Below are 56,348 nucleotides of genomic sequence, written 5' to 3'. Positions count from 1 at the left end.
TTACTACAGCGAGCTTGCCGACTGGTGCGAACAGCTTGCGCCGGGCGAGCAGCGCAAAGGGTTCGAAAGGGTCTTGCGCGAGCTTGCCGATTTCGATCTGGTTCCGGATGCGGGGCGCAAGGACGTCGCCAGCCAGTGGATTTCGCTGCTGGCAGACTCAGGGGCGTTTGAGAGCGCAGCAATAGCGGTCGTTCCCCGTGATGCGATTTTCACGGGCGGGCGAATGAAGGATGGCTCGTTCATTGCTCAGGTCATACCGCAGGGGAGAGCCGGGGCGCACTCGCGCAACGCAAGCAGCCTGTCGATGGCATTGCTCGCCGCCTTGCTGAGAGCGTTGGCTCGGCAGGATGATAATGAGCAGTCTGCCTGCGCCCACTGACGGCGCGCTTCTGGCCAGAAACCGGAACCGGGCCACGCGCCCGGTTCTTTCTTGCCGTCGTCAGGCTTTCTCGAGCGTACACTGCAGCGGGTGCTGGTTCTGCCGCGCAAAGTCCATCACCTGGTTCACCTTGGTTTCGGCAATTTCATAGGGAAAGATGCCGCAAACGCCGACGCCGCGCTGATGAACGTGCAGCATGACGCGCGTTGCCTGTTCCAGGTCCATGTGGAAGAAGCGCTTCAGGACCATCACGACGAATTCCATCGGCGTGTAGTCGTCGTTCAGCATCAGCACCTTGAACTGGCTTGGCTTTTTGGGCTTGGCGCGTGTCTTGGTGGCGATACCGACTTGGTCGTCGCCGCCTGGCCCGCGCGAATCATCGTCCCCGGCGCAACGCTGGGGAACGGACATGTCCGTTGAGGCAAGGCGATCGATGCTCATGATGGACCTGAATATCGCATTCCCAGCGCCTTACGACAAGAGGCAGCGCGGGCATGCTCGCTCGGAATCGGTCTGAAGCCCCGCAAAAGCGTCAGTCTGTTCGCTTCGAAAAGCAATCGGACCGGAAGGGCCAAGGCCCATCCGGTCCGATGATCTCATGCAGGCGGGCGCTGCGGCAAGGATACCCTTGCCTCAGTCGCCTCTGTGCAATCAGGCGGCCTGCTTGATCTTTTCGACCGCGAGGCTGACGCGGGTCGAGATCGGCTGGAACGCTTCGTTGACCAGCTTGAGCATGGCTTCGCTGTTCTTCGAGCTGGCGGCAACCGCAGCGTCGAAGTTCTTGCGCATCAGGGCCGACTGCTTTTCGAAGAATTCGGTGGGCGACTTGACCGTCGCGAGGTCCTTGACGTCAGCAGTCATGGTCTCGAACGAGGTCTTGGTCTCGGCGACATAACCCTTGGTCATGTCCTGCAGGCCAGTGGCGAGGATCTTCGACGATTCGACGATCGCTTCGACATTGCCCTTGGCGAACGAGCCGGCATCGCCGAACGCGGCCTTGGCCTTTTCCTGGGCGTCCTTGAACGCGGTCTGCAGCTTGTCGGTGAATTCGGTGGTGGTGGTAGCCATTGCAAAAAGTTCCTTCCTGGACGTCGGCGCTTTTGCGCTGCCGACGAAAGATTTCACGCTTTGGGTCTTGACCGGGGTCGTTGTGACCCGAGGTTTGGCGGTGAAAGGACGCTTGCTTGCGGGCTTCACCGCAGGCACTGGCGCGGCCGCCTTGACGGGCAGCTTGGGCGCGCGGGCCTTGGCTAGAGTGGGGGCAGCGGCCTTTTTCACCGGCTTGCGTACCTTCACCGGCTTTGCCGGCGCGGGAACCACCGCTTCGACCGGGGCCGATGCTTCCACCGGCGCGGCCTTGGCCTTTGCCTTGGGAGCGCGGACCGACTTGCTCGGTTCTTCGGCAATCGGCTGTTCCGGCTCCACCGCTTCAACTGCCGGAACTTCGGGCTGGGCAACGATCGCGTCCACCGCGGGGGTAGGCTCGTCCGTGCTGACCTTCACTTCATCGACCATCTCAACGACTCCTGCGTTCAAGCATGGCGAACATGAGGTGTTCACATTTCACGCTTGTTGCAGTGCACAAAATAATACTGCGCTGCAGGATGTCAAGAGTTTTTGTGCAGTGCACAATTTCCGAAATGGATCGAGCCGTATGGGATCGTTATCATCGCATCCGGACGTATCGACCCGGTGCGTTTTCGATCACCGGATCGCTCTTCCCGCCAGGCGCGCGTTTGCCCTTTGCAGCAACCTTGCGCGGCGCGCGCCCTTCGATCCATGCGATCCAATCGGGCCACCAGCTGCCTTTTGTCTCGCTAGCGCCCGCCACGAACTGCTCAAGGCTGCCGGTCTCGGCGGGATTGAGCCAATACTGGTACTTCCCGGATTCGGGCGGATTGACCACCCCGGCGATATGCCCTGATCCTGCAAGCACGAAGCGCCAGTCTCCGGCAAGATGACGCGTCAGTTTCCATACGCTCTGCGGCGGGGCAATATGATCTTCGCGCCCCGCCTGAATATAGCATGGTGTTGCAATGCGGCGCAGGTCGATTGGCGTATTATCGGCAACCATCGCGTCAGGGATCACCAGCCGGTTGTCCCGGTAGAGATCGCACAGATAGGCCTGATGCCACTTCGATGGCAGGTTCGTCGTGTCGCCATTCCAGTGCAGCAGGTCGAATGCGGGATAGTCCTGGCCGAGGAGGTAGTTGTTGACCACGTAGTTCCAGATGAGGTCCGAGCCCCGCAGCGCGTTGAACGTCGCTGCCATGTAGCGTCCATCAAGGAAGCCATCGGTCGACAGCGACTCCAGCATCTTCAGCTGGCCATCGTCGATGAAGTTCCTGAGCTCGCCGGCATCGTCGAAATCCACCTGCGCGGTGAAGAACGTGGCGCTGGCAACCTTGTCGCCTTCGCCGCGACGCGCCAGCACGGCCAGTGTCGCCGCCAGCGTCGTACCGGCAACGCAATAACCGATCGTATGGACAGCCGGGACTTTCAGGCGTGCCCGAACATGGTCGATCGCCTCAATCTGTGAGCGGATGTAATCGTCCCAGACGACCTCGGCCATCGAAGCGTCGGCCGATTTCCACGACACGACGAACACCGTCAGCCCTTGCGCCACCGCCCAGCGGATGAAGCTCTTCTGCGGATTGAGATCGAGGATGTAGAAGCGGTTGATCCACGGCGGGAAAATCACCAGCGGCACCTCGAACACCTCGTCCGTGGTCGGCGAATACTGGATCAGCTGGAACAGCGGCGTTTCGTGCACCACCTTGCCCGGGGTGACGGCGATGTTGCGGCCGAGTTCGAAAGCGTTCGGGTCGGTGTGGGTGAGCTGGCCCTTGCGCAGGTCGTTGAGCAGATGCTCCACGCCCTTGACCAGATTCTCCCCCTTCGTCTCCATCGTGCGCTCGATCACGACAGGGTTGGTGAAGGGGAAGTTCGCGGGCGACAGCGCATCGGTCACGACCTTGGTCGCGAACATGAGCTGTTCCTTGCGCTCGGGCGAGAGCCCTTGCGCATCGCGCGCCATGTCGTGAAGCTTTTCCGAAAGGAAAAGGTAGGTCTGGTGGATCAGCGCGAAGGCGGGCTGCTCGTGCCAGCGTTTGTCGGCAAAGCGGCGATCCTTTCGTGGCAGGGCGGGGGCATCAGAGGCAGGCTGCGTGCCCGGGACAAACTGACCCATCACTGTGCTCCACAGCGCCATGCTTTCGTTCCAGAGCTTTGCCTGCGTCTCGGCCTGCGCGAACGGAAGCTGGCCGGCCATTGACATGAATGTCTGCGTCCACTTGCCGATGTCGCCCATCTTGGCCAGCATCGGCTCGACATGTCCGGCCTGCTCTGCGCTGAAATCGAGCCACATCTTCTGAAGCTTGGCAGCAGACATTGCCCAGTGCTGCATATCGGCCGGATCGGTGGCGAGAGCCTGGCCACCCGGCATGAGCGGGGCAAAAAGACTGCGCATCGCCTCCCCCTGCTGACGGAACACGTCCTCGATCACGATCGAATCATTGCCCGCCTTGTCCGTCATGCGCGTCCCTTTGCCGTTACGTCTTCGCCGACTATACACGCCGCCGGTCGACTTGGCAGCCCTGTCTTGGCCTGCATGCGCAACCTCTCGTGCGAGGTTCCCACTCCAAAGGTTTTGGCGTAAGGGCCAGATTGCGGCACTCCTGCCGCGCCTTTTCGATGAGTATTCAACCGTGGACGAAGAATTCTACCGCATGAAGCGCCTGCCGCCCTACGTCATTGCCGAAGTCAACGGCATGCGGGCCGCCGCGCGCGCCGCCGGTAGGGACATCATCGACCTCGGCATGGGCAATCCCGATCTTCCGCCGCCCGCTCACGTGATCGACAAGCTGTGCGAAGTGGCGCGCAAGCCCGATGCACATGGCTACTCGGCCTCCTCGGGCATTCCCGGCCTGCGCAAGGCTCAGGCCAATTACTACGGCCGCCGCTTCAACGTCGATCTCGATCCCGAGACCGAAGTGGTGATGACGATGGGTTCCAAGGAAGGACTCGCCAGCCTGGCAACCGCGATCACCGCGCCTGGCGATGTCGTGCTGGCCCCCAATCCGAGCTACCCGATCCACACTTTCGGCTTCATCATCGCCGGAGCGACGATCCGTTCCGTGCCGACCACGCCGGACGATCGCTACTGGGATTCGCTTGACCGGGCGATGAAGTATTCGGTGCCGCGCCCGTCGATCCTGATCGTCAACTATCCGTCAAACCCGACGGCCGAGACGGTGGATCTCGCGTTCTACGAAAGGCTGGTCGCCTGGGCGAAGGAGAACAAGGTCTGGATCCTGTCGGATCTTGCCTATTCCGAGCTGTATTTCGACGGCAACCCGACCCGTTCGATCCTCGAGGTTCCGGGCGCCAAGGATGTCGCGGTGGAATTCACCTCGATGTCCAAGACTTTCTCGATGGCGGGCTGGCGCGTCGGCTTCGCGGTCGGCAACCCGCGCCTTATCGCTGCATTGAAGCGCGTGAAGTCCTATCTCGACTACGGCGCGTTCACGCCGATTCAGGCTGCGGCCTGTGCGGCTCTCAACGGCCCGCAGGACATCGTCGACAAGAACCGCGAACTTTACCAGAAGCGCCGCGACGTGATGGTCGAATCGTTCGGACGCGCTGGTTGGGACATCCCGAGCCCGAAGGCCTCGATGTTCGCCTGGGCACCGCTTCCGCCTGCGCTGACCCATCTTGGCAGTCTCGAATTCTCGAAGCAATTGCTGACCCATGCCGAAGTCGCGGTCGCACCGGGTGTCGGCTATGGCGAGGACGGCGAGGGCTTCGTGCGCATCGCCATGGTCGAGAACGAGCAGCGTCTCCGCCAGGCCGCGCGCAACATCAAGCGCTACCTGCAGAGCATGGGGGTCAATTCCTCGGCAGCGTGAGCGCGGCCCGATCGCGACGACCTCTCGCAAGTCATTCAACGGCCCCTCCTGCCACGCAGTAGGGGCCGCTTCGCTTTGTCGCATGTTCCCGTCAGGACGCTGGACCCCGCGTGCGTCCTTCGGCAACATCGTCCGGACAAATCGACAAGAGCGGATGCCAGCAATGAACTTCCACGACCGCGTCACCGTCACCATCGAGGATCACGTCGCTCACGTCCTGCTCGACCGGGCGGACAAGATGAACGCGCTTGATGATGCGATGTTCGAGGCGATCATCGCGGCCGGACACCACTTGCACAACGCGAAGGGCGTGCGCTGCGTCGTGCTCTCGGGTGCGGGGCGTTCGTTCTGCGCCGGGCTTGACCTTGCCAGCATGGGCAACACTGAGCGTTGGGGCGGCGGAGACGGCAGCGGCAACGGGCAGGGCGACGGGCTGACCGAACGCACCCACGGCAATGCGAACCGGGCACAGCAGGCGGCAATGGTCTGGCGCAAATTACCGATGCCGGTGATCGCGGCGGTCCACGGCGTCTGCTTTGGCGGCGGGCTGCAGGTGGCAAGCGGCGCGGACATCCGCTTCGTTGCCCCCGATGCGCGGCTCGCCGTGATGGAAGTGAAGTGGGGCCTTGTGCCCGACATGGCCGGCTACGTGCTTTGGCGCGGCAACGTCCGCGACGATGTGCTGCGCGAACTGACCTATACCCATCGCGAATTCACTGGCGAGGATGCAGTGCGGCTTGGCTTTGCGACGCATGCCAGTGCCAATCCGCTCCTCGATGCGATGCAACTGGCGCGCGAAATCGCCGGCAAGAGTCCGACCGCGGTGCGCAGCGCGAAAATGCTCTCCAACCGCACGCCCGACATGGACGTCGACGAGGTGCTCATGGCCGAATCCAAGGCGCAGCATGAACTGATGTTCTCGCGCAATCAGATGGAAGCCGTGCGCGCCGGGATGGAAAAACGCGCCGGAGAATTTGTCGATCCGTGATCGTGCGGCATAAGAGGGGCGCATGAAGGCCATTCACGATCCGCTCGGCGCGCTGACGCAAGGGCTCGCCGCGATCCGCGCGCAATATCAGGTGCCCGAAGGTTTCCCGCCGCAGGTGTTGGAAGCTGCCGATCGAGCAGCCCAGCGGGCGCCGACCGCGCATCTCGATCGTACGGCTATTCCCTTCGTCACGCTCGATCCGGCCAGCTCCACCGATCTGGATCAGGCTTTCTGGATCGAGCAATCTGGCCCCGACCTGATCCTGTCCTACGCGATTGCCGATGTCGCATGGTTCGTCGAAGATGGGGACGCCCTGGACGTCGAGGCGTGGAAGCGCGGTGAGACGCTCTACCTGCCCGACGGCAAGGCCGGGCTCTACCCGCCCGCGCTGGCAGAGAGGGCGGCCAGCCTCCTGCCGGATGGCCCGCGCCCCGCAGTGATCTTCACGGTGCGCCTGAATCCACAGGGCGAGGCGCAGCTCGATGGGGCCGAGCGCGCGATGATCCGAAGCCGCGCAAAGCTTGCCTATGCGGACGTGACAAGGGCGCAGCTTCCGCCGGCCTTTGCAGAGTTCGCTGCGCGCATGGACGCTGCCGAAGCCGCGCGCGGCGCCGCTCGTGTGGATCCGCCTGAGCAGGAGGTGGAGCCGCTTGGCGAAGGGCGTTACGGACTGGCGTTCCGCCCGCTGCTCGAATCCGAGCGGCACAACGCCGCGCTGTCACTATCGGCCAATCTTGCGATCGCGGCCGCGCTGCAGCAGGCGGGGACAGGTCTGTTCCGCGTCATGGCGGGGCCGACTGCCAAGGCGATGGCACGCCTCCGGTCGACCGCTGCGGGCCTCGGCCTCGATTGGCCGAAGGACCATGACCTCAAGGCATTCGAGCGCACTCTCGACCAGCGAAAGCCCCATCACGCTGCCTTCATGCTGGCGGTTCGGCGCGCGGGCAATGGCGCGGGTTACGCGCCATGGATTCCCGGCGTCACCCCGTGGCACGAGGCGATTTCAGCCACCTATGCCCACGCCACCGCGCCGTTGCGACGTCTGGCCGACCGCTACGTCATTCGCGCAACGCTCGCCGTCGCCAATGGTCAGCCGGTGCCCGATGTGGTCGAGGACGCTTTTCGCCGCCTGCCCGCCGTTATGGCCAAGGCCGAGGCGACATCGGGCCAGATCGAGCGCGCGGTGATCGATCTTGCCGAGACGGTCATGCTGCAAGGTCGCGAAGGCGAGCGCTTCAGCGCCTGCGTCACCGATACCGACGGCGAATCGGCGCGCATCCAGCTCATCGATCTTCCGGTCGTCTCGCGCGCGAAAATTCCCGGTGCCGTTCCCGGCCAGAGCCTCGATCTGCGGCTGGAAGCGGTCGACAGCGCGGCACGGAGGCTTTCGTTCGTGCCTGCAGGCTGATCGCGCGCAAGAACCCCTTGCGGCATGGCCGTCTTCGGGCTAACCGCCCCGAACCACGCAGCTCCTGCGATCGAGGCCCGATGGCGGAGTGGTTACGCACCGGATTGCAAATCCGTTTACGCCGGTTCGATTCCGGCTCGGGCCTCCATTTCCACCATCGCACCAGCCACGCCGCACCCGGTATCAGTCGATCACCAGATAGTACCCTGCGGGGTTGGCGCTCGAGTTGCCCAGCACGATCTCGAACCGGCCGCTGTAGATCGGGGTCCAGGTGCACTGACGACTGCGGGCTTTTGCCGGGGGGCAGACCGGCTTGGCTTCTCCGTCCAGCACGGTGAAGTCGAGGCTTCCCTGCCCCGGCGTCGCCACCGCTACCCTTGCGGCGCGGCCTCCGTCGAACAGTTGCGGCAGACGCACCGTCTTGCCGGGTTCAAGCATGCCGGCCTTGTAGGCAGGCCCCAGAACGCGCCCGCGATAGGGCGGTGTTTTGGGCATTTCGGCCTTGTAGCGCCAGACGGCAACAGGGTCCGGCCCGCCATCTGCCGGTCGCGCACCGAAGGTATCGAGCGCGGCAATGATGACACCGAGCTGCGCGGGCTGGCCTTGCGCTGCCTCGGCGGCGGCAAGCAGCTCTGCCACGGCGGATGCCGGTTCGCTGGCATCGCTTACGGCCACGCGCACCGGCACGGATCTGTCGGCCGAATGGCTGGCAGGGCTTGCGCATCCACCGAGCGCGGCGAGCGCAATGCAGGCCATCAGGGCAGGACGGTTCATGGGGCAGGCTCCAGGATGAATTGTGCGCCTCGCGGGGTGTCTCCCAGGCGCAGGACGAGGCCATGGCGCTCGGCAATGGCACGCGACAGGGCGAGCCCGAGGCCATGGCCGGGACGATCGCCCGGTGCGGTTGCGCGGACAAAGCGTTCGAAAATGCGGTCGCGCTGGTCACGCGGGATGCCGGGGCCATCGTCCTGCACGACGATGCGTGGTCCCTGTGCCAGTTCGAGCCGGATGCTGCCTCCCTCCGGCACGTACTTGATCGCATTGTCGAGCAGGTTGGAAAGCAGGCGCGTGATCTGCATCCGCTCGCCCAGCATCGTCACGCCAGGCGCAATCGCGGTCTGAAAGGTCAGACCGGCCTCGTCGGCGCTGTCTTCGTAGAGGTCGGCAAGGCTTGCGATCAGTGCGCTCAGGTCAAGTTCGGCAAGCCCCGCCAGATCACCGCGGCGGCTTTCGGCAGAGGCAATGTCGAGCAGCGAATCGAGCATCGTGGTGATGCCGCGAATGTCTTCGCGCGATTGGCCCAATGGTCCGCCGGGTGCCTCGCCGCGTAACTGCATGGCGGATCCGAGCCGATTATCCAGATGCATCAGCGGCGTGCGCACTTCATGCGCGACGTGTTCCGAAACCTGCTTGTAGGCCCTCAGCAGTTGGGCCTGCCGCGCCAGCAGGCGTGCGCCGTGCCCTGCCATCTCGTCGATTTCGTCACCCCCGCGCGAGCGGGCCGGAAAGCTCGCGGCACGTCCATCGGCTGCCGAACCCAATGCGGCGTTAACTGCGTCCATCCTGCGCGCCAGATGACGCGAGGTGAACCAGGCGACCATGGCCACAGCTCCGACAATGGCCGCGCCGACAGCCAGAAACACGCCGGACAGGACCAAAAGCGACATGCGGTCCCGGTCATATTCGCGCGCCACCAGCAACTGGAGATCGGGTGCGAGTTTTGCCCCTTGCGCAAAGGCCTCGGTGCCGCCTGCCAGCGTCACGAAGCCCTCCTCGGACAGCGCTGCATTGAGAGTCGGCCAATGGGCAACGTCGCCCGAAAGCCGCCTTCCGGCACCATCGGCGACCAGATAATGCGAGCGCCGCCCCTCGAGACTTACAACGTCCTGGCGGTCATTCACGCGGCGCAACAGCTCGTCGCGACCACCTGTTGCGTAGATGTCGATAAGTCCGGCAAGGTCGGTCGAGACCGTCGCCGAAAGCGATGCGCGTGTCTGGCGCTGGATCGTGATCATGGTAACCGCAAACAGCACGGTGACCGCCAGCACTGCGATCAGGATCGAGGCGGTGGTGAGCTGACCGAAGATCGAACGGCCACGCGTCAAGGCGGGCCTGGTGATCATTCGCCTCTCGTCAGGCGGTATCCGGCGCCCCAGATCGTCTCGAGCGCGGGGCTGGCGAAGCCTTCCTCCAGCTTGCGCCGAAGGCGGCCAATGTTGACGTCGACGACGTTGGTCTGGGGATCGAAGTTCATGTTCCACACGTCGCGCAGCAGCATCTCGCGCGTCACGGTCTCGCCCGCATTCTCCATGAAATAGCGGAATAGCGCGAACTCGCGCGGCGAAAGCGGGATATGTCGGCCACTGCGGAATGCGGTGCGGGCTTTCACGTGGCATTCGAATGTGCCGAAGATGATCACCGCGCCGTGGACCTTGCCTGCCGACCGACGATGGAGCGCGCGCAGCCGGGCGACCAGTTCCTGCGGCTCATAGGGTTTGGCCAGGTAGTCGTCGACACCGGCCTCAAGCCCTTCGATCCGGTTCTCGCTGCGGCCCAGCGCCGAAAGCATCAGGACCGGAGTGCCCACTCCGGCCGAGCGCAGGCGCGAGACGATTGTCAGGCCATCGAGATCGGGAAGCATGCGGTCGAGGATAATGACGTCGAAAGGCTCGGCACCTGCACGCTGAAGGCCGCCCGTGCCGGTCTGTTCCCAGGCGAGCCGGTCGCCGTCGTCAGCGAGCAGCGCTTGCACCGCCTGGGCTGCGCGCGGATCGTCCTCGACATAGAGGATATTGAGATTGCCCATCAGCTTTGCACCCCCGAACCCAGCCTCCTGAACCAGCGCATGTGCGGCGAAACCGTCCGGCGCGATCATTTCACGCCGGACGGTCCGCATGCAACCGTTCAGTTTTCAGCGCATGTCCTCGACCGAGACCCAGCCCTTGGTGCCGAAGCTGTCCTGTACCTCGATGAAAAGACCATTGCGCTGGCCGGTGGGGGTGAGAGCGGTTCCGGCGCGAACGGTGCGCAAGGCTGCCGACTTTGCATCGGGATTGCCGTACATCTTCGTATCGACAGCGGTCGTGGCCGAAGCGGCGGCCGCAGCGACGGCCGGAGCAGCCGGCGCCAGCGAAGCCAGCGATGGTCCCTGCGCCGATACGGCGTTGAACGCCTTGACGAAGGCTTCGATCAGCATCTGGCCATCCTTGCTGCCCGCATAGGCGGCCCCTGCCGCACCGTTGGCGACCGAACCGATCGTGCCGCCGCCGTTGCCGAACGAAAGCGTGGTCTTCTTCACCTCGCCCGATCCTTGCGCAACGGTCTGGCCATTGGCAGGGCTGATCAGGCGGATGCCCGCGGCGACGACCTTCTTCTTGCCGCCGAAGCCGCCGAACATGCCGAGCATCGAGCCGCCACCAGGAATGCCGCGCAGCATGCCGCTTGCCGCACCCGAACGCACGAGGCCTTCCATTGCCACGCCCTTGGCGGTTTCGATCGACTTGTCGACCTCTTCCTTGTCGCCCGCGATCACATTCATCAGGAACGATGCCGGCTTGCCGCTGGCAGGATTGTGCACCGTGAAGCAGCCGGATTCCGATGCCAGCGCTGCGATCAGTTCGCGCGGGGAGCCAAGGCCGTACTTGGTCCAGCCTTGCGTGTCGCCATCGACCAGTGCGACAGTTCCAAAGCTCTTGTCGCACTTGGCGAGCGAGACCGGCGGTTCCTTGTCAGCGGCCATGGCCGAGGTGGGAATGCCGCCGAGCAGGCCTGCGGCAAGCGCGAAGGCGGCAATGAAACGGGACTTGCGATACATGACTGGCATCCTTCGAAACCTTGCCGCCGGTTCGTGGCGGCATGGACGGATCATGCTTCGAAGGTCGTCCGGGCGACACACAACAGTCCAGTTAGCCTTGTGACAAATGCCGTCATCTTGGTTTACGTGCAGAGGTTCGGCGCGACAGCCGGAATGCCGAGGTCGGCTGCCGCGCCGGCCAGGGACGACGGTGCGTCCTGGCAATCATCAGGGCTGGGCTTTTCCGAAGACCGCCGCACCGTTCACCGTAAATGCTCCGGTCGGTGCAAAGTCGCTGATCTGGTAGCCCAGGCCCACGTGGCTGGCGCCGGTACCGTAGAGCGCGCCCACGACCGAGGCGTTGCACGAGGACAGGCAACTGCTGGCATTGAGTGGCGTGATCCCCACCGATGCGGAGCCGAAGCGCATGTCGTTGCCCACAACTAGTCCGCCGTTCGACGGGTCGGACGCTCCACCAGCCGTCGCGATCGTCCAACCGCGCGGCCCGGTGTTGACGTCGAGGCTGAAGCCGACCTTGGCCTGGCTGCCGAACTCGACCGCCAGCGAACCAGAGACCGTTCCCGACTGGCCGTCCGCCCCGTTGAAGTTTGTCGGCGCAGTCGATCCGACGATAGCGTAGTCGACCTTGCCCGAAGCGGGGAGTGATACGGCAGGAGTGCCGGTTATGAGATGGCTGTTGGGGTTGAGGTTCGCGTTCGTCGTGGTGTTGTCCCAGCGGCTCCACGCCACGGTATCGCCGACCCTGCCTCGTTCCTTGAGTACGGAAGGAGGGCCATAGGATGTGGTCGAACTGGAATTCAGCTTGATCCGGCTGATCGAGCCCGTCGTGCCGACGTCCACTTCCTGCGCGGTGAAGGCGCTCGTTCCGCCGTCGACCATCGTTAACGTGGTGGCGTTGGTCAGCATGGGAGAGACGGTGCCCGTCCCGCTGTCGGTTGGAAGTGTCCCTTCCTTGCCGAACAACGCGGCACCGGCGATCTGTTTGTCGCTTGTTCCGCCGACCGTCACGTAACCGAAGCCGAGACGGTTCTCGGGCGTCGCGCCGCCAAAGCCGCCATAGAAATTCACGAAGCAGCCGGAATTTGCACAGGCAGGGCCCGTGGCGGACAATGTTGGCCGTATGACCAGAAACTGGGGATTGTTGCCCACCTGTGCGGCTTGAAGCGCGCCGCTCGCGCCGCCAGGGGTGCTGAAGGTGTAGGTTGCATCGGGCATCGTGATGGTGCCGTCCATTGCATAAGTCAGCACAGCCCCGAAACCGATGCGCAGGTTCGCGCTGAACGTGCCGGGCGCGGTATGGCCATCGGTGTAGATCGGGCTGGTCGCGGCAAGCAGATCATAGGAGATCGATCCGCTGATCGGGAGCGAACCGCTGATCGGCGCCATCAGCGCATAGGCCAGACCATTGTTGAGGCCATAGGTAACCTGCGTATTACCGACCGAGAACGTGCCGTCATAAATCCGGCCGATCACGCCGCTCGCATCGCCTGCCAGGTCGGTAAAGCGGGAGGTGTCAGACACATTACGGATACTTCCCGTAAAGCTGCCGTCCGAGCCGACAACCGCGCTTTGCCCGCTGTTCCAGCCACTGGTCTCCTGCGCCGCCACGTAGAGATTGAGACCGCTGGTGGCGGTAAAGCCGCCGGTATAGGCAGAGCTGGTCCCGCCGCCGCCACTAGACGGCGCATTGCCGAGATGATCGAGCGTCGTGCCGCTCCTGCCGAACACGGCCAGCCCATTGACGAGATTGGGATCGGGCACCGACTTGTCGTTGATCGTGTAGACGAAGGCGGCGTAGGCAGCGTCCTGCCCGAACAGGTTGCCGTTGAGGCTGGTCGCGCAAGTTGCGCTACAGCCGCCGCCCGACGTCGAAGTCGTCGTCAGGTTGGCCGACGTTCCGGCAAAGCTGCGGTCCGTGCCGATCAGAAGGCCGCCGTTGGACGGATCTGCCGATCCGCCGGCGGTCTGCACGTGCCAGCTACGGCTGCCCGCAACAACGTCCATTGCAAGTCCGACTGCCGGCGCAGATCCGAATGCCACGGCGAGGCTGCCGGTGAAGGTGCCGATTTCGCCTTCGGGGGCATGGAAGTCGGTCGGCGCGGTGCCGCCCACGAGGCGGTAGTCAATCTTGCCGCTTGCCGGAATCGTCGCAGATGGCGTGCCGGTCAGCAGGTGGCTGTTGAAATTGATCGCATCGTTGGCGGTATTGTCGAGATAGCGTGTCCAGGCCACGTCATCGCCGAAATGCCCGAATTCCCTGGCTTCGTTGCTGGGATTGCTCGCATAGTTGAAGTCGAGCGCGGAACCATTGTGCGTGAAGCGCAGCCGCGTGATCTTGCCAGCCGCATCGACGTCGGCCGTCACCGGGTTGGCGATGAGCGTGGCTTCTGCATTGGCGACATAGGCCACAGGCTCCTGCGGTGTACCGCCACCACCGCCACCGCCGCCGCCGGGAAGCCCCGCGAACTGATCAGGATTTCCACCGGCTGCGAGGTAGAGATAGAAGTCCTCGATGAAGGCCAGCGTCTCTCCCGAAAACAGCGAAGCAAGCACGCCGGAATCGGTCAGCGCCTTTAGATAGGCCAGGATCTGGGCCTGCGTGAGTGCGGTATAAGCCGACGGCGTGCCACCTGCGGCAAGATAGGCGTAATAGGCTTCGAGCGCGCTCACGTAATTTGCGTAGACCGGGAGGCCGGCATAGCCATCGGCGCTGCCGCCGCCCGCAAGGTAGGCGTAGTAGGCACTGAGAAATTCAGCCTGACCTGCCAGCAGGCTGCCCAGCTTGCCGCTGTCGATCAGTGCCTTGAGATATTGCTGGAGCAGCGCGAGGTCTGCGCCCGAATAGGCGCTCGGCACCCCGCCCGCCTGCAGATAGGCAGCGTAGGCCGAAAGGGCATCGGCATAGCTTGCGTAAGTATTGGCCGGCAGCCCCTGCCAGCCATCGATCGTGCCGCCCTGCTTGAGGTAGGCAAGATAGGACGCGAAGAACTCAGCCCGATCGCCCAGCACTTGCGCAAACAGGCCGCTCGACTGCAGCGTCTCGAGGTACTGACGCAGCACTGCCGGATTGATCGCGGCATATTCGCTCGGCAGGTTACCGCTTGAAAGATAGGCGAAATATGCGTCGAGAGCCGTTCGATACTGCGCGATGAAGGCCGCGCCACCATTGGCGAGATAGGCCTGGAGCAGCGTGCGATCGGCTTCTGCCAGTTGCGCCAGCAGTCCCGACTGATTGAGAAATGCAATATAGGCGTTGAGCGTTTCCTGCGTCGCGCCCTCGAATGCCAGGGGATCACCGCCGCTGCGCAGGAATGCGAAATAGGCGGCTGTCAGGCTGGTGTACCGGCTGGCGAAGAGGTCGGCATTCCCCCCCTGCTGGATGAACGCGAGGTAGGCATCGACCAGCACCCGGTTCTGGCTCGACAGGCCGGAAAGCGCATCGGTCCGACTCTGGTAGGAGAGAAACGCATTGATGTCGGCAAGCGTGGTGCCCGAGAACGAGGAGGGTGCAGCGCCCGACCGCACGAGGTCGAGGAACTGGACCATGAAGCCCGCGTAGACGCTCAGGAACTGGGCCTGCGAGCCACCATTCGCAAGGTATCCAAGATAGGCACGGATGATGTCGGCCTGCGCCTGATCGAACGGCGTGCCGCCATAGAGGCGTTCAATCTGTGCGGCATAGCCGACCAGCGCGGCCAGATCGCCCGATGGGAACGTCTCAAGCGTCGGATTGGTGACCGCCGCTTCAATCCGCTGTCCGGCCGAGACGATGTCGCCCGCCGCACCCGCCGCGGCAAGCGCTTCTCCGAGCACTACCGGAACGCCATTTTGCGCCGCGGCCGCGGGCCCACCCGAAGTGATCGGAACGACTGCAGGTTCGACCGGTGAAGGGGTGACAGGCGCCTTGGCGAGAACCGGACGCGGGGCCGGTGCGACAGGCGCAGACATCGCCAGGCGCGGATGGCCGTTGGCGACTTCCCATGCCTGTCCCGCGAAGAAGCGCTTTTCCTCGCGCCCGTTGGCAATCGCGGCGAGCCCCGTCAGCACCCGGCCGGTCGCCATCGGCTTTCCGTTCCGGTCTGTCCCGACCGAGAAGCTGCCCGAAGAACCACTGCCGGTAATCTTGGCCGTGCCCTGATCGGCGAGGCGCACGAGCGTATCGCCCTTGGCGGCGCCGGCAACGGTCACGTTACCCTTGAAAAGGTCGACCGAACCGTCGGGGCGAAGCTGGAATTCCGCGCCTTCGACGAACGAAAGCATCGCGCCGCTAGGCAGACGCAATTGCATGACGCCACTTGTCTGCGAAACGCGTTCGCCACGCAGTGCTGCGGCAGCAAGGTCGGGATTGTCGGCGAAGACGAGTTCCTGCGCATGGGCAGGCATGGCAATGGCCAGCGACGATGCGCCGATCAAGAGGGCGGTCAGCGGCTTGAGTGTGGTCTTTGCGATCATCAGGGGTCCCCCGGCTCAGCAGGATCTAGAATTCGAAACGGGCGCCGGCCTGCACGGTCCAGCGTTCGTGATCGTAGAGGGCGATATTCGACCAGTTCCGCGACCAGGTGGCCTTGGGCTGGAGGAAGAACCGGGGCATGACGGCGAACTTGACCGCGGCAGTCAGGTCGATGCGCTCGTCATTGCGCTTGCGCATGAACAGCACGTCCTGGCGGTCATACCGGCGCATGTCGAATGCAGCGCCGGCCACCAGAGCGATCGTCGGCGAGACAGGAAACTCCGCCCCGGCGCTGGCACCGGCAAACGAGTTCGACTGGGCATCGCCTGCCTGGCGGCGCGTTTCCTCGTGCCCACCAATCACGTTGATCGCATAGGTGCGGGCGGCAAAGCCCATGCCCACGGCAAAACGATCGGAATCGCGCAGGCCATCGCGGTCGTATTCGAAGCGGTTGTACTGGACCGAAGCGGACAGCGCCTTTCCGCCCGGCAACATGTGGGTGTACTGACCGATCGCGCCGAACGCCGTGCGATAGCTGCGATGGCCCAGCCAGTACCTCTGCACCTGCCCCGATAGCGAAACGACATCGCGGCTGGCAAAGGTGTGCGCAAAGCCCGCCGTGCCCGTCAGGCTGGCCTGATCGAACGCGGCGCTGTCGAGATTGTCGCGGAAGTTGCCGAGCACCGAGCCGAAGGCGCGGTCCTGCCTTCCGATTGCCTTGACGCCGCTGATCCCGCCAGACAGGTCGTAGAATTCGTCCCGCTGCGCCCTAGCGCCAGCGCCCAGCGAACCCGGCCCGAGCGCTGCGAAGAGCGGGATCGTGATCGATGTCAGCTGCGTTGCCGAATTGATGTTGCTGTCGTGCCCGAATGCGGCCTCGCCGAAACCAGAGACGTCCGAACCGCCACCGTGGATCTGCTTGTCGAACTGCCGGACGAAACCGGTGAAACGCTGGCGCACCGGATCGGGAATTGTCGGATCGTCCACCACAGTCGAAAACTGTGCGCGTGCCGTGTCGATGTCGCCGGCCAGCGCATAGGCGCGTGCAAGCTCGGCGCGGGCAGGCGCGTTGTCGGGCTGACGCGCCAGCACCCGCTGCAACGCGATGATCGCTGCTCCGTAATGGCCGGCATCCGACGCCGCGATGCCAAGAGCATAATCAAAGGCAGGGTCGCCTGCCTTGGTGTGCTCCTCAGCGCTCAAGGCCTGATATCGCCCTTCTGCTTCCTGAGTCGGCTGTGCTGCCTGCTGCCCGAATGCAGGAAGTGGCAGCGCGGCTGCCGCTGCGACTGCGCAGGCTGCATGCAGTAGGTGATGCGTGGTTGCCATCGTGTCCTCGCTGGATTTCCGGCTTTCCAGCTATCGCCTGCGCGCCGCGAAGTCCGATGACAAACCCTGTCAGGCGAATGACAAGTCCCGATCCATGGCGTGAACCTTGATTTCGCGCAGATGCATAGACACGGGCTATGCCTGCGCGTTAATCCCTATGCATGACCGAAACGCCTTCCCGCCTCCGCATCGATCCGCGCGCTGTCGCCACATTCTGGAAGGTGTGCGAGACCGGCTCGATTTCCGGTGCGGCACGCGCGCTCAACCTGTCCCAGCCATCGGTTTCGAACACCGTCGCTCTGCTAGAGCAGCGACTGGGCGTCACGCTTTTCGCACGTTCGCGCAGCGGGATCGTCCTGACGCGCGAGGGCGAGGCGCTGCGTGATCGCGCCGAGGCGATGGTCCGCCTGCTGGAGAGCGCTGCGGTCGAGATCGATCACGCATCGCGCAATATCGCAGGCCCCTTGCGCATCGGCGGCACGCCCGGCGCGCTGGTCAGTCTCCTGCCCGATGCCGTGGCCAGACTTGAGCAGAGCGTTGGGCCCTTCGCGCTCAGCGTGATCGAACGCCCGGATTCGCAGCTTGCCGATCTCCTGCGCAAGGGCGCGATCGACCTCGCGTTTATCACCACCGAGATCGAGGAATGCCCAGAAGATCTGCGGGAGGTCACTATTGCCCGCGACGCTTTCTCGCTGATCGTAGGCCGGCGTCACGATGCGCTGGGCGAACGCGTTTCGCTGCGTGAAGTCTCGACGATGCCTTGGGTCCTGCCCGAGGCCCAGGGCGCATTCCGCCGCCAGGTCGATGCGCTGTTTCTCGCGGCAGGAGTGCAGGTGCCGCAGAACGTGATCCGTTGCGATTCCCTGCTTACCACCAAGGCGATCGTCCGGGACAGCGACAGGGTCACCGTCTTGCCGCGCACGGTGGCAAGTGCGGAACTTACCATCGGCGTGCTGCGCGCCATCACCATCGCCGAGGCGACCTTCGAGCGCAGCGTCGGGGTGCGTTATCTTGCCAATCGAGGCTTGCCGCCGCTTGGCAAGGCCATGGTGGAAGTCCTGTCGATGCCATAGGCAGCATTGATGGATGGGTGGTAACATCCTATTTTACCCGATGCCCGATTGGCCCTAGGTCTCCTTCCAAAGCCTCTGGGGAGAGATCATGTTCGACCGTCGCACCATCATTGCCGGAACCGCTGCCCTTGCCGCGTCGCCTGCACTTGCCAAAGTAGCCAGCCGCAAGGTGGTCAGCCCTGCCTTCCCGTCAGGGTTTCTCTGGGGCGCTTCGACCGCACCCCACCAGATCGAGGGAAACAATACCACGTCGGACCTCTGGTTTCTCGAGAACCAGCAGCCGACCATTTTTGCCGAGCCGTCAGGCGATGCCGCCAACAGCCTGCTGCTGTGGGAACGCGATCTCGACCTCGCGCGCGACATCGGCCTCAACTGCTATCGCTTCGGCGTGGAATGGGCGCGGATCGAGCCCGAGAAGGGCCGCTTCAGCCAGGCCATGCTCGATCATTATCGCCGTGTCGTCGAAGGATGCCGTGCGCGCGGCCTGACGCCGATCGTGACCTACAGCCACTTCACCGCGCCGCGCTGGTTCAGTGCACAGGGCGGCTGGACCAATCCCGAGAGTGCGGACCTCTTCGCACGCTATGCCGACAAGGTGACCCGCGCGATTGGCGATCTGATCCATTCGGCCATCACTTTCAACGAACCCAACATCCTTCTCATCCTCAAGCCGATGCTGCCCCCACAGGTCTGGGACATCCAGAAGCTGACGATCGAGACGGCCGCCAAGCGCCTTGGCGTCGAAAAGTTTGTATGTGCCAACGTGGCCGGTTTCGACGATCTGCCAGCCCTTCAGGCGGGACTTCTTGCCGCGCACAAGGCAGGACGCGCCGCGATCAAGGCGGCAAGGCCGGACCTCAAGGTCGGCCTTTCGCTGGCCATGCTCGACGATCAGGCCGTCGGCAGGAATTCGGTCCGCGACAAGATCCGCGCCGAACTTTACGGCCAGTGGCTGGACGTCGCCAAGGCTGACGATTTCATCGGCGTGCAGAACTACGAGCGCGCCCTGTGGGGCGACAAGGGCCGCCTGCCTGCGCCCGCCGGCTCTCCGGTAAACTGGTCCGGCACGGAAATCTGGCCGGGCTCGCTGGCCGGTGCAGTGCGCTATGCCCACGAGGCCACCGGCGTGCCGATACTCGTTTCCGAACACGGCGTGGGAACGGCAGACGATGCCGTGCGCGCAGCCTTCATACCGCCAGCCCTTGCCGAACTGAAGAAAGCGATCGACGACGGCGTGCCGGTGATCGGCTATTGTCACTGGTCGCTGATCGACAATTTTGAATGGATTTTCGGCTACAAGCCCAGGTTTGGCCTTGCCAGTTTCGATCCGGTCAATTTCGTGCGCACGCCCAAGCCGAGTGCGGGAGTCTATGGCCGGATCGCAAAGGCGAATGCCGTAGTGGCCTAGAGACCGCCGCTCCATACAGCGACGAGATCGGCGAGGAGGGTCTGTCGCTTTGCGACGCGTTGGGTTAAGGCCCCGTAATGCAACAGCAACCGATCCTCGTCCTGACCACCGGCGGCACCATCGACAAGGCCTATTTCGACGCACTCAGCGAATATCAGATCGTCGAGAGCGGCATCCCCGCGCTGATCGCGCAGGCCCGCGTGGCGCTGCCGTTCCGGGTGATGGAACTGATGCGCAAGGACAGCCTCGAACTGACCGACGCCGACCGCGCCCTGATCGCCGCCGCTGTGCGAGAAGCGCCCGAGACGCGCGTGGTGATCACACATGGTACCGACACGATGACCGAGACGGCCAAAGTCCTCGCAGACGTCGCGGGCAAGACCATCGTGCTGACCGGCGCGCTTTCCCCGGCGCGCTTTTCCGAAACCGACGCCCCGTTCAATCTGGGCATGGCTTTTGCCACGGCGCAGGTTGCCGCATCCGGTGTCTGGATCGCGATGAGCGGGCAGGTGTTCGATGGCTTGAAAGTGAAAAAGGACCGAGCGGCAGGGAAGTTCGTGGGGCTCGACTGATTTTCAGGCGAGGCGGCGGCCCAAGATGACGACGTCCTGTAACTCGTATCCAAGTGCATCGTAGAAGCCGCGCGCGGATTCATTGTCGCAGCGGACCATAAGCTGGATTTTCGGACAGTCCCGCGCCTTAAGCCAATCTTCGGCCGCGGCCATCAATTGCCTGCCCACGCCCTGATCTCTCCGGTCCAGCGCAGTGGCGAGGTAGTAGACCCAGCCACGGTGACCATCGAACCCGACCATCACGCTACCAGCCAAGACGCTACCGGCCATCGCCAGCAGTACATCGGAGGTCGAATTGGTCAGCGCCATGTCAAAATCGGCGCGCGGATCGTTCCAGGGTCGTGTCAATCCCGCAGCCTGCCACAACGCGACCGTGGCTTCCCGGTCGGTCGCGCTGGCTGGGCGAAGGCTTATTCCCACTCGATCGTGCCCGGCGGCTTCGACGTATAGTCGTAGACCACGCGGTTGATGCCCTTGACCTCGTTGACGATGCGCGTGGCAACGCGAGCAAGGAAGCCTGCGTCGAAGGGATAGATATCCGCGGTCATGCCGTCGGTGCTGGTGACGGCGCGCAGGGCGCAGACCGAATCATAGGTGCGGAAATCACCCATGACGCCCACGGTCTTGACCGGGAGCAGCACGGCAAACGCCTGCCAGATCGCGTCGTAGAGGCCAGCGTTGCGAATTTCTTCGAGGTAGATCGCATCGGCCTTGCGCAGGATGTCGCAACGCTCCTTGGTCACTTCGCCGGGGATGCGGATGGCAAGGCCGGGGCCGGGAAAGGGGTGGCGGCCGACGAACACGTCGGGCAGGCCCAGCTCGCGGCCCAATGCGCGGACTTCGTCCTTGAAAAGTTCGCGAAGCGGCTCGACCAGCTTCATGTTCATGCGCTCGGGCAGGCCGCCCACGTTGTGGTGGCTCTTGATCGTCACCGAAGGCCCGCCGGTGAAGCTGACCGATTCGATCACATCGGGGTAAAGCGTACCCTGGGCAAGGAAATCGGCGCCGCCGACCTGACGGGCCTCGGCCTCGAACACGTCGATGAAGGTCTTGCCGATAAACTTGCGCTTGGCCTCGGGATCGGTGACCCCGGCAAGACCGCCAAGGAACAGAGGCGAGACGTCCTTGTGGACCAGCGGGATGTTGTAGTGATTGCGGAACAGGCTGACGACCTGTTCGGCCTCGCCCATGCGCATCAGCCCGTGGTCCACGAAGACGCAGGTCAGCTGGTCGCCGATCGCCTCGTGGATCAGCACGGCCGCGACGGCCGAATCGACGCCGCCCGAAAGCCCGCAGATCACGCGGCTGGAGCCGACCTGTTCGCGGATTTCGGCAATCTTGGTCTTGCGGAACTCCGCCATCGTCCACTCGCCGGTGCAGCCGCAGACGTGGCGCACGAAATTGGCGATAAGCTTGCCCCCGTCAGGCGTGTGGACCACTTCGGGGTGGAACTGCGTGCCGTAGTACTTCTTTTCGTCGTTCGCGATTACCGCAAACGGCGCGCCGTCTGAAACGGCGACGATGCGGAAGCCTGGCGCGAACTGGGTCACCTTGTCGCCGTGGCTCATCCACACCTGATGGCGCTCGCCCTGTTTCCACAGTCCGTCGAACAGGACGCAAGGCTCGGTAACGGTCAGAAAGGCGCGGCCGAATTCGCCCGAATCGCCCGGTTCCACCTTTCCACCAAGCTGCTCGCTCATCACCTGCTGGCCATAACAGATGCCCAGGATCGGCAACCCGCTGTCGAACAGCACTTGCGGCGCGCGAGGGCTGCCGTCGGCAGGTACGCTGGCGGGCGATCCCGACAGGATGATGCCCTTGGGCTTCATCCGGTGGAACGCGGCCTCAGCCTGCGTAAAGGGCGCGATCTCCGAATAGACCCCCGCTTCGCGCACGCGGCGGGCAATAAGCTGGGTAACCTGGCTGCCGAAGTCGACGATCAGGATCGATTCTGAAGGCTGGATGCTCATGGCCCGCCGATAGGGACACAGGCCATTTCTGTCCAGATAGTGCCGTGAATGTGACAGTTGCGTTACTTGCAACTGCAAGTGCCGTGTTCGCACTTGCAGCATACGTCATTCGGCGTATTTGCCGCCCCGGTTCCGATGCGTCCAGCCCACCCTGCCGGCCAAATCGAACCGAGAGGATGTCTGCAAAGGTGAACCACAACAGGAGGTACACCATGCGCAGCATCACCGCGATCGCGCTTCCGTTCATCCTCGCCGCTGGCCTCAGCAGCATGATGTTCACCGCCACGCTCGTCTGAGCCGGCGTAAAGCACAAGCGACGAAGTCGACCAAAGCGGCTGCCCCGGCGGGGTGGCCGTTTTGTCTTTTCCAGGAGCCGCGCTACTCAGGCTTCTGATGACAGTCACCCGCTTTGCCCCCAGTCCCAACGGACCGCTTCATCTCGGTCACGCATATTCGGCGGTCATCGCACACGACCGTGCAAAGCGGGATGGCGGCACTTTCCTCCTGCGGATCGAAGACATCGACGGTGCGCGCTCGCGCGCCGATCTGGCCGATGAATTCCGCGCGGATCTTGATTGGCTGCGCCTCGACTATCGCGAAGTGACGCCGCAATCACAGCGGATCGAGAGTTACCGCACCGCCGCAGACGACCTGCGCGCCATGGGTCTGCTCTATCCTTGCACATGCACGAGGGCCGAAGTTGCAGCCGCTGCTGTTGCGCAAGGCCCCGACGGGCCGATCTATCCCGGCACCTGTCTGCGCCGGGGCCCGACTCCGGGACCAGACGTCCAATGGCGGCTCGACATGGAGCAGGCCACCCTTCTTGCAGGTCCGCTGGAATGGACCGACGAGCGTCGCGGTGTGCAACCGGCAAGGCCGGAACGGTTCGGCGACATCGTCCTGTGGCGCAAGGACGCGCCCGCAAGCTATCACCTTGCCGCGACGCTCGACGACGCGGCTGATGGTGTTACCTGCGTTACCCGCGGCATGGACCTGTTCCTGGCCACGCACATCCACCGTTTGATCCAGCATCTGCTCGGTTTGCCCGTGCCCGTCTGGCATCATCATCCGGTGCTGGTCGAAGCTGATGGCCGCAAGCTGGCCAAGCGTCGCGATGCGCCGGCGCTGGCTGACCGCCGGCGTGCGGGAGAAGATGGACGCGCCGTCGTGGCCGAAGTACGCTCTGCCCTCTTTGACACTGGTATTTCGCTCGCCGACACCATAGATCAGCAGGCATGAAATACGTCCTGATCCCGCTCATCATCATCTTCGCCATCATGACCGTGGTGTCGCTGGTGCGCGGTATCGTCGCCTTCCTGCAAAGCACGGAAGCCGATCTCAATCGTGATCCCGCGTCGGGCGCCAGCGCCAACCAGCTCCTGCAGAACAAGATGATGTTCAACCGCATCAAGTTCCAGGGCTTGGCCGTGCTGGCCGTGGCGATCCTGCTAGCCTTTTCGCGCTGAAGCCTTCGGGGCCGCGCTGCGATGGTAAAGCTCAACAAGATCTATACTCGCACCGGCGATGACGGCACGACCGGGCTGGTCGACGGTTCGCGCCGGGCCAAGCACGACAGCCGCATGCAGGCCATCGGTGAGGTTGACGAGGCCAACTCCGCGATCGGCCATGCCGCCATTGCAGGTTCGGAGGAAACCGGGCGCAATCTCCAGCGCATCCAGAACGACCTGTTCGATCTCGGAGCAGACCTTGCCACCCCGGGCGCTGATTTTACCCCTTCGGAAATGGTCCTTCGCGTTGTCGCTTCGCAGGTCGAATGGCTCGAAGGTGCGATCGATGCGTTGAACGAAGGATTGCCGCCGCTCACCAGCTTCATCCTGCCGGGCGGATCCGAAGCTGCAGCCCGCATTCACATCGCCCGTGCCGCCGTTCGACGGGCCGAGCGCAGCGCGGTCGCACTGGCGTCGTCCGAGCCGGTCAATCCGCAGGCGCTCGCCTACCTCAACCGGCTGTCGGATTATCTCTTTGTGCTCGCCCGCGCCACAAACGCGGGCAACGACCCTCTTTGGGTGCCCGGAGCCTCGCGGTAGCGTCAGGTGGACTTGACGCCGGTCGCTCGCTAGTCACCCGCCCAGATTACCACCAGGCGAGGGACTTTCACATGATCAGGACGGTTGCAGTCATCGGCGCAGGCCAGATGGGGTCGGGCATTGCGCAGGTTTCCGCCCAAGCCGGACTGAAGGTCCTGCTTGGCGACGTGTCGATCGACCTTGCCGACAAGGCGCGCGACAAGATCGCGAAGGGGCTTTCGAAACTGGTCGAAAAAGGCAAGATCGAGGCAGGTCTCGCTGCGTCGACCGTTGCCAACCTGCACAGCTTTTCCGATCACGCCGCGCTAGCCGAAGCCGATCTCGTCATCGAGGCCGCGACCGAGCGCGAGGACATCAAGCACAGGATTTTCGAATCCGCGGGCAAGCACCTTGCCGCTCATGCCATCATGGCATCCAACACTTCATCGATCCCGATCACGCGCATGGCGGTGTCCTCGCCCGATCCGGAACGCTTTATCGGCATTCACTTCTTCAATCCCGTCCCGCTGATGAAACTGGTCGAGGTCATTCCCGGCCTTGCCACCTCGGTTGCCACGATCGAATCGGTTCGCGATTACGTGGCCGCGATCGGCAAGGAAATCGTGCTCTCGCAGGACGAGCCGGGCTTCATCGTCAATCGCATCTTCGTGCCTTTCATCAACGAGGCGGCATTCGTGCTCGGCAGCGGGACGGGTTCGATCGTCGATATCGACAAGGGCGTGAAGCTCGGCCTCAACCATCCGATGGGTCCGCTTGAACTCGCCGATTTCATCGGCCTCGATACCCTGCTCGAGATCATGAAAATCTATCTCGCCTCGACGGGCGACCCCAAATACCGTCCTGCACCGCTGCTCCAGAAGTACGTCGAGGCCGGCTGGCTGGGCCGCAAGTCGGGCCGGGGCTTCTATGACTATTCGGGCGAAGTGCCGGTTCCCACGCGTTGATCCGGAACGGGCGGGCAGGCGGGGCGTAGTCTCCTCAACAAGGAGATGCCCCGTGATTGCCAATGAACCAACCACTCCCGAAACGACCGCTCCCGAAACGGTGAACTCCGAACAGGAGGATGGCGACACACAGGCCCAGACTGTGGCCGACGAGGCGATTGCGCGCGCAACCAGCGTGCTCGGCGAACAGGGCGAGACCGAGAAGGTCGGCAGTCAGGGTGAGGATGACGGCGGAATGCCAGACCTCGTAGACCACATGAACCAGATGGTCTCGAGCGGCGTCATCGACATGAGCGCCTATCGCGGCGAACGCAGCGACGATGACGAGGAAGGCATGCTCGGCGAGGGCGGTATCGACGACGATACTCCGCGCGGCGCCTACGATTAGTCTTGGATCAGTTCATCTGGCGAGGGGGCTGTTGCTCGGCCAGCGGATCGGTAGAGAACGGCTCCTGCGCCTCATCGTCGATGCTGTCGAGTGGCTCGCCAAATGCAGGCTCTTCATCCGGGGCCGCTTCGCGCACTTCCACCAGTTCACCGTCACGCTCGACGCGGCCCAGCAAACGTCCCTGGGCTTCGGCAGGCGGCGTCGTCACCGTGTCTGCGAGCATCGGCTGCATCTCAGTTGCGACAGACGTAGCCAGTGCCTCGGTTTTTCCTTCGCCCCGCAAGTTGGCTGCGACCAGCGCAGCGCACAGCAGAACGCTTCCGGCGAAAAGCAGCAGCGCAAGCTGGCTACGAGGCATCGGTGAACTCACGCAATCGGATCCTTTGGCGGCAAAGACCTGTCCGATAATGGCGTGTCCGGGTTAAGATTTGACCAAGCCACAGGGGCCGTCTTTTCTCGGCAAACCATCCAAGGCAACGACTTCCGATGACCACCATTGTCCTGCTCGTCCTCTCCAACCTGTTCATGACCATCGCGTGGTACTGGCATATTCGGGGAGGTCCCCAGGCCATCGAGGCGCGGCCCTTGACCGTGGTGATCGCGGTAAGCTGGGGGATCGCTCTGCTGGAATACTGCCTTGCGGTCCCGGCCAACCGGATCGGCGCATTGAGCGGTTGGAACGCCGGTCAGCTCAAGATCGCACAGGAGGCAATCGCGCTGGTCGTGTTCGGCCTGTTCATGGTGGTGGTCCTGAAGGAGCCTTTGCACTGGCGGCATCTGGCATCCTTCGCCTGCATCATGGCGGCAGTCGGCTTCATGTTTACCGGCCGCTAGCGGTCAGTTCCTGGTCTTGTCCAGGGCCCAGGGATCAGTCGCGTGTCCTGCGGCGGGTTTGTCCGCAGTCTCTTCCGGACTGGGAACGACCGAATAGGCGAAAACAAGGATCGAGGCGGCCCACCATACGGCGCGCCAGCGGCTGGCAAAGACGGAGGTAAGGCGCGGTCCGAACATTGTCCGACCTTGACAGGAAAATCTTAGCTGGTGGTTACCACGCAGGGATGCCCCTGAGCGCCAACGCTAGGGACGGCCACGGTCAGCGCTTGCCCTGAGGCGCGCCATAATGCCCGATCGCCCACAACGCGGAGCATGTCAAAATCATCCTTGCTGCTCGCGATCGCCCTCCTGATGCTCCCGGGAGCCACGGCCGCCCCTCCATCGCCAGACGTCGAACGTGCGCGCTTCGCGCCGTGCGACTCAGCGCCGAGAGTCACCTGCGTCGTCGATGGCGACACGTTCTGGTACGGCGGTGAAAAGATACGCATCGCTGATATCAACACCCCCGAGACGTCGCGACCGGCTTGCACTTTCGAGGCGGAACTCGGGCAAAGGGCGAAAATGCGCCTGGCGCAGTTGCTGAACGAAGGCCCCTTCACGCTTGAGATTCGCGGCCGCGAGATCGATCGTTACGGGCGCGCTCTGCGGATCGTTACGCGGAGCGGGCAGAGCCTTGGCATACAGCTAGAAGCCGAAGGCCTTGCCGAGCGATGGAATGGCAGGCGCGGAGACTGGTGCAAGTCCGCCACCTGATTTACCCTCTGCCCGAACCGACCGGGTAGGGGAGAGTGGCATGCAGTTTCGGTTGTTCCTGGCTGTCGTCTGGCTGGGTCTCACGGGATTCACCGCGATCGTGGCCGCACGTCACGGTCTCGATCTCTTCCCGATATTCTTTGGCGATATCGCCAAGGGCGAATGGCCGGGCCAGTTCAATGCCGATTTTACCACGTTGCTCGCGCTTTCGGGCCTGTGGTGCGCGTGGCGCGGGAAATGGTCGCCTGTCGCGCTGGTCCACGGGGTGGTCGCGTTTGTTGGCGGGGGCGTGATACTCTATGCCACCTTGCTGATCCTCCACGTTCGCCACCGGGGCGATATGCGCAAGGTCCTGCTCGGCGCGCAGGCCTGATCACCGGGGGCTGACCAGTCAGGCGGCGCGCAGCCCGGTCAAGGCGCGCGCACCGCGATCGGTCGCGGAAAGGCCATCGAACACGGCATCGATGATCCGGGCCAGCTTGTCCTCGCTGAGGCGCTCCATGAACATGATCGTGGTGTTGAGCGCGCAATAAGGCGCGACCATCTGGTTCACGAGGCTGATCGTCTCGTCGATCTCGAGCCCGGCGAACGCCCCATCGCTCATCGCCTCGCCGATGATTTCGCCCAGGTAATGGTCGGCAAGGTCGATATAGCTGCGAACCTGCTCGAAATAGTCGGTGCCGATCTCGATATAGGACTGCAGCTTGACGGGATCGGCCTCCCACTTGCGCCGCAGCAGCACGAAGCGGCGCGCGAAAAACTCGTACATCTTGCGCCGTGGCGGAAGCTCGCTGCCGAGCACCTCTTCCATGATGGCAACCATCGGCTGGAACCAGTGGTCGGCCAGGGCCTCCAACAATGCCTCGCGCGTCTCGAAATAGCGCGAAAGGTTTGCCTGCGAGATACCGGCCCGCGCCGCAAGTTCGGAAAAGGTCAGGGCACCGCCGCCGCGTTCCTCGACGATCGTCTGCGCCACATCCACGATGCGCGCGCGCGTTGCATCACTATCGCTGCGGGTGGTGTGCATGACGCGGGGGTTCCTGCCTGTGGGTCTTTTCGCCATTGTAGTGACCGCCCGCGCGCCAGACAATGCATCTTGCGGCCTCAATCCGCCGCTTGACGCCTTCAAGCTGCAATGCCGATAGGCTAGGGGCGCCCCAACCGGTTGCACACGTTACGAAAAGGTCGCCCGTCCATGCGCTTGCCCTACCGCTCGATCCTGGCTCTAGGCTCGTCCGCCATGCTTGCCGCCTGCGCTGGGCCAATGGCGGGCGGGCATGTTGCTGAACCGGTGGAGGTAGGCATCGTCGGCATCAACGATTTCCACGGCAGCCTCGAACCGCCGCGTCAGGCAGTCAACGTTGCGGATGGGAAAGGCGGGGTAATTCCGGTGCCTGCCGGCGGTGCGGCGTGGCTTGCCTCGGCCATCGATGCGGTGCGCGCCCGGCACCCGCAATCCATGACCGTTTCGGCGGGCGACATGATCTCCGCGTCGCAGCTCGCCTCGTCGCTCTATCTCGACGAGCCTGCGATCGGCGTGATGAACCGCATCGGCGTGGACTTCAACGCGGTGGGCAATCACGAGTTCGATCGCGGACAGGACGAACTGCTGCGCATGCAGAACGGCGGATGCGCCAAGTTCACCGCCAAGCAGCCTTGCGCGCTGGAAAAGTTCACCGGCGCGACGTTCCGCTACCTGTCGGCCAGCACACGGCGCGCCGATGGCTCGACGCTGTTTCCCGCCACCGGCCTCAAGACCTTCGGTTCGGGGGCCAGAGCGGTGACCGTGGGCGTGATCGGCCTGACGCTAAAAGGCACGCCCAATCTGGTGAACCCCACCGGCATCGCAGGGCTGACTTTCGCGGACGAGGCTGACACGATCAACGCCGCCGTACCGGCGCTGAAGGGGCAGGGTGCCGATGCCATCGTCGTGCTGATCCACGAAGGCGGACGCACCAAGGGGGAACCCGATCCCCAGGGATGCACTGATTTTGCGGGCGACATTCGCCCGATCCTCGACCGGCTGGATAGTCGCGTCGATGTGGTCGTCTCGGGCCACACGCATTGGGCCTACGTCTGCGATTACGCGCAGCTCAACCCCGCCAAACCGTTCCTGCTGACCAGCGCGGGCGTTTACGGTGAACTCGTCACCGACATCACGCTGAAGATCGATCCTGTGGCGGGGCGCGTCGTGTCCAAGGCAGCGAAGAACGTGATCGTCCAGTCCGTGCCCTATACCTCGTCACGCGGGCCACTTAGCAACACGCCCCTGTTTCCGCAATTCCAGCCCCGCGCCGACATTGCCGCATATGTGGGCAGGTACGTCGAAGCCTCGAAGGAATATACGCAGCGCCCCATCGGCAAGATCGATCGCGCGGCACCCAAGAACGAAGGCGCGGAAGGGGGGGCGGGTGGTCCCTTGGGCAACCTGATTGCCGACGCGCAATTGGGCGCCACGCGCGACAAGGGGGCGCAGATCGCCTTCATGAATCCCTTCGGGATCCGCGCTCCGCTGGTTCCCTCAGCCGAGGGCACGCTCAACTTCGGCGACATCTACCTGTGCCAGCCATTCGGCAACAACGTGGTGACCGAGACAATGACCGGTGCGCAGATCAAGGCAACCCTGGAAGAGGGGCTGGACGATGCCGGTCCCAAGCAGGTGCTGGCCCCCTCTGCAGGTTTCGCGTTCACCTATGACCCGGCGCGGCCATCTGGTGACCGCATCGTGTCGATCACGCTCAACGGCGAGCCACTCGACATGGCGCGCGCCTACCGCGTCACCGTCAACGGCTTCCTCGGCCTGGGTGGTGATGGGTTCTCCGGGTTTATCGGCAAACCCGACACGGTAACCGGTCCGACCGACATTGACGCACTGGAAAGCTGGATCAAGACGGTGCCGATCCGGACCGTACCGCAGGAGGTTCGCGCCAGAGTCGTCGCAAAGATCTGACGGACCAGTGGTGGCGCTGCGAGCGCAGACGCCGGTTGCATGAAAAGGGGCGTGGAAGGATTAGCCCTCCCACGCCCCTTTTCGTGTGCCAGAGATGGAAATCAGAACTCGAAGTGGATCGAGCCGATCACCGTGCGCGGCGAGCCGAATTCGACCTGCGGGTTGTTCGATGCGGCGGCCTGGGTTGACAGGTTGCCGATGTAGAACTGGTCGAACAGGTTGATTACATTGAGCTGGAGGTAGACTCCGCCGCGGTCGCCGACCTTGCCGAGGTTGAAGCGCGCGTCGAGATCGACCGTGGTGTAGGACGGCGCGATCACGTCGTTGATGTCGGTCAGGAAGCGGTCGCCCACGTACTTGACCTGCGCACCGACCGAGACCGGCTCGTAATCGATCTGCACGCGGCCGCCGACCTGCCACTTGGGCGTTTCGGCCACGAACTTGCCCTTGGTCGGCGAAAGCACCGCGCCCGCCGGCGAGAGCACGTCATCCTTGAGCTTCGCATTGGTGTACGAGGCGAACGTGTAGAGCGAGATCATGTCGACCGGGCGGATCGCGATCGAACCGTCGAACCCATAGCTGCGCACGCGGCCGACGTTGCGGTCGAGATTGAGCGTGCTGCCATCGTCGAGCAGGACCTGACTGGAGATGATCCGGTTCTTGTAGCCGATGTACCATGCGCTGGCCTGGGCCTGGACGACGCGGCTGGTGAAGCGCGCGCCAAGGTCGAAGCTGTTGGTGCGCTCGGGCTTGACCAGTGTGGTTGGCTGGATCTTCACGCCGTCAAACCCGTAGAGGTTGTCGGTGCGCGGAGCCGAGAAGCCCTGGCTGAAATTGCCGAACACGCTAGCCTGCGGGGCGAACTTGTAGACGAAGCCCGCGCTCGGCAGGACCGCGCTGTAGGCCACCTTGCGCTGCGAATAGGGCGCTGCGTAGGCCGGGTACTTCGCGGCGACAACGGCATCGCTCTCGGACGTGCAATAGGCATCGTTCGAGCTGCCGGGGATCGTCCAGCAGTTGTTGGTCAGGTTGCGGCGGAAGAATGGCGCGCGCACGCCAGCCTGAATGGTCAGGGTATCGTCGAAATACTTGCCGATATATTCGCCCGCCACCTGATGGAGGATCGCGTAGGACAGGCGATCGCGCTTCTGCAACACGTTGCCGGCCGAATCCTTCACCGCCGAGGCGTCGTCGTCGATACCGCCGAATACGCTGATCGGATCGCCGGTGGCCGAAAGCAGGCTGGCTTCACCGGTCTGGCGGTGCTTGGCGCGGTCCCAGGTATAGGCAAGGCGGATCGTGTTCTCGGGGCTGAGTTCATAGCGCAGCGAAAGCGTCGCGCCGAAGCGGTGCGTGCGGGTGTTCGACGGGAACAGCAGGCGCACCAGATCTGCAGTGTCACCATCGCCATTGATGTCGACCGCGCCGATGCGCGTGCCCTGGCGATTGTAGACGCCCGAGACCGAGCGATCGACGTCGGATTCGGCAAAGACCGAGGTGCCGCCGCCGTTGGCGAGAACGTACTGGTAGCTGGCATCGAGGGTGGCGATCAGCTTGTCGCTGAGCGTGGCGCGTGAGTTGAAGCGGATATTGCCCGTGTTCGAAGGGTTGATCGCGGTGTTGTAGTAGGCCGAACACGATGCCGTGTCGGACTGACGGCCCGCTCCGCCCGAAGCGCTTGGCAGCGTGCAGGTGGCGTCGTTGTTGAAGTTGAAGATGGTGTCCTGCTGGGCGTCGGTCAGCGTGTCGAGATCGAGCGGGCTGGCAGGGGTGATGCTGGCCGCGGCGGGGATTGTCGCGGTGCCAAGCAGCGTGCGCATGTCGTTCAGGCCGACGCGGCGGTAGAAGTTGTTGCGGTTGACGTTGTAGTGCCCGGCAAGGCTGACGAAATCGCCGTTCTCGCCGATCGGCTGGTAGACGCGGGCGTTGTACTGCGTCTTGTGGATCTGGCCGGGGCCACGGAACTGGTCGTATTTCGTGTCGCTGGCCGAGAAAAACGCGCGTGTGCCGAACGGGGTGAAGATGCCGGTGTCGATCACGCCGAACACGCGGTTGTAATCGAAGGTGCCATGCGAATAATTGAGTGCTGCGCCGATCTCTTCCTTGGGCAGGCGCGTGCGGTAGTTGACCGTGCCGCCGGCAGCGCTGGCAGTGGGGCTGTCGACGTCGGTAGCGCCGAAGTTGATGTTGACCTGCTCGATCAGTTCGGAATCGAGCTGCTGGTTGGTGTAGAGCGAGTAGTTGCCCGAGTCATTGACCTGCACGCCGTCGAACGTGGCCGAAATGCGTGCGCCGTCGAAGCCGCGAATGCGCAGGTTGCCGCCCGCCGCGCCATAGGGGTCGGTGCTGGTGAAGTTGACGCCGGGAACAATGTTGATCGTGTCGAAGATCGCCTTGCCCGGGTTCTGGCGTGCGACCAGTTCCTGGGTCAGCACAGCCTTGGCCTTGGGCGTTTCGGGCGACTTGAATCCGTTGACGGCAGCCTCGCCGCGCGCGCCGGTAACGACAATCGCTTCTTCTACGTCCACCGACCCTGTCGACTGAGCGTGGGCAAACCCGGCAAGGACGACGTTGCCGATGGCAATCGTCGATGCGGCAATGAGGTATTTCATCTGCATTGTGTGACCCCGTTCGTGCGCGCTGCGGCGCGGTTGTGATGACGGGGAATGGACCCCGTAACCGGTTGCAGGCGGTTACGCGGGGAATCACCCGCGCTCCGACCTGTCGCGAGCGGCCTTAGCCGCCCGTGCGGAGCCTCAAAACCGGTTGCAGATGACACGGGAATGACGAAGTTGCGACCATGTGACTCGCCTCGCTGCGATCGCGCAACGGAGTTATCGTCTCGTTGCTCCAGAGGGCATAATAATGCTGCAAGGCATTGAATGCGCGCAATGAATGGCAATTAGTTGCGGTTCCGCAACAGCGAAGAAAAATTGCTGCAATGCGGCGGCGCGGGTCAGGCTGCGGCTTGGCTATCCGGTTCGATGGCAGCCGTAAGGAACCAGCGGTCGCCTCGCTCGAGCCCGATGGCCGTGAGTCGGCCGGAGGAAAATGCGCCTGTATCGATTCCGATCCGATTGAAGCGCACTACGGGCTCGTCGGTGATCGTATGGCCGTGAATTACCACATGGCTATGCGGTTCGGCATGGTCGAGAAATTCGCGCCGGATCCAGCGCAAGTCCGGCAGGATCTGCGCATCGAGCGGCACCCCCGGCCGGATGCCCGCGTGGACGAAGAGATAGTCGCCGAACACGATCCGGTTTTCCATCGCTTCGAAGAAATCGAGGTGGCTGCGGGGAATGAGATCGGGCAGGCGCTCGTGCAATTGTCTGAGAGTCGAGCGGTTGTAATCCTCGGTGGTGAGGCCGTAGCTGAACAGCGTTTCCTTGCCGCCATGGCGCAGAAAATGCCGCAGCGTTTCCTCGTTGGTCATGCTGCCAAGCAGCATTTCCTCGTGATTGCCGGCCAGGATGCGGACATTGCCGCCACGCGCCAGATCGATCGCACGCTCGACCACGCGGCAACTGTCAGGTCCGCGGTCGATCAGATCGCCCAGCAGGACGATCCATGTGTCGGCATCGCCCCTATTCGCGTTATCGGTCTCGATTTGCGACAGCAGGTCTTCGAACAGGTCGAATCTGCCGTGAATGTCGCCAATGGCATAAACGCGCTGACCCTGAGGCACGCAGGCCTGAGGCTCGGCTGACAAGTGCTCGTTCTTGGCAAACAGGGAACGTAGTCTGGTAAGCATGGGCCCTCGTTAGAAGGCGATATGGCTACCCGATGTGCGGCTTGCAACAGCATTGGCGCTACCTTGCGATAACTGGTGCGCAAAAGACACAAAAGGCCATCAATCAGACATAATGCGGAAACAAACGACTTGTGCAATGCAGCATCGAGAGGCAATTCTCGTCCTGCAAGCTCAAAGCCCCTCCGAAAATGAGAGGGGCAGGGCCAGCGCAGGTGGGACGAACGCGTCAAGAACAACAAAAGGATTTTGTCATGCGTACGTCCATCAAGGCCCTTCTGGCCTCGACCCTTCTTGCCGCCGGCATGGCAGCGACCCCGGCCTTCGCACAGGAAGAAGCCGCTAGCGAATTTACCGTCACCGGCAACGTTGCTGCAGTTACCGACTACCGCTTCCGCGGCCTGTCGCTCTCGGGCGGCGATTTTGCCGTTCAGGGTTCGATCGGCGTCAGCCACTCGAGCGGTTTCTACGTCGGCGCCTGGGCTTCGAGCCTCGAAGACTCGGCCGTCTATGGCAGCACCGAACTCGACGTCTACGGCGGCTGGACTGGTGAAGTGACTCCGGGCATCACCTTCGACGGTGGCCTGCTGTACTACGTCTACCCCAATGGCAACGTCGGCGATGCCAACGTGTTCGAGCCTTACGCTGCGCTTTCCGCCGGTGTCGGCCCCGCCACCGTGAAGGTTGGCGCTGCCTACGCCTGGAAGCAGGATTCGCTCGGCGGTGACGACAACATCTATCTCTACACCGATCTGTCGGCCGGCATCCCCGAAACCCCGATCTCGGTTTCGGCCCACGTCGGCTACACCGACGGCGCGCTGTCGCCCAAGCTGCTGACCAGCGCGATCAAGGTTCTCGAGACCGGCAACATCGGCTTCTTCGATAACGGCGGCGGCTTCGACTACAATGTCGGCGCTACCTACAACATCACCGACAAGCTCTCGCTGGGCGTCAGCTACGTTGGCGTTGAAGGCTATTCGTACGACAGCTTCTCGAACGATGCCGTCGTCGGCACCGTCAAGCTCTCGTTCTGATTTGAAAGGTTCTTCCGGCCCGACGGGGCCGGTTGACGCGGGAGGCCCGCGCCGCGCAAGCGGTGCGGGCCTTTTGCTTCGCGCACCTTACCGCAAGTAGAAGTCGATCGTCGTTACCACGCGCACCTTCTTGTAGGGCGTGTCAGAAACGCCCCAGCCGCCTCCGCCATCCCCGTCGCGGGCGGTGATCTCGAAATAGCCTTGCGTTGCGTTCTTGATCCCGTCGACCGATGATCCGCTGTCGCGCGCAAACTGCTCTGCGGCCGAGCGCGCGTCCTTGGTTGCGGCGGCGACCATCTCGGGCTTGATCGTGTTGAGCTTGGTGAAGGTATAGGCCATGCCCGAGCCCTCCTCCAGCATCACCCCGCGCCGCACCAGATCGAACTGCCGCTTCACAGCCTTCTGTGCCCGGTCGATGTCGGTTGTGCGCAGGGTCATGCGCTGGCGCACGGTAAAGCTGACCACGCCATTGTTGTTGAAACTCTGGACGTTGACGCCGGTCGGCTGAAGCGCCTCGGCGGGAAAGCCCAGTTCGCCGAAGAATGCGCGGATCGACTGGCTGTCCCGGTCAACGCTCGCCTGGGCCGTCGCCATGTCGGGCGCGGTCGCCGAATAGGCCAGCGTCCAGGTGGCAAGATCGGCGGTTACCTCGCGCTCGGCAAGACCGCGGACGGTTACCGCGCGATCAGCTTCCTTGGCGCGCCGGAACCCGTCGCCGATGAACCACCCGCCAAGCACCAGCGCGATCGACAGAATGCCCACAGGCAAGAGGGCCGTTGCGCCCTGCGGCATCAACCTGCCGCTTGGTACTTGGGTCGGATCGTCAAAGCCGTTACCCTGCTCACTCATCGTCTTCTCCCTCGGGCCTGCCCTGCGGTGAAATGTGCGATTCTGTCGATGAACCGTTTTTGAACGAAAGCTCCCGCCCGATGGCAAAGTTCCTTCACACCATGATACGCGTGACCGACCCTGATGCCACCCTTGCCTTCTTCAAGCTGATCGGCGTCGAGGAAGTCCGCCGGATGACCAGCGAACAGGGCCGCTTCACGCTGATCTTCCTTGCCGCGCCGGGCGAGGAAGGGGTGGCCGAGGTCGAGCTGACTTACAACTGGCCGCCGGCAGACGGCTCGCCGGGGGAGTCCTACGCCGGTGGCCGCAATTTCGGCCACCTCGCCTACCGCGTCGACAACATCTACGAGACCTGCCAGCGCATTCTCGATGCAGGTCATATCGTCCACCGCCCCCCGCGCGACGGGCACATGGCTTTCGTCAAGACGCCTGACGGCATCTCGATCGAACTGCTGCAGGACGGGCGTCTGCCGCCTGTCGAGCCGTGGGCCAGCATGGAGAATACCGGCACCTGGTAAGCCGCAGACGCGCACATGGAGCTATCCGCCTGCACGACGCAGAATTGACCGGCCAAGGCGCCTGTGCCATAGGCCGCGCCTCGCGCTGCGGTCGATGTTTGGCGCGAACAAATGCCTCCAAGATATGCATCGAGGGCCAGGAACGCGGGTGTAGCTCAATGGTAGAGCAGCAGCTTCCCAAGCTGAATACGGGGGTTCGATTCCCCTCACCCGCTCCAGTCCTCTCTCCGAAATTCCAGGATCGGCAGCGCGCAGCGCATTTGGATCAGAGGCGGTCGGCGAGCTCAACGGCTTTGTAGGGCCAATCCTGTTCCGCACACCCGGCGAGGAGTTCCAATGCTTGTCGGCGCGCAGCTCCTGCCCGGCGATGAAGTTGTGCAAGCGTTGCGAAAAGTTCGCCGAGTGCGTCCGGGCTGATTGTCGGACACCGCGCCAGCGCAAGGGCCAGTGCAGCCGCACCCGGGACTTCGGAGGGCAGCAGGGCGGCCGGCACCGGGAACGGGATCGGCAGACTGGGCGCGTCGTGGTCGAAGCTTACGTGCCGGACCGCATCGGAGCCGCAAGCGGGGCCCCTGGCAAATCGCGTCGTTCCGGGGTCCCCGTCTGGCAGGTAACGAGCGCGGCGCATTATGAGCCAGCGTGCGTCCATCGGAAAATACTGCATCACACCGCTTCCCGGAATTGTCGCGTCGGCCAGCACGGGGAGAGAAAGCGCGATGCCCGACTCCGGCAGATGACTGCCGATTTCGAGTTCGGTCCGCGCCGAAGATGAGCGCCGGCGCAACGGTCGAAGATCGAGCACTGCATCGCCTGTCAGATGGCTTGTCCCGAGGTCCACCGAAGTCCGACCGACAGATAGCGGACCGATATCGGCATGGAGATGCAGGTCGCCGGGTGCGATCAGGGTGACGAGGTCGCCATGGAGCTGTTCGGGCGCGATTACGCAGATCGGGCGGTCGATTCGTGTGACGACGGGTTCCGCCGCAGTAGATCCGGCAGGCTCGATCACCAGATAGCCGGGCCATTCGCGCACGACTGCATCGGCAACGAGGGACATGCCTTCTTCAGAGATCGCATCCGGGAAGAACGGTTGAACCGGTCCTCCGCCGAAGCGATGCCTGTCCTCGACGAGAACCACCCGACGCGGGACCGTACGACGCTTATTGGCGAGCGCGACAAGGGCCGCCGTCAAACCGCCTCCGACCACGATCAGCGTTTCCATGACCATTGTCCTGAAATGAAGCGCAACTTGGGATGAATCGTCAATAACGCCAATAGCTTGGTAGATATAACTATAGTTATATCTTTGCTAACTTGGGTTAAGGAAAAGTAGAATGCACATGCCCTTGTGCCAAGACGCAACATGATTTTTGCACTGGAAGCAGAGCTAGGCAATCCTATGCCCGGATGTTGCTGCCTTCAAACCCTATTTACATTCCTATAAGTGCGAATACTTAGTTGGCTGAGGGTGGGGAGAGGCATTGCAACTTTTCGGTGCAAAGGTGGTCGTGGGCGGTGCGTACCTGATGTGCGCTGCACTCAGTCCGGCAATGGCGGCGACAACGCAGTTGACGCTGGGCGGAACCGTGTCTTCGGCATGTGCAATCAGCAGCGCGTCGACCACAGTGAGCCTTGGCGAAGTGTCGAACGGTAAAACCGGATCGGCGGGCGCAGTCACTCTTTCCTGCAACCTTGCCGACACGGGGCCGACGGTTTCCTTCTCCAGCGCGAACAGCGGTCTCAAGCGCCAAGGGGGGAGCGACGTCATCGTTTACGCCATTCAGTGGCCGATCGCCGGGACGAGCGCTTTCAACAGTTTCAGTGCAAGCGCAGGAACGACCGTTGCGCAACTCCCTGCAGTTGCGCCCGGCACCTCGCGTTCAGCCGATCTGTCATTCTCGGTCAGCGCCGCAGCCACCAGTGGCAAGTCCAATGGAACCTACAGCGACGTGATCACGATCAGCATTTCCCCGTGATGGGGACTAACCGAATTCAGGCCGCGCCTGGATACAAGGCCGCACGGGCAACCGGTCGGCAGAACCAACCAAGGGAACTGAAATGAAGAAGATCCTGTCGATTTCGGTCCTGGCGCTGGCGGCTGCGGCCGCCCCCGCCCAGGCCGCTACCTCCACCCCGCAGAGCGTTGACGTCACGGTCAATGCCTCGCTTGCCAACTTTTGCTTCTTCGACACCGGCAATGACACCCTGACCCTCAGCAACACGGCTCGCGATACCTCGACCGTGATCCAGTATGAGTGCAACTTCATCGGGTCGCCCACGCTGAAGGTGCAGAGCCTGCGCGGCGGCCTTTACCCCGATGCCACTGCCGTCGCGAACGGCGCGTCGACCGGTTCTCCGGTTGTCTACAAGGTTGCATTTGGCAACAGCGTGACGACTGCGGCAAGCGGTACGAATTCCAATACGATCACGACCGCTGCAATTGTCTCCGGCTCGAATGCGACCACGGCAGCAAACACCGCCACCAACGCGACGCTGGCGTTGAACCTGTCGAACCTGCTGCAATATGCTGGCAGCTATTCCGACACCCTGACGGTTTCGATCGCGCCGTGAACGGTGAAGGCGGGGCGGTGCGAGTTTCTGCAACGAGACCCGAACGGCCCCGCCGCATCCCCATGATCCGTCCTCTCATCCTTTCATTGGCAGCCGCGCTTGCCAATCCCGCGTCTGCGCAAACGCTTGCGCGCGAGGGCCAGAGCGCGCTCATCATCCAGATCCGCGCCGATCAGCCGCGGAACTGTCGGATCACGCCAGGACAGGCGTCCGCGCTCGATCCGCTTTCGCGCGGTTGGCAGAGGATTTCGCTGCCCAGCGTTGCCTGCAACTATTCCGGACGACCTGCAGTGCGCTTCTGGAGCCAGAACAGCGGGGTGCTCGTGCCTGAAGGTGCGCTCGCACTCAACCTGCCCGTCGGCCTCGCCTATGAATTGCGTGTGGGCGGCAGGGTGATCGGTCGACCCGGCTCGGCAGGCAATCCGCTGGTTTCCAATTTGCCGGATACAGATCCTTTGCAACCGCGCAGCACCGAGGTTGCCATCCGGTTTCTCGGGCCAACGCCGGCCCCCGGCACCTTTGCCGATACGATTTACATGGAGGTTACCCCATGACGCTCGACCATGCGCTTGTCATGATATTGCAGAAGGCCAAGTCCTGCCTGCGCACGATGACAGTGGTCACCGCCTGTCTTGGTCTCGTCATGCCCATTGGCCCGGCAAGTGCCTACCAGGTTGCCCCGATGATCTATGACCTGAAGCCTTCCGGCGCAGGGGCTGCGACGATCATCCGCGTGCGCAATGACGGAGACAAGCCCCTGACGATCGAACTGGAGGTCGAAAAGCGCGCATTCGATGAAAACGCGGTCGAAAGCCGAACCCCAGCCGACGATGATTTCGTGATCTTTCCGCTTCAGGCAGTGGTTCAGCCCGGTAAAGTGCAGGCGGTGCGCGTGCAGTATATCGGGAAGCCGGATATCGCGCAGTCGCAGACATATCTGGTCACCGTGAAGCAGGTGCCCGTTGCCTTGCCCGACCAAAAGCAGTCGGGAGTGCAAATGGTTTTCAATTTCTCGACGATGGCAAGTGTCACGCCGGAGGGGGCGAAGGCGAATGTGGAACTCGTTTCGTCGGTGCGCGATGCGAAGGGCCTTGAACTGCGTTTGCGCAACACCGGTACCCGCTATGCCAACCTCGTCTCGTCGAAAGTAACCGTAGGGGGCAAGGCGATTGCTGATGACAGTTGGCGCGGCGCATTGCGCACCGTCTGGCTGTTCCCCGGACAGGATCGGATTGTCCGCATTGCGGACGCTCCGACCGACGGCGATGTCGCTTTTGAATTTGTCGAGACGATGTCGTGAGCGGCTGCTGATCGCAAAGAGAGCCCGGGAAAACGTAGATCCGCATGTCCCATGCCTTGATCCCTGCGAAGGCAGACTTGCGCGCGCTGCTTATGGCAAGTGCGGCGTCTGCGGCGTTCTTCGGGGCAACGCCTGTGGACGCGCAGCCAGAAGATCCGCTTTCGGCGCAGTCGCCCGCAACTCGCCTCACGATTCCGCTGATCTACGAGGGCGTCTACCGCGGTGACGTGCCGGTTGCGATCGAGGGTGACCGCGTAGCCGTCTGGACCGGCCAGTTCCTGAGCCTGCTGGGATCGCAAGTTTCGCCCGAACTGCGCGAAGTCGTGACAAGTTCGGCAACCTCGCCGGTTTCGATCGACATCACGGTGCTCAATCGGCTGGGCATCGACGTGAAGTTCGACAGCGAGACGCTGGAACTCCACGTATCGGTGCCGCTGGACGCACAAGGCCGGATGGCGCTTTCAGCCACTGAAGGGCAGGGCTGGGACGAACGGGACTTCGTGGCCTCGTCCGGCTTTGCCGCCAGCGCCACGCTGCTCGTCTCGCAGCGGCACGTCTGGCAATCGCCTTCCGAGCCCAATGGTTTCAAGCCCGTGCAGGTCAGCGCTGACCTTGCTGCCAACATTGGCGGCGCATCGGGCGTGTTCGTTTTCAGCCAGCACACCTTTGACGGCGCCACGCACAAGTTCAGGCGCGGCAACAGCCAACTGATCTTCGACCTTGCCGATCAGGCCGTTCGGACCACGATCGGCGACGTCGCGCCGCAACCGGTGGGCTTTCAGACCGCGCCATTGATCGGCGGGATCAGCGTGCAGCGCGCTTGGAACGAACTTCAGCCGCTGCGCAATATCCGTCCCTCGGGCCAGACCAGCTTCGTGCTTGACCGCCCGTCGACGATTGACGTCGTGGTCAACGGCGCGGTGGTGCGCTCGCTGCAGTTGCAGCCGGGCAAGTACGACCTGAACGACCTGCCGTTCCTCAATGGGCTGAATCAGGTCGAGCTTTATGTGCAGGACGAACAGGGCAGGCGCCTGCTTACCTCGTTCTCGCAGTTCTACACTGCGCAATTGCTGGCCAGGGGTCTGCTCGACTTCAACCTGACGGGCGGCCTGATCGAGGATCTGTCGGGAGCCGGAGCACGATACCGCAAATCATCGCCCGGTGTCAGCGGCTGGATGCGCTACGGGGTGACCAACAAGCTGACTTTGGGCACCAACTTCCAGGTCGGCAAGGACATGGCAATGGGTGGCGTCGAAGGCGTGGTCGCGACCGGCCTCGGCTCGTTTTCCGGCCTCGTCAGCGTCAGTCGTGCCAAGGGCCGAAGCGGCCGGGCATTACTGCTCGGCTACGAGAGCCAGTTCGGCGACATTGGTCCTCTGCACCAGCTTCGCCTCAACGTCGATTGGCGCGCAACCAGCCGCGATTTCGCGCAGCTCGATCAGCTCTTTGCCAACCCGGTAAAGTCGCAGCTCCAGGCGCGGGCCACCGCAAACCTGTCAGGCGGTTTCAGCGGTGGCATCAGTTATATCCGTTCGAACGGGCGCGGAGGCGAACCGGATCGCAGGCAGGCCTCCGTGCAGGTGCGCAAGAGCTGGGGGCGGTTCGATCTGACCGGAAGCTACGACCGTATCGACATCAGCAATGCCAGGCGCGACGACCGGGTCCTGCTGACGGCGACGATGCGGCTTGGCCGATCGCAGGACCTTCGCACCAGCTTTGACAGCCGTGGCAATACCGTGCGCGCCGAATATGCACGCTTTGCGCGCGACGAGGTTGGCACAATCGGCATTCGCGCCGGAGTCGAGCGCAGCGACGGAAACGAAAACGCGACCGGGCAGGCAATCTTCAACGGCAACGATTTCAGGCTCGGCGTCGATCACCGCATCTTCCACTCGGCCGGGCCGGGCGGCGGCACGAGCCAGGAAACGCAGTACACGGTTGCGACCCAGATCGCGACGGCCGGAGGCGCGGTTGCCTACGGGCGCCCCGTCGGTCCGCGGTTTGCGATCGTTGCCCCGCACCGCACGTTGCGTGGTTCGAAGCTGAGCGTCAGCGATGGCGCGGTGCGCGATCATCCGCAGGCACAGGCGAAGGTCGGACGCCCCGCGCTCGTCGGGTTGGGTTCGCCCTACGTCCCCAGCCGGATCAAGGTCGATGTCGACCGCTTGCCGGCAGGATACGATATCGGTCCGGGCGAATACCAGATGAAGCCGGCGCCGGTTTCCGGCTTCGCGGTGACGGTCGGGTCCGATGCCTCGCGGGTCATCATGGGCGTGGCGCTCGACGCCAGCGGCCAGCCGCTGGCGCAGCTTGGCGGCACGCTGGTCTCGCTCGACCGACCGAACGATCCGCCGATCCTGATATTCACCAACCGCAATGGCCGCTTTGTCGCAACGGGTCTTACGCCGGGTCGATACGAACTTCGCATCGGTGACGATGGCGCGTGGCGGATACCGGTGGTCGTGCCCAAGGACGGTGAAACCACGATTGCGTTGGGGCAGTTGCAGCTCCGACCCGGGAAGGCTTCTCGATGATAGGACGTCTCACGCGCGCGTTCGGGATCCTGACGGCGCTTGTCGCCGGTCTGGTCTTCGCGGCACAGGCTCAGGCGGCATGCAGCGGCGCGCTTACGGCAGGGACAGCGCCGTCGGTGAGTTACGATCCCTTCTCCGGGGATGCCATCGTGACAGCGACGGTCAATGCAACGAAGACGAACAGTTCCTGCGCGCCCGCGCTCGTCATTACCGGTTCCGGTACATCGCCCAATCGCGTCGTGACCTCGTCCGGTTCCACGCTGGCCTATACGGTGAGCAATCCTGCCGGAACGATCTATCAGAACAACACCTCGTCGCAGAATATTACCGTTCCAAACAACAATCAGGCGGCCTCGCAGACGCTGACATTCAAGGTCGCAGCCTCGCAAGTGGTCAACGCGGGGACCTATACCGATACGCTGACGATCAAGCTGGTCGACTCATCCGCAGGGAATGCCCAGCTCACGGCCATAAGCGGGCAGGTCACCTCACTTACTATGGCCGTCACCGTGACCGTGCCGAGCAAGTCGCAGGTAAACATTGCCGGAAGCTCGGGCACATTCGGTACATTCACGATCACGACGCTCGATTTCGGCGAACTTGCGCAGAACGCGGTACGCAGCGCGTTCGTGCAGGTCCGCTCGACGGCGTCGGTCCAGATCACCGTAACCAGCGCGAACTCGGGAGCCCTCAAGCGCGTGGGAACGACCTACCAATCGACCGTTGCCTACAACCTGTCGCTCAACAGCACGGCGCTGGTGCTTTCGACCGGACCGAAGTCTATCACCGTCAATCCGCCGCGCACGATCGACGGAACAAGCCTGCCGCTGTCGATAACGCTTACCGGTGCGACGGCCGGTCTTCCGGCCGGGACGTATCAGGACGTCCTCACGGTCGACGTGGTGCCGTGACTTCGGTTCGGCACTAAGCATTTGCCCCAAGGGTGAGCCTAAGCCGCTGCCTACCATAGGGAACGTATCTCTGCCTCCGTTATACGGCGGAGTGTTCGATGCGGCTTGTCCCGGTCCTGATGTCCAGCCTGACGCTCGTACCCGATCAGGCCATGGCGGATACCATTGCCATCGTCGTGCGCGTCGAAGTGCCGGTGGTGTGTCAGTCTGGCGCGGCCCGGCAGCCGGCATGCAACGTAAGGACCTTTCCCGCTTCGACTGACGTGGTGATGCCTGGAACCGCGAAGACGATTGGCCCGGTCATCGTGCGCTCGATTGCACCCTAGACCTGTAGCATCTGGAACTTTTCGCGGCCCACGTTAAGGGCGACGGATGGATAATCTTCATCGTCAGGCGACAGGTCCGGTGACCGTAGCAGCGCTTTATCGGTTCGTCCGGGTCGCTGATTGCGCAGCCCTGCGCGACGCGCTCGAGGCGCTGTGCCGCGAACATGGGGTGCGCGGGACGCTGCTGGTGGCGCGCGAGGGGATCAACGGTACGATCGCCGGATCGGCCGATGGGATCGACGCGGTCATCTCATTCTTGCGCGCCCAGCCCGACTGCGCCGATCTTGACGTAAAGTTCTCAAGCGCTTCGGCCATGCCGTTCCACCGCATGAAGGTGCGAATCAAGCGCGAAATCGTGACTATGGGGCAGCCCGACATCGACCCGCGCGTAAGCGTCGGCACCTATGTCAGCGCCCAAGACTGGAATGCGCTGATCGCCGATCCCGCCACGATCGTGATCGACACGCGCAACGACTACGAAGTGGCAGCGGGCACGTTCGAGCGGGCGATCGATCCGGGCACGGCAAGTTTCCGCGACTTTCCGGCATGGTTCCGCAGTGAGCGCGAACGGCTCCTCGGTGACGGCCGGGCACCGAAAGTCGCGATGTTCTGCACCGGCGGTATCCGCTGCGAGAAGTCCACTGCCTTTCTCAAGCAGGAGGGCGTGGACGAGGTCTATCACCTCAAGGGCGGCATCCTCAAATATCTCGAGGAGGTCCCTGAAGATGAGAGCCTGTGGCGCGGGGAGTGCTTCGTCTTCGATCAGCGCGTGACCGTTGGCCATGGCCTTGCCGAAGGCACGCACACGTTGTGCCACGCCTGCCGCCGCCCGGTCAGCGTAAAGGGACGTCAGTCACCGCTTTACGAGGACGGGGTAAGTTGCGCTGACTGCCACGGCGAGCGCACCGACCAGCAGCGCGCATCGGCGCGTGAGCGACACCGGCAGGAAGCGATCGCCGCCGCGCGCGGAGTGGCCCATGTCGGGGCAGTCCTGCCCGAGAGGACGGGCGACTAAGACGGCTTTGCCGCCGCCTTCTTCGCCTTGTGTTCGGCAAGAAGTTGATCGAGTTCATCGATCCGCTGGCGTTCAGGCGTACCCTTGGGCAATCCCTTGAGGCGGCAGGCGGCCCACAGGCTCTTGCGTTCGGCTTCGAGGGCCTTGAGGTAAAGGTCAGCCATGCGTGTCAGGTCCTTTTGCCGGGCTTGGGGCTGCGATTGCGCCTTTGCGCAAGGGCGCCGGTATTGGTTTCTTCCTCATCGCTCAGCTTGCGCCAGCGAGCGAGTCGATCGGCTTCGAGGGTTCCGAGCGCAACCGCAGCGCGGATGGCGCAGCCAGGCTCGGCTTCATGCGTGCAGTTGCTGAAGCGGCATTCGAGTACAAGCTGCGCGATATCGTCGAATACTTCGGCAATCCCGGTGGCGACCTCGGCCAGCTGGAATTCGCGCATGCCAGGCGTGTCCACGAGCCAGCCACCCTGATCGAGCCGGTGCATCTGCCTGACGGTGGTGGTGTGGCGACCTTTGCCATCCTGTTCGCGAACCGGCTGCGTCTCGATACTGTCCGAACCGCGCATCGTATTGACCAGCGTGGATTTGCCCACTCCCGATGACCCGAGCAGGGCAACGGTTTCGCCCGGCTTGCAGCAGGCAGCAAGGCGGGCGACATGGGCCGGATCGCGCGCATTGACGGGTTCGACCTGCAGGCCGGGCTGCAGGGCTTTTGCCGCCGCGATGAAGCCGTCAAGATCGTCGGTCAGGTCGATCTTGGTCAGGACCATGACCGGGCGAACCCCGACCTCGCGGCAAAGCACGAGGTAGCGCTCCAGCCGGGGGACGCTGAAATCCTGGTTGCACGATGTGACGATGAACAGTGTGTCGACATTGGCGGCAATAAGCTGCAGCCGACGGTCGTCGCCGGGGGCGGGGCGCTTGAACAGGTTGATCCGGGCAAGCACGCGCTGGGGGATCAGCGTGTCGCGATCGACCAGCACCCAGTCGCCTACAGTCGGGCGGTCTTCCTCGCCCGCAGAATGCGGCATGCGCGATGATATCTGGCCTTCAAGTCCCTCGCCCACCACGGCAATCTCGCCTCTATGGACCGCCATGACCCGGGCCGGCAGGCAGGCGCGCGCTTCTTCGGGCAGCACTTGTCCTGCGAAGAAGGGAGTCCAGCCGAGTTCGGCAAGGGAGGGCATGGGCGATTGCATCGTGGCTGGGGTGGCTCCATTGGGGCGCAAGCGCCGAGCGCTGCCCGGAACAGGGCCAGAAAGCAAGCCATCGATGGAAGTTGGAGCGGGTAGCGGGAATCGAACCCGCCTAGCTAGCTTGGAAGGCTAGTGCATTACCACTATGCTATACCCGCATGAGGCCGCGACCGACCTTGCGAGTGGGCGCTTGCCATGCGGGGCGGCGGTTCGTCAACCATGGATGCAACAGGCGGGATTGACTTTTCGCCTTAAAGATATATCTTGGATATAACAAAACTGACGGAAAGAGTGAAATTCATGCCCGCAAGCCGTGCCATTGTCCCAACTGCCAGCGCCAGTCGCTACCTGCAGCAATTATGCAAGCACTGGGGCCACAAGTTCGAGGTGACCTTCGATCCGCAGGAAGGGCGCGTTGCCCTGCCGTTCGGGCCTGTGGCGCTCAAGGCATCCGAAACCGCACTGGAAGTGACCTGCACGATCGAGCGCGAGGGAGACCTTGCGCGGATGCAGCAGGTCGTTGCCGATCATCTCAACCGCTTCGCGCATCGCGAAGGCGAACTGGCGTTCGACTGGCAGCCGCTCTGATGCCGGTACGTTAGCGAACGTCACAAGGGGCAAGCACGCGGCCACTTGTCGTCCTTCCGATAATTGTTATAGCGCATAGCGAAATCGGAGGATGCACAATGGCCGTTGAAGCGAGTCTGTCCCACGCTGCGCTCGATCGTTTCCTGCGCCCGAAATCGGTTGCCGTGGTCGGTGCGTCGGACAAGCCCGGCGCACTCGGCGCGACGATCCTGACCAACCTGGATCGCAACGGCTATGCTGGCGCGATCTACCCGGTGAACCCGAAGCGCGAAGAGATCATGGGTAAGCGCTGCTACCCGTCGGTCGATGCGCTGCCCGAAGGCGTTGACGTTGCCGTTCTGGCAATCCCGCGCGTGGGCGTGCTGGATGCGGTGAAGGGTCTTGCTGCGCGCAAGTGCGGGGGCGTGGTGATTTTTTCGGCAGGTTTTGCCGAAGGGGGCGATGAGGGGCTGGCCGAGCAGCGCGAGATCGCGCGTATCGCGCATGAGGCGGGAATGGTCGTCGAAGGGCCCAATTGCCTTGGCCTTGTCAACTATGTCGACCGCATTCCGCTGACCTTCGTCGAGACCAACGCGGTGCCGCCTTCGGGCAAGCGCGCCATCGGCATCGTCTCGCAATCGGGCGCTATGGCAGCCGTGCTGGGCACGATGCTTCTCGCGCGCGATGCGGGCGTCTCCTACTCGGTGTCGACCGGCAACGAAGCGGCAAGCGGCGTCGAAGACTATGTCGACTGGCTGGTCGATCAGGATGACACTCATGTTATCGCGATGATCGTCGAGCAGTTCCGCAAGCCCCAGGCATTCCTTGCAACCGCGCGTCGGGCCAGGGCTGCGGGAAAGCACGTGGTGCTGCTGCATCCCGGCAAGTCAAGCGCTGCGCGCGAATCGGCGGCGACTCATACCGGCGCAATGGCGGGCGACTACAAGCTGATGCGCGCGATGGTAGCGCGCGCCGGGGTGATCTTCGCCGAAACGCTGGAAGAGCTGGGCGACATTGCCGAGATCGCGGTGCGCTGTGCCGCGCTGCCGTCGGGCAAGACGGCCGTGCTGGGCGAATCGGGTGCGTTCAAGGCGTTGACGCTGGACTTCGCCGAAGAACTCGACTTGCCGCTGGCCGACCTGCACGACGAAGATTCGCCGCTGCTCCGCGCTGCCCTGCCACCATTCGTGCCCGTTTCGAACCCGCTCGACATCACTGCGCAAGGGCTTTCGGAGCCGGCGATTTACACGCGTTGCATCGAAGCTCTGCTGGCGGATGATCGTGTCGGCACCGTGCTGGCCGGCGTTATCCAGGCAGAGGCGATCACCTGCGCGATCAAGTTCCCCGCGATCCTGGCTGCGGTTGAGGGCAAGAACCTGACCAAGCCCGTGATCTTTGCTGGCCTTGACGAGGGCGCGCAGGTTCCCGCCGAGCGCGTGGCCGCTCTCCGCGCTGCGGGTGTGCCGTGGTTCCCGACGACCGAGCGCGCGCTGCGCGCGATTGCGCGGCTGACGCATTGGGCGGCGCAGGACCTAGGCTCGAACGATCTTCCGGCAACGCCTCTCGCGGGTCTGGATATGGTCTCCGGCGTCATACCGGAATATCGCTCGAAGGACCTGCTCGGGCCGATCGGCGTGCCGTTCCCCAAGGGTGGTTTTGCCGCCAGCGCCGATGCGGCGGTCGCTGCCGCCGATGCGGTGGGCTATCCGGTGGCGATGAAAGCACAGGCGGCGGCTCTCGGGCACAAGAGCGATGCGGGCGGTGTCATCCTCAACCTGGCCGATGGCGCAGCCGTGCGCGAGGCATGGGAGCGTATTCACGCCAATGTTGCGGCCTATTCGTCGGCGATCGCGCTCGATGGCGTGCTGATCGAGGCGATGGGCAAGCGCGGCATGGAGATGATCGTCGGCGCGAAGAACGATCCCGAATGGGGGCCGGTCGTGCTGGCAGGGTTCGGCGGCATCACAGCCGAGATCCTGCAGGACGTGCGGCTACTGACGGCTGACCTGACCGAAGACGCGGTGATCGCCGAACTGATGAAGTTGAAGAGCGCCGCGCTGCTCTCGGGCTATCGCGGGTCGTCTGCGCTCGACGTGCCTGCGCTGGCGAAGCTGATCGTCAAGGTCGGGCAGGTCCTGCGCGCCGAACCCTCGATCCGCGAGATCGACCTCAACCCGGTGATCCTGCACCCGGTGGGTGAAGGTGTGGTGGCTCTCGACGCGTTGATGCTGGTGGAGTGAAGGCTCAATCGTCAGGCAGATAAACAGGGGCGGTCCGCAGGGGCCGCCCTTTTTCGTTCAATGCCCTTGGAATTCCATCAGTGCTTCCACGTTGAGGCCCGCTTCGCGCAGGCGGGTGGCGCCGGCGAGTTCAGGAAGGTCGATCACGAACATTGCGTGGGTGACGCTGGCGCCTGCCATGCGCAGGAGCTGCGCTGCGGCAAGGGCCGTGCCGCCGGTGGCGATGAGATCGTCGACGATCACTACGCGCTGTCCCGGTGTGATGGCGGTGGGATCGATCTCCAGCCGGTCGGTGCCGTATTCGAGCGCGTAGTCCACCCCGATGGTCGGGACTGGCAGCTTGCCGGGCTTGCGGATGGGGACAAAGCCCAGGCCCATGCGCGCAGCGAGCGCGGCGCCGAAGATGAAGCCGCGTGCTTCCATGCCGGCGAGTGCTTCGGCCCCGGCGTCGCGGGCCATGGTGGTGAGATGGTCGATGGTGGCAGAAAGGCCGGGGCCGTGCGCGATCAGCGTGGTGATGTCGCGGAAGAGGATGCCGGGGGCGGGGAAGTCCGGCACCGTGCGGACGAGGGCTTTGATCTGATCGGGTGTCATGCGCCCGCGATGCTATCGCCGGATACGAAAAAGGCCACCGTTTCCGGTGGCCTTTGTTCGTTTCGCAGGAGCAGAGAACTCAGTGCTTGTCAGCCCAGACGTTCTTCTTGGCGAGGTAGGCAAGGACCGTGGCGACCAGAAGGAAGCCGAGGACGGCCCAGCCGGTCTGCTTGCGTTTGTCCAGCTTCGGTTCGGCAGTCCATGTCAGGAAAGCCGAGACGTCTTGCGCCATCTGGTCGACCGTCGCCTTGGTGCCGTCCGAATAGGTCACCTGGCCTTCGGTGGTCAGTGGTGCCGGCATCGCGAGGTTGAGGTTCGCGAAGTACGGATTGTAGTGCAGACCGTCCGGGGTCTTCGCATCCGGGAACTGCTTGAGCAGTTCGGCGGGCTGTTCGGCATAGCCGGTCAGCAGCGAATAGACGTAAGCCGGACCATCGTGGCGGGCCTTCGTCATCAGCGACAGGTCTGGCGGCACGCCCTGGCCTGCGTAATAGACGGTCGGGATGCGATCCGAGGGGATGTTGTCACGCTCGCCACGGTCACCGGTGACCGGGTTGAACGTGGCTGCCTTGGTAGGCCAGCCCTTGGCGATCGCCTTCACTTCGGCTTCGGAATAACCGAGCGCCGCCAGATCGCGGAAGGCGATAAGCTTGAGCGAGTGGCAGGTGGCGCAGACTTCCTTGTAGACCTGGAAGCCGCGCTGGAGCTGCTGCTTGTCGAAACGGCCAAATGCGCCGTTGCTGGCAAGCTCAAGCTCCTTGGGGTGCTTGTGGAACAGGCTTTCCGCAGTTGCGGGAGCGGGCTCCGTGATCGCGGTGTAGGCGCCGTTGCCGAACGACCAGAGCAGTGCGACCGCGAAGAAGAGGCCGACCAGGGGGCCAAAAAGACGGACCATAGGGTTCTCTTTCTCTAACGCTTCGGCTGGCTCAGGCAGCAGCGGGGTTGGCGTTGAGCACGGCGCTCTCATCCTTGCCGAGAACGGCTTCGGTGATCGAGAACGGCAGCGGGGCCGGCTTCTCGATCGACGAGACGATCGGGAGAATGACGAGGAAGTGCAGGAAATAGTACATCGAGGCGATCTGCGAGATCATCACGAAGGGTTCCGCTGCCGGAGCGCCGCCGCAGTAGCCGAGCACGAGAATGTCGAGCACCAGCACGTAGAAGAACTTGCGGAACAGCGGACGGTAGTGGCCCGAGCGCACCGGCGAGGTGTCCAGCCAGGGCAGGAAGAACCACACCAGGATCGCCGAGAACATCGCAAGGACGCCCATCAGCTTGGCCGGGATGAAGAAGAAGTCCGACGTGAAGGCGCGCAGGATCGCGTAGAACGGCCAGAAGTACCATTCGGGAACGATGTGCGCAGGCGTCGAGAGCGGGTTTGCCGGGATGTAGTTGTCCGGGTGACCCAGCGCGTTCGGCATGAAGAACAGGAATGCGCAGTAGATCAGCAGGAATACGCCCAGGCCGAAGCCGTCCTTTGCCGTGTAGTACGGGTGGAACGGAACGGTGTCGCTCTCGGTCTTCACTTCAACGCCGGTCGGGTTCGACGAGCCGGGGATGTGCAGCGCCCAGATGTGCAGGATGATGACACCGGCAATCACGAAGGGCAGCAGGAAGTGCAGGCTGAAGAAGCGGTTCAGCGCGGCGTTGTCGGGCGCGAAGCCACCGAGCAGCCACTGCTGGAGCGGTTCGCCGATCAGCGGGATCGCGCCGAACAGGCCGGTGATGACCTTGGCGCCCCAGAACGACATCTGGCCCCAGGGAAGCACGTAGCCCATGAACGCGGTCGCCATCATCAGCAGGAAGATGACAACGCCGAGCAGCCAGATCATCTCGCGCGGGGCCTTGTACGACGAGTAGAAGAAGCCGCGGAAGATGTGCAGGTAGACGACGACGAAGAATGCCGAGGCACCGTTGGCGTGCGCGTAGCGCAGCATCCAGCCCCAGTTCACGTCGCGCATGATGTGTTCGACCGAGTCGAACGCAACGCCCGAGTTCGCGGCATAGTGCATCGCAAGGATGACGCCGGTTACGATCTGGAGAACCAGGCAGAAGCCGGCGAGAACGCCGAAGTTCCACATGTAGTTCAGGTTGCGGGGGACCGGGTAACCGGCGCCGACCGCGTTGTATACGAAGCGGGGCAGCGGCAGCTTTTCGTCAAGCCACTGCGTCAGGCCGTTGCCTGGCTTGTATTCGTTCGCCCAGGGAAAGCTCATGAGTCCTGTCCTCAGCCGATCTTCACGACAGTGTCGGAAGAGAATTCATAGGTAGGCACTTCAAGGTTCTTCGGTGCCGGGCCCTTGCGGATGCGCGCTGCGGTATCATAGGACGAACCGTGGCAGGGGCAGAAGTAGCCGCCGAACTCACCCTTGACCTCGCCTTCACCGGCACCGAGCGGCACGCAGCCGAGGTGGGTGCAGACGCCCATCGTGATGAGCCAGTTGGTCTTGCCTTCCTTGGTGCGCTCTTCCAGCGACTGCGGATCGCGCAGCGAGGAAACATCGACCTTCTCGGCCTCGGCGATTTCAGCCGGGGTGAGGTTGCGGATGAACACCGGCTGCTTGCGGAACACGGCCTTGATCGCCTGTCCCGGCTGGATCGCCGAGATGTCGATCTCGGTCGAGCTTTCTGCCAGAACGTCCGCCGAGGGCGCCATCTGACTTACCAGCGGGAGAATGACGGCAGCGCCGCCTACACCCGCAAAACTCACCGCCGCGATATTGATGAAATCGCGTCGGCGCACGCCCTCTCCGGTTACTTCCGGAGTGTCGATGCTCGCCTCATCAGCCATTGAAATTCCCTGCCTGCTGCCGCCGCGCGCGCGGATCGCACGCGGTCCAACTTGCCCCTTTGATACGGCCTGGAAAACCCCGGATGGGAATGCCCGAGCCGCACGGGAGCCGGGCACGCGCAAATGCGCTCTGCCAGCCCCCACTTGGCGCGCCTGATAGACGCAAAGCTACGGCTTTGCCAACAGGCATTTTGGTATGGGAAACACGGCGGATTCGCGCCGCTTTTGGCAGCATTTGCCACCCTGCGCGCCGATTGGGGAGATTCGCTAGAATCCAGCCGCTTCGGGCCACGCGGGTGCTGCAAGGCCCATGACCTTGAACAGCACGCCCATCTGGCCCTCCCCCGTCAACCGCTCGCGCGCGGCATGGATTGCGCCGGCATGGGCCGGAGCGAATTCGGCCAGAGCCTGCGCGCGCGCCTCGATGCCGAGAGCGCGCAGCCAGCGACCCTGTTCGACCGTTCCGAGCCAGCGCAGTCCACGCGACTGGGCGATCGGTGCCAGCACCGAAAAATCGACGTGGGCAGTAAGATCCGCCTCGCCCGGACTGGCAAAGACATCGACCTTGCGGTGTTCGCGCACGGCCTGAAGCGTCGAGCCGAAGCGTGGCTCGGCGCTGCCGTAATCGAAGAACAGGGCCGCGCCGCCTTGCGTCGCGAGTCGTCCGGCGACTTCGTAAAGCACGGCGGCAGAGGCGGGCGAGGTTTCGAGAATCGTGCCTTCCGGTGCCTCGCGCAGCGCTGGAGGAACAGCGTTATCCATCGGTTGCGAGCCTGCGATCGGCACCAGGCGTCCGTCGTCGAGCCCGACCATGCGTTCGCGCCAGCCGCCGCCCATCCGCACCAGTTGCCTGACCGGCAGGGCATCGAGAAATTCATTGGCGACGATGAGCAGCGGGCCATCGGTCGGCAGCGTCGAGAGATCTGCATGCCACTGTGCCTGCGGATGCAACTCGAGCTGGAGCGCCTTGAGCGCAGTGCTGGTTTCGACGAAATGGATCTTCGGAATGAGCCCGTAACGGCGCGCAGCGCCAAGCGCATCGCGGGCAAGCGTGCCGCGGCCCGGCCCCAGTTCGACGTAGTGGACCGGCTCCGGGCGGCCTGCGCGGATCCACATGTCGGCCATCCACAGGCCGATCAGTTCGCCGAACATCTGGCTGATTTCAGGCGCGGTTATGAAATCGCCGGCAACGCCGAAGGGATCGCGGCTGGAATAATAACGCGCGTTGGATTCGGCCATGTAGTGCGCGATGCTGATCGGTCCGGTGTTGGCGATCAGCCGCGCGAAGATCTCAAGCAGGGGTGCGCTCACGCGGGGATGGGTCCTGCGCCGGCACCGGCGGCAGAGAGCGGCTTGCGCACCAGAGCGCGAATCAGAAAGAACAGGCCGACGGCCATCATCGGGATCGTCAGCCACTGCCCCATCGACAGGCCGGTGCGCATGGCAAAGTCCTGAAGCTGGGCATCGGGTTCGCGGAAGTATTCGACGGTGAAGCGCGCCAGTGCATATCCGAATGTGAAGGTGCCCACGAGCAGGCCGGGACGCCAGCGTGCCTTGGTCTTCCAGAACAGGATAAGCAGGACAATTGCGAGCAGCAGGCCCTCGAGCGCCGCCTCGTAGAGCTGGCTGGGGTGGCGTGCGAGCGGGCCGCCGCCGGGGAAGACCATCGCCCAGGGCACGTCGCGGCCAGCTTCGCGGCCCCACAGCTCACCGTTCATGAAATTGGCGAGGCGTCCGAACAGCAGGCCGAACGGCACGCAGACCGCGATGTAATCGCACAGGCGCACGAAATTCAGCTTGCCGCGCCAGGCGACCCAGGCGATCGCGAGGACCGTGCCGACAAGGCCGCCGTGGAAGCTCATCCCGCCTTCCCAAAGCTTCAGAAGGTTCTGCGGGTGGGTGAGCAACTCGGGCGCGTAGAATATCGCATAGCCCAGGCGTCCGCCCAGAATGATGCCGAGCGTGGCGTAGAAGAAGAGGTCGTCGGCGTGGCGCTGGGCCATGGGCGAGCCGGGCTGGCGGATCATTTTCGAAAGGTGCCAGTAGCCCAGGATAATGCCTGCGAGATAGGCCAGCGAATACCATTTCAGCGCAAAGAAACCGAGGTCGAGCGCTATCGGGGAAACGCCGAGGTCTTCCCAGCGAATCGGCCCGGTAACCGCCGCAGAAGCCACGCTTGCGGCAGCGGACGCTACGGCAAGCGGCGTCGCTGTTGACAGTAGTGACAGCAAGTGGCGAACTCCCTACAAACTTCTGAATGGACCCGTTTCCGTGCTGCAAATCGCGCCCTTTGAGGTAGCGTATTGGCACAGGGCGAAGGCCACAGGCAAACCCGAAAAGGCACACGCACGATGCGCCAGCGGGCCGGGAGACTGAAAGGACGACATGAAGACCGAGCTGGATCTTGCCATGGACAGCGCATTCGGCGCGCTGACGGCCGAGGGTGGAATGTTCCATACGGTTCCGATCCGGCGGTTCGGCAGGGACCTGCCAATGATCGCGGCCGCGCCGCCGCACCTTCCCGCCTACTTCGCGTACTTCGCCGCAACGCAGGGCGAAAAGACCTTCATCGTCGATGGCGACATTCGCCTGAGCTTTGCCGAGATCTACAAGGCCGCGCGCCACGTCGCGGGCGGACTTGTGGAAGGTCATGGCCTGCAGAAGGGCGAGCGCGTGGGGCTTGCCGCGCGCAATTCGGCCAACTGGGTAATCGCCTACATGGCAGTATTGATGGCAGGCGGCTGCGCGACCCTGCTGAATGGCTGGTGGCAGGGCGAGGAACTGGCCCACGGTGTGGACCTCGTCGATTGCCGTTACCTGATTGCCGATGGGGCCCGCGCCAAGCGTCTTGAAGGGCACGCCCATGGCGCAACGCTGCTGCCGATGGCGCACGACTGCGCCTATGAGCAGGGCCTGGGCACGCTGCTGGCCAAGGGCGGCGGTATGGAGACGATCCTGCCCGATCTCACCGGCGATGATCTGGCCACGGTGCTGTTTACTTCGGGATCGACCGGGATGGCAAAGGGCGCCTATTCCGATCATCGCGGTGTGGTGCAGGGGACGATGAACTACGTCGCGCAGTCTGTCGCGATGCTCGGGATCATGACCGCGCGCGGCTCCGCGCCCCCGGCTGACGTGCAGCCGACCACGCTGGTCAACGTGCCGCTGTTCCACGTGACCGGCGAAGTCCCGGTTTTCCTCCAGTCGTTCGCGCTGGGGCGCAAGCTGGTGCTCATGCCCAAGTGGGACGCGGTCGAGGCCATGCGCCTGATCGAGGCCGAGCGGGTGACCTACTTCGTCGGCGTGCCGCTGATGAGCTTCGAGATCGCGACCCATCCCGATCGCGAGAAGTACGATCTTTCGACGTGTGTTTCCTTCGCGGCAGGCGGCGCACCGCGCCCGATCGAGCACGTCGACCGGCTGCGCAAGGCCTTGCCCCATGCGTTCCCGCTGATCGGCTATGGCCTGACCGAAACGAATGGCGTCGGTTGCGGCAATCTCAATGAGAATTATCTCGCCAAGCCCGGTTCGACCGGCACCGCATCACGCCCGCTGGTCGACCTAGCCATTCTGGACGACGCCGGCTTGGCGCTGCCGGCGGGCGCGGTCGGCGAAGTGTCGATCCGGTCGATCTGCAATTTCATCGGATACTGGGACAACGAGAAAGCCACGCGCGAGGCGATAATGCCCGATGGCTACTTCCGCACGGGCGATCTCGGCTATCTCGATGAGGAGGGCTACCTGTTCATCGTCGACCGGAAGAAGGACATCATTATCCGCGGCGGCGAAAACATCAGCTGCATCGAGGTGGAGAGCGCGATCTATGCGCATCCCTGCATCGGCGAGGCGAGCGTGTTCGGCCTGCCGGACGAGAAGTTCGGCGAGGTCCCGGCTGCGGTCTATCTGGCCAAGGAGGGCTGTTCGGCGACCGAAGACGAACTGCGCG

The 56,348-nt window shown here is 63.5% G+C and carries 54 protein-coding genes and 3 tRNA genes (2 of these 57 running past the window's edge); 31 read left to right on the top strand and 26 right to left on the bottom strand.

What is annotated here, in order from left to right:
- Positions 1-379: the 3' portion of a hypothetical protein gene (locus tag AC2A04_RS15715; RefSeq protein ID WP_484213300.1), read on the top strand. Its footprint begins 65 nt before the window's first position; only the last 379 of its 444 coding nucleotides appear in the window; its start codon lies off the left edge, out of view; the stop codon is at positions 377-379.
- A gap of 60 nt (positions 380-439) precedes the next feature.
- Here the strand turns inward: AC2A04_RS15715 and clpS are convergent, their stop codons facing one another.
- The 3 genes from clpS to AC2A04_RS15700 form a co-directional block, all read right to left on the bottom strand.
- Positions 440-820: an ATP-dependent Clp protease adapter ClpS gene (gene clpS, locus AC2A04_RS15710; protein ID WP_484213299.1), complete on the bottom strand. Its 381-nt coding sequence runs from the start codon at positions 818-820 to the stop codon at positions 440-442.
- Between the two features lie 210 nt (positions 821-1,030).
- Complete coding sequence (locus AC2A04_RS15705; RefSeq protein ID WP_484213298.1) at positions 1,031-1,894, bottom strand: phasin family protein; 864 nt, start codon at positions 1,892-1,894, stop codon at positions 1,031-1,033.
- A 151-nt stretch (positions 1,895-2,045) separates the two neighbouring features.
- On the bottom strand, positions 2,046-3,914 hold the full coding sequence (locus AC2A04_RS15700; RefSeq protein ID WP_484213297.1) for a PHA/PHB synthase family protein: 1,869 nt from the start codon (positions 3,912-3,914) through the stop codon (positions 2,046-2,048).
- Between the two features lie 172 nt (positions 3,915-4,086).
- Between AC2A04_RS15700 and AC2A04_RS15695 the strand changes: the two genes are divergently transcribed.
- The 4 genes from AC2A04_RS15695 to AC2A04_RS15680 all read left to right on the top strand — a co-directional run bounded on the left by AC2A04_RS15695 (position 4,087) and on the right by AC2A04_RS15680 (position 7,830).
- Positions 4,087-5,286 carry an LL-diaminopimelate aminotransferase gene (locus AC2A04_RS15695; protein WP_484213296.1) on the top strand — a complete coding sequence of 400 codons (1,200 nt, stop codon included), beginning with the start codon at positions 4,087-4,089 and terminating at the stop codon, positions 5,284-5,286.
- A gap of 154 nt (positions 5,287-5,440) precedes the next feature.
- Positions 5,441-6,274: a crotonase/enoyl-CoA hydratase family protein gene (locus tag AC2A04_RS15690; protein WP_484213295.1), complete on the top strand. Its 834-nt coding sequence runs from the start codon at positions 5,441-5,443 to the stop codon at positions 6,272-6,274.
- A 22-nt stretch (positions 6,275-6,296) separates the two neighbouring features.
- Entirely contained in the window at positions 6,297-7,682 is a 1,386-nt protein-coding gene (locus tag AC2A04_RS15685) for an RNB domain-containing ribonuclease (protein ID WP_484213294.1), read from the top strand.
- 74 nt (positions 7,683-7,756) lie between these two features.
- Positions 7,757-7,830, top strand: a tRNA-Cys gene (locus AC2A04_RS15680).
- A 35-nt stretch (positions 7,831-7,865) separates the two neighbouring features.
- Here AC2A04_RS15680 and AC2A04_RS15675 read toward each other — a convergent pair.
- The 6 genes from AC2A04_RS15675 to AC2A04_RS15650 form a co-directional block, all read right to left on the bottom strand.
- Entirely contained in the window at positions 7,866-8,456 is a 591-nt protein-coding gene (locus tag AC2A04_RS15675) for a hypothetical protein (protein WP_484213293.1), read from the bottom strand.
- Positions 8,453-9,805, bottom strand: a complete 1,353-nt coding sequence (locus tag AC2A04_RS15670; protein WP_484213292.1) for a sensor histidine kinase — start codon at positions 9,803-9,805, stop codon at positions 8,453-8,455. The genes AC2A04_RS15675 and AC2A04_RS15670 overlap by 4 nt, the downstream gene beginning before the upstream one ends.
- Positions 9,802-10,488 (bottom strand): response regulator transcription factor, encoded by a 687-nt coding sequence (locus AC2A04_RS15665; protein WP_484213424.1) that lies wholly within the window; start codon positions 10,486-10,488, stop codon positions 9,802-9,804. Before AC2A04_RS15665 ends, AC2A04_RS15670 begins: the two co-directional genes overlap by 4 nt.
- A 105-nt stretch (positions 10,489-10,593) precedes the next feature.
- Positions 10,594-11,496 (bottom strand): SH3 domain-containing protein, encoded by a 903-nt coding sequence (locus AC2A04_RS15660; RefSeq protein WP_484213291.1) that lies wholly within the window; start codon positions 11,494-11,496, stop codon positions 10,594-10,596.
- Positions 11,497-11,703: 207 nt separating this feature from the next.
- Entirely contained in the window at positions 11,704-15,948 is a 4,245-nt protein-coding gene (locus tag AC2A04_RS15655; protein WP_484213290.1) for a hypothetical protein, read from the bottom strand.
- 25 nt (positions 15,949-15,973) lie between these two features.
- On the bottom strand, positions 15,974-17,149 hold the full coding sequence (locus AC2A04_RS15650) for a tetratricopeptide repeat protein (RefSeq protein WP_484213289.1): 1,176 nt from the start codon (positions 17,147-17,149) through the stop codon (positions 15,974-15,976).
- Between the two features lie 287 nt (positions 17,150-17,436).
- On the opposite strand from AC2A04_RS15650, the gene AC2A04_RS15645 reads away from it, so the two are divergent.
- The 3 genes from AC2A04_RS15645 (at position 17,437) to AC2A04_RS15635 (ending at position 20,328) form a co-directional block, all read left to right on the top strand.
- On the top strand, positions 17,437-18,348 hold the full coding sequence (locus AC2A04_RS15645) for a LysR family transcriptional regulator (RefSeq protein ID WP_484213288.1): 912 nt from the start codon (positions 17,437-17,439) through the stop codon (positions 18,346-18,348).
- An 88-nt stretch (positions 18,349-18,436) separates the two neighbouring features.
- Positions 18,437-19,756, top strand: coding sequence for a glycoside hydrolase family 1 protein (locus AC2A04_RS15640; RefSeq protein WP_484213287.1), 1,320 nt, complete (start codon positions 18,437-18,439; stop codon positions 19,754-19,756).
- Positions 19,757-19,833: 77 nt separating this feature from the next.
- Positions 19,834-20,328 (top strand): asparaginase domain-containing protein, encoded by a 495-nt coding sequence (locus AC2A04_RS15635; protein ID WP_484213286.1) that lies wholly within the window; start codon positions 19,834-19,836, stop codon positions 20,326-20,328.
- A 3-nt stretch (positions 20,329-20,331) separates the two neighbouring features.
- On the opposite strand, the gene AC2A04_RS15630 is transcribed toward AC2A04_RS15635, so the two are convergent.
- On the bottom strand, positions 20,332-20,748 hold the full coding sequence (locus AC2A04_RS15630) for a GNAT family acetyltransferase (protein WP_484213285.1): 417 nt from the start codon (positions 20,746-20,748) through the stop codon (positions 20,332-20,334).
- Positions 20,739-22,298, bottom strand: coding sequence for a glutamine-hydrolyzing GMP synthase (gene guaA, locus AC2A04_RS15625; protein ID WP_484213284.1), 1,560 nt, complete (start codon positions 22,296-22,298; stop codon positions 20,739-20,741). The genes AC2A04_RS15630 and guaA overlap by 10 nt, the downstream gene beginning before the upstream one ends.
- A 393-nt stretch (positions 22,299-22,691) precedes the next feature.
- Here guaA and gluQRS point away from each other — a divergent pair, with 393 nt between their 5' ends.
- The 5 genes from gluQRS (at position 22,692) to AC2A04_RS15600 (ending at position 25,678) form a co-directional block, all read left to right on the top strand.
- Entirely contained in the window at positions 22,692-23,537 is an 846-nt protein-coding gene (gene gluQRS, locus AC2A04_RS15620) for a tRNA glutamyl-Q(34) synthetase GluQRS (protein ID WP_484213283.1), read from the top strand.
- Positions 23,534-23,764, top strand: coding sequence for a hypothetical protein (locus AC2A04_RS15615; protein WP_484213282.1), 231 nt, complete (start codon positions 23,534-23,536; stop codon positions 23,762-23,764). Before gluQRS ends, AC2A04_RS15615 begins: the two co-directional genes overlap by 4 nt.
- Positions 23,765-23,785: 21 nt before the next feature.
- Positions 23,786-24,346, top strand: coding sequence for a cob(I)yrinic acid a,c-diamide adenosyltransferase (locus AC2A04_RS15610; protein ID WP_484213281.1), 561 nt, complete (start codon positions 23,786-23,788; stop codon positions 24,344-24,346).
- 74 nt (positions 24,347-24,420) lie between these two features.
- A complete protein-coding gene (locus tag AC2A04_RS15605) occupies positions 24,421-25,290 on the top strand; it encodes a 3-hydroxyacyl-CoA dehydrogenase NAD-binding domain-containing protein (protein ID WP_484213423.1) in 870 nt (289 codons plus the stop codon).
- Positions 25,291-25,342: 52 nt separating this feature from the next.
- Positions 25,343-25,678 (top strand): hypothetical protein, encoded by a 336-nt coding sequence (locus AC2A04_RS15600; protein WP_484213280.1) that lies wholly within the window; start codon positions 25,343-25,345, stop codon positions 25,676-25,678.
- 7 nt (positions 25,679-25,685) lie between these two features.
- Here the strand turns inward: AC2A04_RS15600 and AC2A04_RS15595 are convergent, their stop codons facing one another.
- Positions 25,686-26,036, bottom strand: coding sequence for a hypothetical protein (locus AC2A04_RS15595; protein WP_484213279.1), 351 nt, complete (start codon positions 26,034-26,036; stop codon positions 25,686-25,688).
- A gap of 128 nt (positions 26,037-26,164) precedes the next feature.
- On the opposite strand from AC2A04_RS15595, the gene AC2A04_RS15590 reads away from it, so the two are divergent.
- The 3 genes from AC2A04_RS15590 (at position 26,165) to AC2A04_RS15580 (ending at position 27,638) form a co-directional block, all read left to right on the top strand.
- Positions 26,165-26,512 carry a DMT family protein gene (locus AC2A04_RS15590; protein ID WP_484213278.1) on the top strand — a complete coding sequence of 116 codons (348 nt, stop codon included), beginning with the start codon at positions 26,165-26,167 and terminating at the stop codon, positions 26,510-26,512.
- A 312-nt stretch (positions 26,513-26,824) separates the two neighbouring features.
- On the top strand, positions 26,825-27,265 hold the full coding sequence (locus tag AC2A04_RS15585; RefSeq protein WP_484213277.1) for a thermonuclease family protein: 441 nt from the start codon (positions 26,825-26,827) through the stop codon (positions 27,263-27,265).
- 40 nt (positions 27,266-27,305) lie between these two features.
- Entirely contained in the window at positions 27,306-27,638 is a 333-nt protein-coding gene (locus tag AC2A04_RS15580; protein ID WP_484213276.1) for a hypothetical protein, read from the top strand.
- Between the two features lie 18 nt (positions 27,639-27,656).
- On the opposite strand, the gene AC2A04_RS15575 is transcribed toward AC2A04_RS15580, so the two are convergent.
- Positions 27,657-28,292 carry a TetR/AcrR family transcriptional regulator gene (locus AC2A04_RS15575; protein ID WP_484213275.1) on the bottom strand — a complete coding sequence of 212 codons (636 nt, stop codon included), beginning with the start codon at positions 28,290-28,292 and terminating at the stop codon, positions 27,657-27,659.
- Positions 28,293-28,460: 168 nt separating this feature from the next.
- Between AC2A04_RS15575 and AC2A04_RS15570 the strand changes: the two genes are divergently transcribed.
- On the top strand, positions 28,461-30,215 hold the full coding sequence (locus AC2A04_RS15570; RefSeq protein ID WP_484213274.1) for a bifunctional metallophosphatase/5'-nucleotidase: 1,755 nt from the start codon (positions 28,461-28,463) through the stop codon (positions 30,213-30,215).
- A 101-nt stretch (positions 30,216-30,316) separates the two neighbouring features.
- On the opposite strand, the gene AC2A04_RS15565 is transcribed toward AC2A04_RS15570, so the two are convergent.
- A complete protein-coding gene (locus tag AC2A04_RS15565; protein WP_484213273.1) occupies positions 30,317-32,833 on the bottom strand; it encodes a TonB-dependent receptor in 2,517 nt (838 codons plus the stop codon).
- Positions 32,834-33,171: 338 nt separating this feature from the next.
- A complete protein-coding gene (locus AC2A04_RS15560; RefSeq protein WP_484213272.1) occupies positions 33,172-33,924 on the bottom strand; it encodes a metallophosphoesterase family protein in 753 nt (250 codons plus the stop codon).
- Positions 33,925-34,217: 293 nt separating this feature from the next.
- Between AC2A04_RS15560 and AC2A04_RS15555 the strand changes: the two genes are divergently transcribed.
- Positions 34,218-34,997 carry a TorF family putative porin gene (locus AC2A04_RS15555; RefSeq protein ID WP_484213271.1) on the top strand — a complete coding sequence of 260 codons (780 nt, stop codon included), beginning with the start codon at positions 34,218-34,220 and terminating at the stop codon, positions 34,995-34,997.
- 87 nt (positions 34,998-35,084) lie between these two features.
- On the opposite strand, the gene AC2A04_RS15550 is transcribed toward AC2A04_RS15555, so the two are convergent.
- Positions 35,085-35,789 carry an SIMPL domain-containing protein gene (locus AC2A04_RS15550; protein ID WP_484213422.1) on the bottom strand — a complete coding sequence of 235 codons (705 nt, stop codon included), beginning with the start codon at positions 35,787-35,789 and terminating at the stop codon, positions 35,085-35,087.
- A 137-nt stretch (positions 35,790-35,926) separates the two neighbouring features.
- Between AC2A04_RS15550 and AC2A04_RS15545 the strand changes: the two genes are divergently transcribed.
- Together AC2A04_RS15545 and AC2A04_RS15540 are read left to right on the top strand one after the other, a co-directional pair.
- Positions 35,927-36,364, top strand: coding sequence for a VOC family protein (locus tag AC2A04_RS15545; protein WP_484213270.1), 438 nt, complete (start codon positions 35,927-35,929; stop codon positions 36,362-36,364).
- Positions 36,365-36,508: 144 nt separating this feature from the next.
- Positions 36,509-36,582 (top strand) — tRNA-Gly (locus AC2A04_RS15540).
- A 47-nt stretch (positions 36,583-36,629) separates the two neighbouring features.
- Here AC2A04_RS15540 and AC2A04_RS15535 read toward each other — a convergent pair.
- Positions 36,630-37,586 carry a hypothetical protein gene (locus tag AC2A04_RS15535; protein WP_484213269.1) on the bottom strand — a complete coding sequence of 319 codons (957 nt, stop codon included), beginning with the start codon at positions 37,584-37,586 and terminating at the stop codon, positions 36,630-36,632.
- A gap of 259 nt (positions 37,587-37,845) precedes the next feature.
- Here AC2A04_RS15535 and AC2A04_RS15530 point away from each other — a divergent pair, with 259 nt between their 5' ends.
- From AC2A04_RS15530 to trhO, 8 genes are all read left to right on the top strand, one after another.
- Positions 37,846-38,340, top strand: coding sequence for a hypothetical protein (locus tag AC2A04_RS15530; protein WP_484213268.1), 495 nt, complete (start codon positions 37,846-37,848; stop codon positions 38,338-38,340).
- A gap of 82 nt (positions 38,341-38,422) precedes the next feature.
- Positions 38,423-38,935: a hypothetical protein gene (locus tag AC2A04_RS15525; protein ID WP_484213267.1), complete on the top strand. Its 513-nt coding sequence runs from the start codon at positions 38,423-38,425 to the stop codon at positions 38,933-38,935.
- Positions 38,936-38,997: 62 nt separating this feature from the next.
- Complete coding sequence (locus AC2A04_RS15520) at positions 38,998-39,489, top strand: hypothetical protein (RefSeq protein WP_484213266.1); 492 nt, start codon at positions 38,998-39,000, stop codon at positions 39,487-39,489.
- Entirely contained in the window at positions 39,486-40,235 is a 750-nt protein-coding gene (locus AC2A04_RS15515) for a fimbrial biogenesis chaperone (protein WP_484213265.1), read from the top strand. Before AC2A04_RS15520 ends, AC2A04_RS15515 begins: the two co-directional genes overlap by 4 nt.
- Positions 40,236-40,279: 44 nt before the next feature.
- Positions 40,280-42,769: a fimbria/pilus outer membrane usher protein gene (locus AC2A04_RS15510; RefSeq protein WP_484213264.1), complete on the top strand. Its 2,490-nt coding sequence runs from the start codon at positions 40,280-40,282 to the stop codon at positions 42,767-42,769.
- Positions 42,766-43,680 carry a hypothetical protein gene (locus tag AC2A04_RS15505; protein ID WP_484213263.1) on the top strand — a complete coding sequence of 305 codons (915 nt, stop codon included), beginning with the start codon at positions 42,766-42,768 and terminating at the stop codon, positions 43,678-43,680. The genes AC2A04_RS15510 and AC2A04_RS15505 overlap by 4 nt, the downstream gene beginning before the upstream one ends.
- Before the next feature lie 98 nt (positions 43,681-43,778).
- Positions 43,779-44,006, top strand: coding sequence for a hypothetical protein (locus AC2A04_RS15500; RefSeq protein ID WP_484213262.1), 228 nt, complete (start codon positions 43,779-43,781; stop codon positions 44,004-44,006).
- Positions 44,007-44,052: 46 nt separating this feature from the next.
- Positions 44,053-45,021 (top strand): oxygen-dependent tRNA uridine(34) hydroxylase TrhO, encoded by a 969-nt coding sequence (gene trhO / locus AC2A04_RS15495; RefSeq protein WP_484213261.1) that lies wholly within the window; start codon positions 44,053-44,055, stop codon positions 45,019-45,021.
- Here trhO and AC2A04_RS15490 read toward each other — a convergent pair.
- From AC2A04_RS15490 to AC2A04_RS15480, 3 genes are all read right to left on the bottom strand, one after another.
- On the bottom strand, positions 45,018-45,185 hold the full coding sequence (locus tag AC2A04_RS15490) for a hypothetical protein (RefSeq protein WP_484213260.1): 168 nt from the start codon (positions 45,183-45,185) through the stop codon (positions 45,018-45,020). The genes trhO and AC2A04_RS15490 overlap by 4 nt on opposite strands.
- Positions 45,186-45,190: 5 nt before the next feature.
- Positions 45,191-46,213 (bottom strand): ribosome small subunit-dependent GTPase A, encoded by a 1,023-nt coding sequence (rsgA, locus tag AC2A04_RS15485; RefSeq protein ID WP_484213259.1) that lies wholly within the window; start codon positions 46,211-46,213, stop codon positions 45,191-45,193.
- 81 nt (positions 46,214-46,294) lie between these two features.
- Positions 46,295-46,368 (bottom strand) — tRNA-Gly (locus tag AC2A04_RS15480).
- A 142-nt stretch (positions 46,369-46,510) separates the two neighbouring features.
- Here AC2A04_RS15480 and AC2A04_RS15475 point away from each other — a divergent pair.
- Complete coding sequence (locus tag AC2A04_RS15475) at positions 46,511-46,798, top strand: DUF2218 domain-containing protein (RefSeq protein ID WP_484213258.1); 288 nt, start codon at positions 46,511-46,513, stop codon at positions 46,796-46,798.
- 98 nt (positions 46,799-46,896) lie between these two features.
- Positions 46,897-49,017, top strand: coding sequence for an acetate--CoA ligase family protein (locus AC2A04_RS15470; protein WP_484213257.1), 2,121 nt, complete (start codon positions 46,897-46,899; stop codon positions 49,015-49,017).
- A 57-nt stretch (positions 49,018-49,074) separates the two neighbouring features.
- Here the strand turns inward: AC2A04_RS15470 and AC2A04_RS15465 are convergent, their stop codons facing one another.
- The 6 genes from AC2A04_RS15465 to lgt form a co-directional block, all read right to left on the bottom strand.
- Positions 49,075-49,611 carry an adenine phosphoribosyltransferase gene (locus AC2A04_RS15465; RefSeq protein WP_484213256.1) on the bottom strand — a complete coding sequence of 179 codons (537 nt, stop codon included), beginning with the start codon at positions 49,609-49,611 and terminating at the stop codon, positions 49,075-49,077.
- A gap of 79 nt (positions 49,612-49,690) precedes the next feature.
- Entirely contained in the window at positions 49,691-50,506 is an 816-nt protein-coding gene (locus tag AC2A04_RS15460; RefSeq protein ID WP_484213255.1) for a cytochrome c1, read from the bottom strand.
- Between the two features lie 31 nt (positions 50,507-50,537).
- Positions 50,538-51,827 (bottom strand): cytochrome b, encoded by a 1,290-nt coding sequence (locus AC2A04_RS15455; protein WP_484213254.1) that lies wholly within the window; start codon positions 51,825-51,827, stop codon positions 50,538-50,540.
- A gap of 11 nt (positions 51,828-51,838) precedes the next feature.
- Positions 51,839-52,402 carry a ubiquinol-cytochrome c reductase iron-sulfur subunit gene (gene petA, locus AC2A04_RS15450; protein ID WP_484213253.1) on the bottom strand — a complete coding sequence of 188 codons (564 nt, stop codon included), beginning with the start codon at positions 52,400-52,402 and terminating at the stop codon, positions 51,839-51,841.
- Between the two features lie 267 nt (positions 52,403-52,669).
- Positions 52,670-53,713 (bottom strand): class I SAM-dependent methyltransferase, encoded by a 1,044-nt coding sequence (locus AC2A04_RS15445; RefSeq protein ID WP_484213252.1) that lies wholly within the window; start codon positions 53,711-53,713, stop codon positions 52,670-52,672.
- Positions 53,710-54,621: a prolipoprotein diacylglyceryl transferase gene (lgt, locus tag AC2A04_RS15440; RefSeq protein WP_484213421.1), complete on the bottom strand. Its 912-nt coding sequence runs from the start codon at positions 54,619-54,621 to the stop codon at positions 53,710-53,712. Before lgt ends, AC2A04_RS15445 begins: the two co-directional genes overlap by 4 nt.
- 166 nt (positions 54,622-54,787) lie before the next feature.
- On the opposite strand from lgt, the gene AC2A04_RS15435 reads away from it, so the two are divergent.
- On the top strand, positions 54,788-56,348 hold the 5' portion of the coding sequence (locus AC2A04_RS15435) for a class I adenylate-forming enzyme family protein (protein WP_484213251.1). Its footprint extends 146 nt past the window's final position; only the first 1,561 of its 1,707 coding nucleotides appear in the window; it begins with the start codon at positions 54,788-54,790; the stop codon falls past the right edge of the window.

It is taken from the genome of Novosphingobium sp. HNCC26DJ243 (assembly GCF_057180545.1).
The sequence above is the reverse complement of the archived record's forward strand: the minus strand, read 5'-3'. Positions and strand labels throughout refer to the sequence as shown.

Excerpts from the sequence above, each read along its gene's own strand:
- clpS (WP_484213299.1), bottom strand. The coding sequence starts at position 820 with ATGAGCATCGATCGCCTTGCCTCAACGGACATGTCCGTTCCCCAGCGT.
- AC2A04_RS15705 (WP_484213298.1), bottom strand. The coding sequence starts at position 1,894 with ATGGTCGATGAAGTGAAGGTCAGCACGGACGAGCCTACCCCCGCGGTG.
- AC2A04_RS15700 (WP_484213297.1), bottom strand. The coding sequence starts at position 3,914 with ATGACGGACAAGGCGGGCAATGATTCGATCGTGATCGAGGACGTGTTC.
- AC2A04_RS15690 (WP_484213295.1), top strand. The coding sequence starts at position 5,441 with ATGCCAGCAATGAACTTCCACGACCGCGTCACCGTCACCATCGAGGAT.
- AC2A04_RS15685 (WP_484213294.1), top strand. The coding sequence starts at position 6,297 with ATGAAGGCCATTCACGATCCGCTCGGCGCGCTGACGCAAGGGCTCGCC.
- AC2A04_RS15675 (WP_484213293.1), bottom strand. The coding sequence starts at position 8,456 with ATGAACCGTCCTGCCCTGATGGCCTGCATTGCGCTCGCCGCGCTCGGT.
- AC2A04_RS15670 (WP_484213292.1), bottom strand. The coding sequence starts at position 9,805 with ATGATCACCAGGCCCGCCTTGACGCGTGGCCGTTCGATCTTCGGTCAG.
- AC2A04_RS15665 (WP_484213424.1), bottom strand. The coding sequence starts at position 10,488 with ATGGGCAATCTCAATATCCTCTATGTCGAGGACGATCCGCGCGCAGCC.
- AC2A04_RS15660 (WP_484213291.1), bottom strand. The coding sequence starts at position 11,496 with ATGTATCGCAAGTCCCGTTTCATTGCCGCCTTCGCGCTTGCCGCAGGC.
- AC2A04_RS15655 (WP_484213290.1), bottom strand. The coding sequence starts at position 15,948 with ATGATCGCAAAGACCACACTCAAGCCGCTGACCGCCCTCTTGATCGGC.
- AC2A04_RS15645 (WP_484213288.1), top strand. The coding sequence starts at position 17,437 with ATGACCGAAACGCCTTCCCGCCTCCGCATCGATCCGCGCGCTGTCGCC.
- AC2A04_RS15640 (WP_484213287.1), top strand. The coding sequence starts at position 18,437 with ATGTTCGACCGTCGCACCATCATTGCCGGAACCGCTGCCCTTGCCGCG.
- AC2A04_RS15635 (WP_484213286.1), top strand. The coding sequence starts at position 19,834 with ATGCAACAGCAACCGATCCTCGTCCTGACCACCGGCGGCACCATCGAC.
- guaA (WP_484213284.1), bottom strand. The coding sequence starts at position 22,298 with ATGAGCATCCAGCCTTCAGAATCGATCCTGATCGTCGACTTCGGCAGC.
- gluQRS (WP_484213283.1), top strand. The coding sequence starts at position 22,692 with ATGACAGTCACCCGCTTTGCCCCCAGTCCCAACGGACCGCTTCATCTC.
- AC2A04_RS15615 (WP_484213282.1), top strand. The coding sequence starts at position 23,534 with ATGAAATACGTCCTGATCCCGCTCATCATCATCTTCGCCATCATGACC.
- AC2A04_RS15610 (WP_484213281.1), top strand. The coding sequence starts at position 23,786 with ATGGTAAAGCTCAACAAGATCTATACTCGCACCGGCGATGACGGCACG.
- AC2A04_RS15595 (WP_484213279.1), bottom strand. The coding sequence starts at position 26,036 with ATGCCTCGTAGCCAGCTTGCGCTGCTGCTTTTCGCCGGAAGCGTTCTG.
- AC2A04_RS15590 (WP_484213278.1), top strand. The coding sequence starts at position 26,165 with ATGACCACCATTGTCCTGCTCGTCCTCTCCAACCTGTTCATGACCATC.
- AC2A04_RS15585 (WP_484213277.1), top strand. The coding sequence starts at position 26,825 with ATGTCAAAATCATCCTTGCTGCTCGCGATCGCCCTCCTGATGCTCCCG.
- AC2A04_RS15580 (WP_484213276.1), top strand. The coding sequence starts at position 27,306 with ATGCAGTTTCGGTTGTTCCTGGCTGTCGTCTGGCTGGGTCTCACGGGA.
- AC2A04_RS15575 (WP_484213275.1), bottom strand. The coding sequence starts at position 28,292 with ATGCACACCACCCGCAGCGATAGTGATGCAACGCGCGCGCGCATCGTG.
- AC2A04_RS15570 (WP_484213274.1), top strand. The coding sequence starts at position 28,461 with ATGCGCTTGCCCTACCGCTCGATCCTGGCTCTAGGCTCGTCCGCCATG.
- AC2A04_RS15565 (WP_484213273.1), bottom strand. The coding sequence starts at position 32,833 with ATGCAGATGAAATACCTCATTGCCGCATCGACGATTGCCATCGGCAAC.
- AC2A04_RS15555 (WP_484213271.1), top strand. The coding sequence starts at position 34,218 with ATGCGTACGTCCATCAAGGCCCTTCTGGCCTCGACCCTTCTTGCCGCC.
- AC2A04_RS15550 (WP_484213422.1), bottom strand. The coding sequence starts at position 35,789 with ATGCCGCAGGGCGCAACGGCCCTCTTGCCTGTGGGCATTCTGTCGATC.
- AC2A04_RS15545 (WP_484213270.1), top strand. The coding sequence starts at position 35,927 with ATGGCAAAGTTCCTTCACACCATGATACGCGTGACCGACCCTGATGCC.
- AC2A04_RS15535 (WP_484213269.1), bottom strand. The coding sequence starts at position 37,586 with ATGGAAACGCTGATCGTGGTCGGAGGCGGTTTGACGGCGGCCCTTGTC.
- AC2A04_RS15525 (WP_484213267.1), top strand. The coding sequence starts at position 38,423 with ATGAAGAAGATCCTGTCGATTTCGGTCCTGGCGCTGGCGGCTGCGGCC.
- AC2A04_RS15520 (WP_484213266.1), top strand. The coding sequence starts at position 38,998 with ATGATCCGTCCTCTCATCCTTTCATTGGCAGCCGCGCTTGCCAATCCC.
- AC2A04_RS15515 (WP_484213265.1), top strand. The coding sequence starts at position 39,486 with ATGACGCTCGACCATGCGCTTGTCATGATATTGCAGAAGGCCAAGTCC.
- AC2A04_RS15510 (WP_484213264.1), top strand. The coding sequence starts at position 40,280 with ATGTCCCATGCCTTGATCCCTGCGAAGGCAGACTTGCGCGCGCTGCTT.
- AC2A04_RS15505 (WP_484213263.1), top strand. The coding sequence starts at position 42,766 with ATGATAGGACGTCTCACGCGCGCGTTCGGGATCCTGACGGCGCTTGTC.
- AC2A04_RS15500 (WP_484213262.1), top strand. The coding sequence starts at position 43,779 with ATGCGGCTTGTCCCGGTCCTGATGTCCAGCCTGACGCTCGTACCCGAT.
- trhO (WP_484213261.1), top strand. The coding sequence starts at position 44,053 with ATGGATAATCTTCATCGTCAGGCGACAGGTCCGGTGACCGTAGCAGCG.
- AC2A04_RS15490 (WP_484213260.1), bottom strand. The coding sequence starts at position 45,185 with ATGGCTGACCTTTACCTCAAGGCCCTCGAAGCCGAACGCAAGAGCCTG.
- rsgA (WP_484213259.1), bottom strand. The coding sequence starts at position 46,213 with ATGCAATCGCCCATGCCCTCCCTTGCCGAACTCGGCTGGACTCCCTTC.
- AC2A04_RS15475 (WP_484213258.1), top strand. The coding sequence starts at position 46,511 with ATGCCCGCAAGCCGTGCCATTGTCCCAACTGCCAGCGCCAGTCGCTAC.
- AC2A04_RS15470 (WP_484213257.1), top strand. The coding sequence starts at position 46,897 with ATGGCCGTTGAAGCGAGTCTGTCCCACGCTGCGCTCGATCGTTTCCTG.
- AC2A04_RS15465 (WP_484213256.1), bottom strand. The coding sequence starts at position 49,611 with ATGACACCCGATCAGATCAAAGCCCTCGTCCGCACGGTGCCGGACTTC.
- AC2A04_RS15460 (WP_484213255.1), bottom strand. The coding sequence starts at position 50,506 with ATGGTCCGTCTTTTTGGCCCCCTGGTCGGCCTCTTCTTCGCGGTCGCA.
- AC2A04_RS15455 (WP_484213254.1), bottom strand. The coding sequence starts at position 51,827 with ATGAGCTTTCCCTGGGCGAACGAATACAAGCCAGGCAACGGCCTGACG.
- petA (WP_484213253.1), bottom strand. The coding sequence starts at position 52,402 with ATGGCTGATGAGGCGAGCATCGACACTCCGGAAGTAACCGGAGAGGGC.